This window comes from Microbacterium esteraromaticum, from assembly GCF_016907315.1.
GTDB lineage: Bacteria > Actinomycetota > Actinomycetes > Actinomycetales > Microbacteriaceae > Microbacterium > Microbacterium esteraromaticum.
Map to the genome: position 1 here is coordinate 1124934 of NZ_JAFBBS010000001.1, position 54612 is coordinate 1179545.

Annotated in this window: 54 protein-coding genes, 1 tRNA gene and 1 pseudogene (1 of these 56 cut by a window edge); 27 read left to right on the forward strand and 29 right to left on the reverse strand. The window is 69.8% G+C overall.

What is annotated here, in order from left to right:
* Positions 1 to 731, forward strand: partial view of a M18 family aminopeptidase gene (locus tag JOE67_RS05610; RefSeq protein ID WP_204974517.1) — the 3' portion only. The gene continues 556 nt to the left of window position 1, outside the view; 731 of the gene's 1287 nt are visible here — the last part of the coding sequence; its start codon lies off the left edge, out of view; the stop codon is at positions 729 to 731.
* A gap of 21 nt (positions 732 to 752) precedes the next feature.
* On the opposite strand, the gene JOE67_RS05615 is transcribed toward JOE67_RS05610, so the two are convergent.
* Entirely contained in the window at positions 753 to 1160 is a 408-nt protein-coding gene (locus JOE67_RS05615; protein WP_204974518.1) for an arsenate reductase ArsC, read from the reverse strand.
* Positions 1161 to 1191: 31 nt separating this feature from the next.
* Complete coding sequence (locus JOE67_RS05620) at positions 1192 to 2490, reverse strand: NAD(P)-binding domain-containing protein (protein ID WP_204974519.1); 1299 nt, start codon at positions 2488 to 2490, stop codon at positions 1192 to 1194.
* Positions 2491 to 2573: 83 nt separating this feature from the next.
* On the opposite strand from JOE67_RS05620, the gene JOE67_RS05625 reads away from it, so the two are divergent.
* From JOE67_RS05625 to JOE67_RS05635, 3 genes are all read left to right on the forward strand, one after another.
* A complete protein-coding gene (locus JOE67_RS05625) occupies positions 2574 to 2915 on the forward strand; it encodes an ArsR/SmtB family transcription factor (RefSeq protein ID WP_204974520.1) in 342 nt (113 codons plus the stop codon).
* A gap of 69 nt (positions 2916 to 2984) precedes the next feature.
* The gene (locus JOE67_RS05630) at positions 2985 to 4451 is read left to right on the forward strand and encodes a purine-cytosine permease family protein (protein ID WP_420827636.1); all 1467 of its coding nucleotides are present in this window, start codon (positions 2985 to 2987) and stop codon (positions 4449 to 4451) included.
* On the forward strand, positions 4448 to 4996 hold the full coding sequence (locus JOE67_RS05635; RefSeq protein ID WP_338041513.1) for a cysteine hydrolase family protein: 549 nt from the start codon (positions 4448 to 4450) through the stop codon (positions 4994 to 4996). The genes JOE67_RS05630 and JOE67_RS05635 overlap by 4 nt, the downstream gene beginning before the upstream one ends.
* Positions 4997 to 5107: 111 nt before the next feature.
* On the opposite strand, the gene JOE67_RS05640 is transcribed toward JOE67_RS05635, so the two are convergent.
* Positions 5108 to 6604, reverse strand: coding sequence for a glutamate-cysteine ligase family protein (locus JOE67_RS05640; RefSeq protein ID WP_204974522.1), 1497 nt, complete (start codon positions 6602 to 6604; stop codon positions 5108 to 5110).
* 92 nt (positions 6605 to 6696) lie between these two features.
* On the opposite strand from JOE67_RS05640, the gene kynA reads away from it, so the two are divergent.
* The 5 genes from kynA to JOE67_RS05665 are packed head-to-tail and all read left to right on the forward strand — an operon-like array spanning position 6697 to position 11283.
* Positions 6697 to 7551: a tryptophan 2,3-dioxygenase gene (gene kynA, locus JOE67_RS05645; RefSeq protein WP_204974523.1), complete on the forward strand. Its 855-nt coding sequence runs from the start codon at positions 6697 to 6699 to the stop codon at positions 7549 to 7551.
* On the forward strand, positions 7552 to 8568 hold the full coding sequence (locus tag JOE67_RS05650) for an amidohydrolase family protein (protein WP_204974524.1): 1017 nt from the start codon (positions 7552 to 7554) through the stop codon (positions 8566 to 8568).
* Position 8569: 1 nt separating this feature from the next.
* A complete protein-coding gene (locus JOE67_RS05655) occupies positions 8570 to 9796 on the forward strand; it encodes a kynureninase (protein ID WP_204974525.1) in 1227 nt (408 codons plus the stop codon).
* Positions 9793 to 10626: a PaaX family transcriptional regulator gene (locus JOE67_RS05660; RefSeq protein ID WP_204974526.1), complete on the forward strand. Its 834-nt coding sequence runs from the start codon at positions 9793 to 9795 to the stop codon at positions 10624 to 10626. The genes JOE67_RS05655 and JOE67_RS05660 overlap by 4 nt, the downstream gene beginning before the upstream one ends.
* Before the next feature lie 12 nt (positions 10627 to 10638).
* Positions 10639 to 11283 carry a DsbA family protein gene (locus JOE67_RS05665; protein WP_204974527.1) on the forward strand — a complete coding sequence of 215 codons (645 nt, stop codon included), beginning with the start codon at positions 10639 to 10641 and terminating at the stop codon, positions 11281 to 11283.
* Positions 11284 to 11317: 34 nt separating this feature from the next.
* On the opposite strand, the gene JOE67_RS05670 is transcribed toward JOE67_RS05665, so the two are convergent.
* Positions 11318 to 11800 (reverse strand): FBP domain-containing protein, encoded by a 483-nt coding sequence (locus JOE67_RS05670; protein ID WP_204974528.1) that lies wholly within the window; start codon positions 11798 to 11800, stop codon positions 11318 to 11320.
* A gap of 297 nt (positions 11801 to 12097) precedes the next feature.
* Here JOE67_RS05670 and JOE67_RS05675 point away from each other — a divergent pair, with 297 nt between their 5' ends.
* The gene (locus JOE67_RS05675) at positions 12098 to 12442 is read left to right on the forward strand and encodes a hypothetical protein (protein ID WP_204974529.1); all 345 of its coding nucleotides are present in this window, start codon (positions 12098 to 12100) and stop codon (positions 12440 to 12442) included.
* 88 nt (positions 12443 to 12530) lie between these two features.
* Here JOE67_RS05675 and JOE67_RS05680 read toward each other — a convergent pair whose 3' ends face one another.
* A complete protein-coding gene (locus JOE67_RS05680) occupies positions 12531 to 12932 on the reverse strand; it encodes a four-helix bundle copper-binding protein (RefSeq protein WP_204974530.1) in 402 nt (133 codons plus the stop codon).
* A 121-nt stretch (positions 12933 to 13053) separates the two neighbouring features.
* Here JOE67_RS05680 and JOE67_RS05685 point away from each other — a divergent pair, with 121 nt between their 5' ends.
* The 11 genes from JOE67_RS05685 to JOE67_RS05735 all read left to right on the forward strand — a co-directional run bounded on the left by JOE67_RS05685 (position 13054) and on the right by JOE67_RS05735 (position 23198).
* On the forward strand, positions 13054 to 14421 hold the full coding sequence (locus tag JOE67_RS05685) for an MFS transporter (RefSeq protein WP_204974531.1): 1368 nt from the start codon (positions 13054 to 13056) through the stop codon (positions 14419 to 14421).
* A gap of 98 nt (positions 14422 to 14519) precedes the next feature.
* Entirely contained in the window at positions 14520 to 14891 is a 372-nt protein-coding gene (locus JOE67_RS05690) for a hypothetical protein (protein ID WP_204974532.1), read from the forward strand.
* Positions 14892 to 14898: 7 nt separating this feature from the next.
* Positions 14899 to 15690 carry a nitroreductase family protein gene (locus JOE67_RS05695; protein ID WP_204974533.1) on the forward strand — a complete coding sequence of 264 codons (792 nt, stop codon included), beginning with the start codon at positions 14899 to 14901 and terminating at the stop codon, positions 15688 to 15690.
* Between the two features lie 2 nt (positions 15691 to 15692).
* Positions 15693 to 16547, forward strand: a complete 855-nt coding sequence (locus tag JOE67_RS05700) for an endonuclease/exonuclease/phosphatase family protein (protein WP_204974534.1) — start codon at positions 15693 to 15695, stop codon at positions 16545 to 16547.
* The gene (locus JOE67_RS05705; protein ID WP_204974535.1) at positions 16544 to 17194 is read left to right on the forward strand and encodes a DUF2238 domain-containing protein; all 651 of its coding nucleotides are present in this window, start codon (positions 16544 to 16546) and stop codon (positions 17192 to 17194) included. Before JOE67_RS05700 ends, JOE67_RS05705 begins: the two co-directional genes overlap by 4 nt.
* A 67-nt stretch (positions 17195 to 17261) precedes the next feature.
* Positions 17262 to 20087: an ATP-binding protein gene (locus JOE67_RS05710; protein ID WP_204974536.1), complete on the forward strand. Its 2826-nt coding sequence runs from the start codon at positions 17262 to 17264 to the stop codon at positions 20085 to 20087.
* A 19-nt stretch (positions 20088 to 20106) separates the two neighbouring features.
* The gene (locus tag JOE67_RS05715; protein ID WP_204974537.1) at positions 20107 to 20418 is read left to right on the forward strand and encodes a hypothetical protein; all 312 of its coding nucleotides are present in this window, start codon (positions 20107 to 20109) and stop codon (positions 20416 to 20418) included.
* A 48-nt stretch (positions 20419 to 20466) separates the two neighbouring features.
* On the forward strand, positions 20467 to 21300 hold the full coding sequence (locus tag JOE67_RS05720; protein ID WP_204974538.1) for a transposase: 834 nt from the start codon (positions 20467 to 20469) through the stop codon (positions 21298 to 21300).
* Positions 21301 to 21413: 113 nt separating this feature from the next.
* Positions 21414 to 22247, forward strand: coding sequence for a hypothetical protein (locus JOE67_RS05725; protein ID WP_204974539.1), 834 nt, complete (start codon positions 21414 to 21416; stop codon positions 22245 to 22247).
* A complete protein-coding gene (locus tag JOE67_RS05730; protein ID WP_204974540.1) occupies positions 22225 to 22638 on the forward strand; it encodes a phage holin family protein in 414 nt (137 codons plus the stop codon). The genes JOE67_RS05725 and JOE67_RS05730 overlap by 23 nt, the downstream gene beginning before the upstream one ends.
* The gene (locus JOE67_RS05735; RefSeq protein WP_204974541.1) at positions 22635 to 23198 is read left to right on the forward strand and encodes a DUF3618 domain-containing protein; all 564 of its coding nucleotides are present in this window, start codon (positions 22635 to 22637) and stop codon (positions 23196 to 23198) included. Before JOE67_RS05730 ends, JOE67_RS05735 begins: the two co-directional genes overlap by 4 nt.
* A 57-nt stretch (positions 23199 to 23255) precedes the next feature.
* On the opposite strand, the gene JOE67_RS05740 is transcribed toward JOE67_RS05735, so the two are convergent.
* The 3 genes from JOE67_RS05740 to JOE67_RS05750 are packed head-to-tail and all read right to left on the reverse strand — an operon-like array spanning position 23256 to position 25079.
* On the reverse strand, positions 23256 to 23960 hold the full coding sequence (locus tag JOE67_RS05740; RefSeq protein WP_338041514.1) for a TetR/AcrR family transcriptional regulator: 705 nt from the start codon (positions 23958 to 23960) through the stop codon (positions 23256 to 23258).
* A 37-nt stretch (positions 23961 to 23997) separates the two neighbouring features.
* A complete protein-coding gene (locus JOE67_RS05745; protein ID WP_204974542.1) occupies positions 23998 to 24543 on the reverse strand; it encodes a YaeQ family protein in 546 nt (181 codons plus the stop codon).
* Between the two features lie 11 nt (positions 24544 to 24554).
* Complete coding sequence (locus tag JOE67_RS05750) at positions 24555 to 25079, reverse strand: GNAT family N-acetyltransferase (RefSeq protein WP_204974543.1); 525 nt, start codon at positions 25077 to 25079, stop codon at positions 24555 to 24557.
* A gap of 225 nt (positions 25080 to 25304) precedes the next feature.
* Here JOE67_RS05750 and JOE67_RS05755 point away from each other — a divergent pair, with 225 nt between their 5' ends.
* Positions 25305 to 27344: an MMPL family transporter gene (locus JOE67_RS05755; RefSeq protein ID WP_239528004.1), complete on the forward strand. Its 2040-nt coding sequence runs from the start codon at positions 25305 to 25307 to the stop codon at positions 27342 to 27344.
* A gap of 111 nt (positions 27345 to 27455) precedes the next feature.
* Positions 27456 to 28355: a homocysteine S-methyltransferase gene (mmuM, locus tag JOE67_RS05760; RefSeq protein WP_204974545.1), complete on the forward strand. Its 900-nt coding sequence runs from the start codon at positions 27456 to 27458 to the stop codon at positions 28353 to 28355.
* 96 nt (positions 28356 to 28451) lie between these two features.
* On the opposite strand, the gene JOE67_RS05765 is transcribed toward mmuM, so the two are convergent.
* The 7 genes from JOE67_RS05765 to JOE67_RS05795 all read right to left on the reverse strand — a co-directional run bounded on the left by JOE67_RS05765 (position 28452) and on the right by JOE67_RS05795 (position 37130).
* Entirely contained in the window at positions 28452 to 29816 is a 1365-nt protein-coding gene (locus JOE67_RS05765) for a peptidoglycan DD-metalloendopeptidase family protein (protein WP_204974546.1), read from the reverse strand.
* A 178-nt stretch (positions 29817 to 29994) separates the two neighbouring features.
* A tRNA-Ser gene (locus JOE67_RS05770) sits at positions 29995 to 30085 on the reverse strand.
* A 10-nt stretch (positions 30086 to 30095) separates the two neighbouring features.
* Positions 30096 to 31475 carry an aminopeptidase P family protein gene (locus JOE67_RS05775; RefSeq protein WP_338041515.1) on the reverse strand — a complete coding sequence of 460 codons (1380 nt, stop codon included), beginning with the start codon at positions 31473 to 31475 and terminating at the stop codon, positions 30096 to 30098.
* Between the two features lie 92 nt (positions 31476 to 31567).
* The gene (locus JOE67_RS05780) at positions 31568 to 32533 is read right to left on the reverse strand and encodes an ABC transporter permease subunit (protein ID WP_204974548.1); all 966 of its coding nucleotides are present in this window, start codon (positions 32531 to 32533) and stop codon (positions 31568 to 31570) included.
* Positions 32530 to 33477: an ABC transporter permease gene (locus tag JOE67_RS05785; RefSeq protein ID WP_204974549.1), complete on the reverse strand. Its 948-nt coding sequence runs from the start codon at positions 33475 to 33477 to the stop codon at positions 32530 to 32532. Before JOE67_RS05785 ends, JOE67_RS05780 begins: the two co-directional genes overlap by 4 nt.
* Positions 33474 to 35303 carry an ABC transporter ATP-binding protein gene (locus JOE67_RS05790; protein ID WP_204974550.1) on the reverse strand — a complete coding sequence of 610 codons (1830 nt, stop codon included), beginning with the start codon at positions 35301 to 35303 and terminating at the stop codon, positions 33474 to 33476. The genes JOE67_RS05785 and JOE67_RS05790 overlap by 4 nt, the downstream gene beginning before the upstream one ends.
* 60 nt (positions 35304 to 35363) lie before the next feature.
* A complete protein-coding gene (locus JOE67_RS05795) occupies positions 35364 to 37130 on the reverse strand; it encodes an ABC transporter substrate-binding protein (RefSeq protein WP_204974551.1) in 1767 nt (588 codons plus the stop codon).
* A 113-nt stretch (positions 37131 to 37243) separates the two neighbouring features.
* On the opposite strand from JOE67_RS05795, the gene JOE67_RS05800 reads away from it, so the two are divergent.
* From JOE67_RS05800 to JOE67_RS05810, 3 genes are read left to right on the forward strand one after another with little or no spacing between them, the layout of a single operon-like run.
* Complete coding sequence (locus tag JOE67_RS05800) at positions 37244 to 38170, forward strand: ornithine cyclodeaminase family protein (protein ID WP_204974552.1); 927 nt, start codon at positions 37244 to 37246, stop codon at positions 38168 to 38170.
* A gap of 32 nt (positions 38171 to 38202) precedes the next feature.
* On the forward strand, positions 38203 to 39186 hold the full coding sequence (locus JOE67_RS05805) for a proline racemase family protein (RefSeq protein ID WP_239528006.1): 984 nt from the start codon (positions 38203 to 38205) through the stop codon (positions 39184 to 39186).
* A gap of 22 nt (positions 39187 to 39208) precedes the next feature.
* On the forward strand, positions 39209 to 40390 hold the full coding sequence (locus JOE67_RS05810) for a metal-dependent hydrolase family protein (RefSeq protein WP_204974554.1): 1182 nt from the start codon (positions 39209 to 39211) through the stop codon (positions 40388 to 40390).
* Between the two features lie 144 nt (positions 40391 to 40534).
* On the opposite strand, the gene JOE67_RS05815 is transcribed toward JOE67_RS05810, so the two are convergent.
* The 13 genes and pseudogenes from JOE67_RS05815 to JOE67_RS05875 all read right to left on the reverse strand — a co-directional run bounded on the left by JOE67_RS05815 (position 40535) and on the right by JOE67_RS05875 (position 52823).
* Positions 40535 to 42022, reverse strand: coding sequence for an aldehyde dehydrogenase (NADP(+)) (locus tag JOE67_RS05815; RefSeq protein ID WP_204976725.1), 1488 nt, complete (start codon positions 42020 to 42022; stop codon positions 40535 to 40537).
* Positions 42023 to 42142: 120 nt separating this feature from the next.
* A complete protein-coding gene (locus tag JOE67_RS05820) occupies positions 42143 to 43144 on the reverse strand; it encodes a proline racemase family protein (protein ID WP_204974555.1) in 1002 nt (333 codons plus the stop codon).
* A 76-nt stretch (positions 43145 to 43220) separates the two neighbouring features.
* Complete coding sequence (locus JOE67_RS05825) at positions 43221 to 44153, reverse strand: dihydrodipicolinate synthase family protein (RefSeq protein ID WP_204974556.1); 933 nt, start codon at positions 44151 to 44153, stop codon at positions 43221 to 43223.
* A 1-nt stretch (position 44154) separates the two neighbouring features.
* Positions 44155 to 45528 carry an FAD-dependent oxidoreductase gene (locus JOE67_RS05830; RefSeq protein WP_204974557.1) on the reverse strand — a complete coding sequence of 458 codons (1374 nt, stop codon included), beginning with the start codon at positions 45526 to 45528 and terminating at the stop codon, positions 44155 to 44157.
* Entirely contained in the window at positions 45525 to 45770 is a 246-nt protein-coding gene (locus JOE67_RS05835) for a (2Fe-2S)-binding protein (RefSeq protein WP_204974558.1), read from the reverse strand. Before JOE67_RS05835 ends, JOE67_RS05830 begins: the two co-directional genes overlap by 4 nt.
* Positions 45767 to 46927, reverse strand: a complete 1161-nt coding sequence (locus tag JOE67_RS05840) for an NAD(P)/FAD-dependent oxidoreductase (protein WP_204974559.1) — start codon at positions 46925 to 46927, stop codon at positions 45767 to 45769. Before JOE67_RS05840 ends, JOE67_RS05835 begins: the two co-directional genes overlap by 4 nt.
* Positions 46928 to 47051: 124 nt before the next feature.
* A complete protein-coding gene (locus JOE67_RS05845; protein WP_204974560.1) occupies positions 47052 to 47762 on the reverse strand; it encodes an ABC transporter ATP-binding protein in 711 nt (236 codons plus the stop codon).
* Positions 47759 to 48682 (reverse strand): ABC transporter ATP-binding protein, encoded by a 924-nt coding sequence (locus JOE67_RS05850; RefSeq protein ID WP_204974561.1) that lies wholly within the window; start codon positions 48680 to 48682, stop codon positions 47759 to 47761. The genes JOE67_RS05845 and JOE67_RS05850 overlap by 4 nt, the downstream gene beginning before the upstream one ends.
* Entirely contained in the window at positions 48679 to 49836 is a 1158-nt protein-coding gene (locus tag JOE67_RS05855) for a branched-chain amino acid ABC transporter permease (protein WP_204974562.1), read from the reverse strand. Before JOE67_RS05855 ends, JOE67_RS05850 begins: the two co-directional genes overlap by 4 nt.
* Before the next feature lies 1 nt (position 49837).
* Positions 49838 to 50725: a branched-chain amino acid ABC transporter permease gene (locus tag JOE67_RS05860; protein ID WP_204976726.1), complete on the reverse strand. Its 888-nt coding sequence runs from the start codon at positions 50723 to 50725 to the stop codon at positions 49838 to 49840.
* Between the two features lie 71 nt (positions 50726 to 50796).
* Positions 50797 to 51471, reverse strand: coding sequence for a branched-chain amino acid ABC transporter substrate-binding protein (locus tag JOE67_RS05865; protein ID WP_420827637.1), 675 nt, complete (start codon positions 51469 to 51471; stop codon positions 50797 to 50799).
* A gap of 61 nt (positions 51472 to 51532) precedes the next feature.
* A pseudogene (locus JOE67_RS05870) lies at positions 51533 to 51760 on the reverse strand (GntR family transcriptional regulator); the annotation flags it as partial.
* A 19-nt stretch (positions 51761 to 51779) separates the two neighbouring features.
* Positions 51780 to 52823: a uroporphyrinogen decarboxylase/cobalamine-independent methonine synthase family protein gene (locus tag JOE67_RS05875; protein WP_204974563.1), complete on the reverse strand. Its 1044-nt coding sequence runs from the start codon at positions 52821 to 52823 to the stop codon at positions 51780 to 51782.
* Between the two features lie 106 nt (positions 52824 to 52929).
* Between JOE67_RS05875 and JOE67_RS05880 the strand changes: the two genes are divergently transcribed.
* The gene (locus JOE67_RS05880; RefSeq protein ID WP_204974564.1) at positions 52930 to 53706 is read left to right on the forward strand and encodes a hypothetical protein; all 777 of its coding nucleotides are present in this window, start codon (positions 52930 to 52932) and stop codon (positions 53704 to 53706) included.
* Between the two features lie 145 nt (positions 53707 to 53851).
* Here JOE67_RS05880 and JOE67_RS05885 read toward each other — a convergent pair whose 3' ends face one another.
* Complete coding sequence (locus tag JOE67_RS05885; protein WP_204974565.1) at positions 53852 to 54550, reverse strand: helix-turn-helix transcriptional regulator; 699 nt, start codon at positions 54548 to 54550, stop codon at positions 53852 to 53854.
* Positions 54551 to 54612: the final 62 nt, after the last annotated feature.

Genomic DNA, 54612 nt, shown 5'->3' on the forward strand with positions numbered 1-54612 from the left:
ACATCCTCGCGGAGCTGGCGGCCTCGGCCGGAGTGGACGCCGCCGACATCCGCGGTTTCGACGCGGTGGTGGCGGATGCCGCTCGCGGCGCCGTCTTCGGCAAGGACGACGCGTTCTTCGCATCGGGTCGCCTCGACGACCTCGCCTCGGTGCATGCGGGCCTCGTCGCCCTGATCGACGCCGCGGACTCTGCGGATTCGGCAGTGATCCCGGTGCTCGCCGCCTTCGACCACGAAGAGCTCGGCTCGGAGTCGCGCTCGGGAGCCGCAGGGCCCTTCCTCGAAGACGTGCTCGTGCGCGTGTACGCGTCGCTCGGCGCCGACGCCACCACGCAGCGCCGCGCCTTCGCGTCGTCGTGGCACCTCTCGAGCGACGTCGGTCACTCGGTGCACCCGAACTACGCGCACCGGCACGACCCGGTCGTGCAGCCGCTGCTCGGCTCGGGCCCGATCCTCAAGATCAACGCCAACCAGCGCTACGCCACCGACGCCGTCGGCGCGGCCGCGTGGGCGGGCTGGTGCGAGACCGCGGGAGTGCGCTCACAGGAGTTCGTGTCGAACAACGCCGTGCCCTGCGGGTCGACGATCGGCCCGATCACGGCGACGCGGCTCGGCATCAGGACGGTCGACGTGGGCATCCCGATCCTGTCGATGCACTCCGCACGCGAACTCGCGGGTGTGAGCGATCTCTACGATCTGTCGCGCGTGGCACGGGCCTTCTTCGCCGGCTGAGCGCGGGAGGCCCGGCCGCACTCAGACGAGTTCGCCGACGAGCTTCTCGATGCGCGAGCGGATCTCGTCGCGGATCGGCCGCACCGCGTCGATCCCCTGACCGGCAGGGTCGTCGAGCTTCCAGTCCTCGTAGCGCTTGCCCGGGAAGAAGGGGCAGGCGTCGCCGCAGCCCATGGTGATCACGACATCCGACGCCTGCACCGCCTCGGTCGTGAGCACCTTCGGCTGCTCGGACGTGATGTCGATCCCGAGCTCGCCCATCGCCTCGACGGCGATCGGGTTGATCTGGTCGGCGGGCATCGACCCGGCCGAGCGCACCTCGATGCGGTCGCCGGCGATGTCGCGCAGGAATCCTGCGGCCATCTGAGACCGGCCTGCGTTGTGCACGCACACGAACAGGACGGAGGGCTTGGACGCGCTGTCTGCCATGAGAGCTCCTGAGGGTGGGGGTGGGGTCAGCTTAGGCGACCGGACGGGCACCGAGCTGGATGAGGGAGGGGGCTGCGCCACAGCATCCGCCCGCCTCTTCGCCGAAGTCCCCTGCACCGCCGCAGACCCCGGTGTCGGGCAGTACGAGCTCCTTTCGCTCGGCCGCCGCGACGTCTCCGGCGAGGTGCGCGACGACGCTGCGCACCTGTTCGAAGCCGGTCAGCGCGAGGAACGTCGGCGCCCGGCCGTAGGACTTGGCGCCGACGATGAAGAAGTCCTGCTCCGGCTGCGCGAGCTGACGCGCGCCGGTCGCAGACACCGATCCGCAGGAGTGGATGTTCGGGTCGATCTCGGAGGCGATCCCGGCAACGGCGTCGAGCGAGGCGTCGAGGTCGATCCGCAGCTCGCGGAGGATGCCCATGTCGGGGCGGAGCCCGGTGAGAGCGAAGATGTGATCCACGCCGCCGATCTCGCGTCCCGTCTCGGCCACGATCGTCAGGCCGGCATCCTCCGGTCGGATCTCGGCGACCCGGAACCCCGTGACCACCTCGACGGTGCCCGCCTCGATCACCTTGCGAGCGCGTGAGCCGAGCACCGCGCGCTCTGCGAGCTCGTCGCGGTCGCCCCCTCCGAAGAGGTTGGCCGTGCTGCCGCGGCGCAGCAGCCAGGTGATCCGCGTGCCGTCGTGCCGACGGGCGAGCTCGCTCAGTCGCAGCACCGTGTGCGTCGCGGAGTGTCCGGCGCCGACGACCACGACGTGGGATCCCGCGAGCGACGAGACATCGTCGGGGATTCGGTACGAGATGCGGTCGGATGCGGCGGTCTCGCCGACCGCAGGGAACCCGTCGGCGCCGGCAGGGTTCGGCTGGCCCCACGTGCCGCTCGCGTCGATCACCGCGCGGGCGAGGATGCGCTCGTCGCGTCCGTGCCGGTCCGTCGTGTGCACGACGAACGGCTGGCCCTTCCGCCCGCTGTCGACGACCTTGTCGCGTCCGCGACGGGCGATGCCCGTCACCGTCACGCCGTACCGTATGCGGTCGCCCAGGGCATCCGCCAGCGGCTGCAGGTACCGGCTCACCCACTCCTCGCCCGTCGGGTACCCGCGGTCAGGAGCACTCCATCCCGTCGCCTCGAGCAGGCGACGTGCCGCGACGTCGATGAGCTCCGGCCAGGCGGAGAAGAGCCGCACATGTCCCCACTCCGCGACGGCGGCACCTGCGCTCACCCCGCTCTCGACGACGACGGCGTCTACGCCGCGCTCGGCCAGGTGGGCCGCAGCGGCCAGGCCCTGCGGGCCGGCGCCGACGATGACCACGGGCAGTTCCGACATCGCATCTCCTCAGATCGAAGAACGTCAATACGAGAACGGTGCCGCACCTATCGAAGTTTGTCAATACGTGAGAGGATGTCGGCATGAGCCTGCCCGTGACCATCGAGCCGACCGCGTGCTGCGCGCCGCGGGTCACGTCGCCGCTCGCGCCCGAGCAGGCCGACAGACTCGCCCGCGTCTTCAAGGCTCTCGGCGACCCCACCCGCGTCTCGCTGCTGTCGCTCATCGCCCGCAGCGAAGGCGGCGAGGCATGCATCTGCGACCTCACCGAGCCTGTGGGCCTCTCGCAGGCGACCGTCTCGCACCACATGAAGCTGCTCGCCGAAGCCGGACTCGTCACGCGCGAGCAGCGAGGACGATGGGCCTACTTCGCCGTGAACCACGACGCCCTGTCTGCCGCCGCCGACGCCCTGCGTCCGCTCTGACAGCGATCCTGCTGCCCTCGAGGCGAGGGTGGTGCCAGGATGAGCACATCCCGTCATCTCGGAGGCATCGTGTCCATTTCTGAATCGCAGCGCCCGTCGCCGAACTCCACGCTGATCGAGCGCACCGGCATCGAGATCATCCCCGAGTCGCAGCGCACCGCCAGGCCGCGCGACCTGTTCTGGCCCTGGTTCGCCGCGAACGTGTCGGTCTTCGGCATGTCGTACGGCTCGTTCGTGCTCGACTTCGGCATCTCGTTCTATCAGGCCACGGTCGTGTCGATCATCGGCATCGTCGTATCGTTCCTGCTCTGCGGCCTGATCGCGATCGCCGGCAAGCGCGCATCGACGCCGACCATGGTGCTCTCTCGTGCCGCGTTCGGCGTGCACGGGCAGAAGGTGCCAGGCATCGTGTCGTGGCTGACCTCGATCGGATGGGAGACGTTCCTGGCGATCATGGCGGTGCTCGCGACGGCAACCGTGATCACGCGGCTCGGCGGCGACGGAGACAGCGTCACCCTCAAGATCATCGCCACGGTGATCGTCGCGGCCCTCATCGTCACCGCCTCGGTGCTCGGCTACCACACGATCATGAAGCTGCAGTCGGTGCTCACCTGGGTGACCGGCGTCGTCACGATCCTCTACATCATCCTCGCCGCCCGGAGCATCGACCTCGCGGCCGTGCTCTCGCAGCCGAAGGGCAGCGCCGGGCAGGTCATCGGCGCACTGGTGATGGTCATGACCGGATTCGGGCTGGGCTGGATCAACATCGCCGCCGACTGGTCGCGGTACCAGAAGCGCACGGCATCCGACGGCGCGATCGTGTTCTGGAACACGTTCGGCGGCGCCATCGCCCCGGTCATCCTGGTCGTTTTCGGCGTTCTTCTCGCCGGCTCCGACCCCGACCTCAGGGCCGCCGTCGCCGCTGACCCGATCGGTGCCCTCGCCTCAATCCTGCCGCTCTGGGTGCTCGTGCCGTTCTTGCTCACCGCCGTGCTCGCCCTCGTCTCGGGCGCCGTGCTCGGCATCTACTCCTCCGGCCTCACGCTGCTCAGCCTCGGCATCCGCATCCCCCGGCCCGCCGCCGCCGGCATCGACGGTCTCATCCTCACCGTCGTGACGATCCTCGTCGTGTTCGGCGACCAGGGCTTCCTCGGCCCGTTCCAGTCGTTCCTCATCACGCTCGGCGTGCCGCTCGCCTCGTGGGCCGGCATCCTGATCGCCGACATCCTGCGCCGGCGTCGCGACTACGACGAGGCCGCCCTGTTCGACCCGAAGGGTCGCTACGGCGCCTGGGACTGGATCTCGATCGGCACCATGATCGTCGCCTCGATCATCGGCTGGGGCCTCGTCATCAACCTGTTCGCAGATGACGCCCCCTGGAACAACTGGCAGGGCTACCTGCTGCCGCTCATCGGCGGAAAGGACGGCGAGTGGGCATACGCGAACCTCGGCGTCTTCCTCGCCCTGGTGCTGTCGTTCGTCATCACGTGGTTCGCGCGCGCGGGGCGAATCCGGCGTCAGGAATCGGGCGCGTGAGCCACACGGAAGGGTGGCTGGTCGTCGTCGACCCGCAGAACATCTTCGCCTCGCGGGACTCGGCGTGGGGATCGCCGTTCTTCGACGAGGCGATGCAGGGCATCCGGCGTCTCGCCGATCGCTTCGGCGAGCGCGTGCTGGTGACGAGATGGATGCCGACGGCAGACCGCTCGACCTCGTGGGGCGAGTACTTCGCCGCGTGGCCCTTCGCCGATCAGCCGCCGACGGATGCCCTCTTCGACCTCGTTCCCGAGGCGACCGCGCTGTCACCGCATCCGACCCTCGACCTGCCGACGTTCGGCAAGTGGGGCGGTGAGCTCGAGGCGATCGTCGGCCGGGGCGCGCACGTGGTGCTCGCCGGCGTTTCGACCGACTGCTGCGTGCTCTCGACCGCACTGGCAGGGGCGGATGCCGGGGCCAGGATCACCGTCGCGACCGACGCCTGCGCGGGGTCGACCGCCGATAACCACGCGGCCGCGCTGCACGTGATGGGCCTCTACCCGCCGCAGATCACTCTGCAGACGACCGACGAGATCCTGGCCTGAGCCGCCGGCCCATCGCGAGATCACCGCATCGCACCGAGCGCACCACGTGTCAGCGCCGGCAGCCGGTGCACTCGACGAGATGCGGCGCATTCGGCATCGCCGAGGCCAGGGTCACGGCTCCCAGGTGTGCACCGGCTCGCCGGAGTGCATCCGCTCGAGGTACTCGCCGAGCATGCCGTGCAGAGCCTGCGAGCGCGACTCACCCGCCGCCTCGCGAGCCGCGACGTGCGCCCGCTGCCAGGTGGCGCCGTTGCGTCCGGTCAGGCAGCGCTGCTCGATGATGCCGAGGTAGCGGTCGCGCACCTCGGACGTCGCGCCATAGGCATCCAGCCCCCCGGCGGCCAGCGGCAGCAGGCGCCGCAGCACCAGCTCGCGCGGCCCGACCCAGCCGACGCCGGGCCAGTACAGCCGAGACTCGATGCCGTCGCGGGCGGCGGAGTGCAGGTTCTCCTCCGCCGCATCGAAGGTCATCTGCGTCCACAGCGGACGGTCGGCCTCCGCGAGCGAGCGGACGAGACCGTAGTAGAACGCGGCGTCGGCCAGTACGTCGGCGATGCTCGGTCCCGCAGGCAGCACCCGGTTCTCGAGGCGCAGGTGGTAGCCGCCGTCCTGCGTGTCGTAGATCGGCCGGTTCCAGCGGTACACCGTGCCGTTGTGCATCCGCAGCTCCGACAGCGTGGGGATGCCGCCTCGGGCCAGCACCTCGAACGGGTCCTCGTCGCTCGAGACCGGCAGCAGGGCCGGGAAGTACCGCGAATTCTCTTCGAACAGGTCGAAGATCGACGTGATCCATCGTTCGCCGAACCACACCCGGGGGCGCACGCCCTGGTTCTTGAGCTCCTGCGAGCGCGTGTCGGTGGCCTGCTCGAACATCGGGATGCGGGTCTCGTGCCACAGCGCCCGGCCCGCGAAGAACGGCGAGTTCGCTGCGAGCGCAACCTGCACGCCGGCGATCGCCTGCGCGGAGTTCCAGTACGACGCGAACTCCTCCGGAGGCACCTGCAGGTGCAGCTGCACCGACGTGCAGGCCGCCTCGGGCAGGATCGTGTCGCACACGATGTCGAGGGTCTCGCGGCGGCCGCCGTCGCTCAGCGCGTGACCGTCGAGTCGCAGCTCGATGTCTTCGCCGCGGGCGGCGAGCACCTGCTGGCCGAGCAGGCTGTAGCGGGGGTCCTTCGAGAGCCACTCCTCGGTGAAGTGGTGCTCGTCGAGGGTTGGCAGCATGCCGATCATCGCCAGCCCGCAGCCGACGTCGTGCGCGCGATCGTCGGCGGCGTTGAGGGCGGCCCGCAGCACCTTCTCGAGTTCGTGGATGTTGCCCGTCGTGATGGGGCGAGGCGCCACGTTGATCTCGACGTTGAACTGCCCGAGCTCGGTCTGGAATGCGGGGCTCGCGATCGCCTCGAGCACCTTCTCGTTCGACATCGCCGGCTCGAACCTGTCGTTGACGAGGTTCAGCTCGATCTCGAGTCCGAGCTGCGGCTCCGACACATCGAACTGCCCGTCGGCGAGCATCGTGGCGAGGGCGTCGAGGCACCTGCGCACCTTGCTGCGGAACAGGGTGCGATCCTGCCGCGAGAAGCTCTGAACGGCGACACTGTCTCCCATGCGCAGAACGTACCCGAGGTGCCGATCCCGCGTCCACCCGCGTGCCATTTCACGATTGTGACGACCGACACAATACTGATACATTCGCAGGCATGGCCACCGGCGACAACGAACGCACCCTCGAAGAAGGCATCGTCACCGATCTCAAGGACCGGATGACGTACGGCTCCTACCTCGATCTCGACCGGCTGCTCAGCTCCCAGCATCCGGTGTCTCAGCCCGAGCATCACGACGAGATGCTGTTCATCATCCAGCACCAGACGACCGAGCTCTGGCTCAAGCTCGTGCAGCACGAGCTGGGCACCGCGCGCGACCGTCTCGCCGGCGACGACCTGCGCTCTGCTCTCAAGCACATCGCCCGCGTCAAGCACATCCAGGAGGTGCTGACCCAGCAGTGGTCGGTGCTCGCCACCCTCACCCCCACCGAGTACGCCGAGTTCCGCGGCGCCCTCGGCAACTCGTCCGGCTTCCAGTCGGTGCAGTACCGTGCGGTCGAGTTCGCCCTCGGCAACAAGAACGAGCGCATGCTCGGCGTCTTCCGCGACCACCCCGAGAACCTCGCGATGCTCACCGCCGAGTGGGAGCGCCCCACCCTGTACGACGAGTTCCTGCGCTACGCGTCGCGTCGCGGGCTGCCGATCCCCGCCGCGGTGCTCGAGCGCGACGTGCGCGAGCCGTACCGTGAGCACCCCGAGCTCGTCGACGCCATCCGCGAGATCTACGAGAACCCGCACGAGCACTGGGATCTGTACGAGGCGTGCGAGGAGCTCGTCGACGTCGAGGACAACTTCCAGTTCTGGCGGTTCCGGCACCTGCGCACCGTCACCCGCACGATCGGCATGAAGGTCGGCACCGGCGGGTCGAGCGGCGTGAGCTTCCTGCAGCGCGCTCTCGACCTCACCTTCTTCCCCGAGCTCTACAGCGTGCGCACCGAGATCGGGCGCTGAATGCGACGGGTCACCTTCTTCGACGGCGAGGGCATGCGCGAGGGCATCCTCCTGCCGCGCGACGGCGCGCCCGTACTCGTAGACGGTGATGCCCGGCCCGGCACTTCCCGCCTCGACGGCGTCATCACCGGGCTGTTCACCGACCACCACGTGCATCTGCAGCTCGTCGATCACACGCTGCTGGCCGGCTCGCGCCTCGGCCGCGTGGTCGACCTGGGCGCGAACCCGGAATGGATCGCCGACGTGTCCCGTCACAACTCCGGAGATTCGGGCCCTGATGACGACGCGGAGACCGATTTCGGGCGCGTCGGGCAGGTTTCTCCGGAGTTGCGCCGGCCGGTCGTCGAGTACGCAGGCCCGTTCCTCACCGCCCCTGGCGGGTATCCCTCCGACCGGGCCTGGGCCCCCGCGGGTTCGGTGCGGGAGATCCCGGATGCCGCGCACGCGGCGCGCGCGGTCGACGAGCTCGCCGCAGCAGGGGTCTCGCTGATCAAGGTCGTCGCGCACAGCGATGCGGGCCCGGTGCTCGACGACGAGAGCTTCCGTGCCGTCGTCCAGCAGGCAGCCGTGCGCCGCCTGCCGGTCGTCGCGCATGCCGAGGGCGCCGGGCAGGCGCAGCGCGCGGTGCGGCTCGGCGCGACCCGCCTGGCGCACGCCCCCTTCAGCGAACCGCTGAGCGATGCCGAGATCGCCGCCCAGGCGGCATCGGCGTCGTGGATATCGACCATGGCCGTCCATAAGGGCGACGCGCTCGCGATGGTCATCGACAACGTGCGACGCTTCGTCGCGGCGGGCGGCGAGATGCTCTACGGCACCGACATGGGCAACGGCCCCACCCCCGTCGACCTGCGCGAGACCGAGGTCGACGCACTGCGCGCCGCCGGCATCGACGGCGTCGACCTGCTGGCATCCCTCTCCCCCGCCGACCCCTTCGACGGCGGACCCCTGCTTCTGCTTCCCGACGGCGACCCGAACCGGGCACGCCGTCTCACCATCGACGACATCACGGAGCCGTGACATGACCGACATCACCGACGAGCTGCTCGCTGAGGCCCGCAAGCTCGACCAGGCCGACCCGCTCGCTCACCACCTCGCCGAGTTCGCCGACGCCCCCGGCGTCACCGCCTACCTCGACGGCAATTCGCTGGGTCGCCCGCTGCGCGACCTGCCCGAGAAGGCTGCGGCGTTCATCCGCGACGACTGGGGCACGCGTCTCATCCGCTCATGGGACGAGCAGTGGATGGAGCTGCCCATGCGGCTCGGTGACCGCATCGGCGCGATCACCCTCGGTGCCGCCGCGGGCCAGACGGTGGTCGCCGACTCGACGAGCGTGATGCTCTACAAGCTCATGCGTGCCGCCGTCGCCGCACGCCCCGGCCGCGACGAGATCGTGATCGAGGCGGGCAACTTTCCGACCGACCGATTCATCGCGGCCGGCGTCGCGAACGAGACCGGCGCGACGCTGCGCTGGGTCGAGCCGGACCCCATCAGCGGCGTCACCGCCGAGCAGGTCGGAGAGGTGGTTTCCGAGCGCACCGCGCTCGTGGTGCTGAGCCACGTCGACTACCGCTCGGGCTCGCTCGCCGCCATGCCCGAGATCACCAGGGTGGTCAAGGACACCGGCGCCCTCATGCTCTGGGACCTCTGCCACTCGGCGGGCGTCGTGCCGATGCAGCTCGACGAATGGGGCGTCGACATGGCCGTCGGGTGCACCTACAAGTACCTGAACGGCGGCCCCGGCTCGCCCGCCTTCGGCTACCTCCGGGCCGAGCACCACGGCACCGTCACCCAGCCGATCCACGGCTGGTGGGGCGCGGCCGACATCTTCGCGATGGGGCCCGAGTACGCCCCGGTCGGAGGCATCCGCCAGCTTCTCAGCGGAACCCCGCCGGTGCTGTCGATGCTCGCGATGCAGGGCATGCTCGACCTGATCGAGGCCGAGGGCGTCACCGCGGTGCGGGCGAAGTCGATCACGCTCACCGAGTTCGCCATCCGGGCATACGACGCACTCCTGGCGCCGCTCGGCGTGCGGCTGCTCTCGCCCCGCGAGGCGTCTCGCCGCGGCGGTCACGTGACGATCGGGCACGACTCGTTCCAGGAGGTCACGAAGCAGCTGTGGACCGACGGGGTCATCCCCGACTTCCGGTTCCCCGACGGCATCCGCCTCGGACTGTCGCCGCTGAGCACCTCGCACGAGGAGACCCTGCGCGGCGTCATCGCCGTGCGCGACGCGCTGCAGCCATGACGCCCGCCTTGCCGCTCGCCGCAGCGGAGGTGGTGCTCGACGACATCGAGGCGCGACCGGGCAGCACCACCTCGCTGCTGCGCACGCTGATCGGTCTGTACCTGCGTCCGCTCGGCGGGCGCATCCCGTCTGCTGCTCTCGTGCGCCTGGCCGGAGACCTGGGAATCCCCGCGGCGCGTGCCCGCACCGCGATCACCCGGCTCAAGCAGCGCGGGCTGCTGCTGGCGACGGCGGAGGCCGGGTACGAGCTCAACCCGGCGGCGCTGCCGATGCTCGAACGCGGCGACCGCCGCATCTTCGCCGTGCGCACGATGGCAGCGGGAGACGAGTGGATGCTCGTGTCGGCGACCATCCCCGAGACGCGCCGCGACCTGCGGCATCAGCTGCGCCGCCGCCTGCACTTCCTCGGCGCCGGTGCGGTGACGGCCGGGCTCTGGATCCTGCCGGCGCACCTGACCGAGGAGGTCGAGCAGCTGCTCGACGAGCTGGATGCCAGGGCGTACGCGACCCTGTTCCGCACGAGCGATCCGATGCCCGCCGAGCCGCTCGCGGATGCGGCCGCGCGGTGGTGGGACCTGCGTGCGCTGCGCGCGGAGCACGAGCGGTTCCTCGCATCCGTCGCCGACCTCGACCCCGGCCGGCCCTTCGCCGCCTACGTCCGGCTCATCGACAGCTGGCGCGTGCTGCCGTACATCGACCCCGGCCTTCCGGCATCCCTGCTGCCTGCCGACTGGCCGGGCGCGCGCAGCGTGCGCGAGTTCGAGCGGCTGTCGGCCGCGCTGGGGCCGGGGGCACGGGAGCACGTGCACGGCGTCGCCGGTCGAAGCTGACAGGATCGGAGCATGAAGAACTCCGTCAAGGCCGTCATCATCACCGGCGGCCTGGTCATGCTGCTGCTGATCGGCCTTCTCGTGTGGGCGGTCGCGCAGCGCGCCGAGTCCGAGAACGACCCGAAGCCTCAGGTGCTGCGCGAGGAGTCGCACGTGCTCGATGACGGCGGACCCGACGCGGTGACCGTCGTGGAGTTCCTCGACTTCGAATGCGAGGCGTGCGGCGCGTTCTACTCCGTCGTCGAAGAGCTGCGTCAGAAGTACGACGGGCAGATCACCTATGCGGTGCGCTACTTCCCGCTGCCCGGCCACGTGAACTCGATGAACGCCGCACTCGCCGCCGAAGCCGCAGCGCAGCAGGGCGAGTTCGAGGCGATGTACCAGCGGCTGTTCGAGACGCAGGCCCAGTGGGGCGAGGCCGCCGAGCCCGACCCGGCGGTCTTCCGCACTCTGGCCGAGGAGATCGGCCTCGACATGGCTGCCTACGACAAAGCGGTGAAAGACCCCGCCACCTCCGAGCGCGTGCGCCGCGACAGGTCGGAGGGCACCTTCCTGGGTGTCGAGGGCACGCCCACGTTCTTCGTCGACGGGCAGATGCTCACGCTCGAGAAGTGGGGCGACCTCGAGAAGGCGATCATCGAGGCGCAGTCGCGCTGACGGGAGGGGCGCGAGCCCCCTCCGCCGGCGGACGTCAGCCGAGTTCGCGCACGAACGCGTCGACGTGCTCGCGAAGGCGCAGCATCCGCAGCTCGCGGGCGAGCTCGCGGTCGTACCCCTCGTACGCGAGAGCGGGCAGCCGGCGCACGTTGGCCGAGCAGCCGAAGTTCTCGCAGATCAGCGTGCCGATGGTGTCGCCGTTGCGTCCGGCGGCACCGGCCTTGCGCGCCGAGAAGAACTGCGCGTCGTTGCGCAGTGTGACGTCATCGCACCACGAGCACTGCGCGCGCCGGCGCGTTCGCTGCTCGGCGCGCTGCAGGAGGACCCCCACCGGTTCGCCATCGACCTCGGCGACGACGTAGGCGCGGCGGGGCATCTTCGGGTCGAACCAGCCGAGGTAGTCGAGTTGCTCGAAGTCGATGCGATCGAAGTCGGGGGGCAGGGTCAGAGACGACGCCTCCTTGCGGGAGGCGTTGCGGAAGGATGCGCGGATGGCGCGCTCGTCGATGGGACGCATGAGAGAGTGCTTTCTGGTCGAGATGCCGACGGGCGTCGGCGAGGACTGGGGCATCCTTCAGATCGGATGCCGGATACCACGAGCCACCGGTGACGGGAGTTCCGCCGCCGGATCGCTCTCAGCCTCTGCCGTCGGCGCGCGACGCGCCGACGATCACCTCTCGCGCCGGAAAGGCGCACTCTGCAGACAACACGGCGTCCAGTGTACGCCGCCCGTGTTTCGCCCCGTGTCGGCGCCGCTCGACGCACCTGCGACCCGGACGTACTCTCGGTTCATCCGATCGTGAGGAGAACCACCGTGAACACGCCGCAGACCCGCCTTTCGCCCCTCGAGGTGCGTGAGCGTGCGGCGTGCATGTGCGACCACGGCGACGTCTGCTCCTCCTTCGCCCCTGGGCATGCTCTGCACCTCATCCAGGCGCGGATGGCGTCGGCCACCCCGCTGAGCTGGGTGGATGGCGTCGTCGAGGCCGCGGATGCGGCATCCGGACGCATCCGCATGCGCACGCTCGACGGCGAGCTGATCTCGCTCTGGAGCGCCGGCGGAGCCGCGCTCGAGGCGCCGGCGGGAACGCCGGTCGCGCTGCACGGTGCCTACGACGTGCTGGCCGTCGGCCGCGTGCTGTACAACGTCGCGCGCTGACCGCGGCGCTGTCGAATCGCTCGAATGGCTGCGAACGGCGGCCGAGAACGACCAGATGAGCGATTCGAACGTGGCCTGTGAGCCGGGGTCAGGACGCCATCTTCATCATCATGTCGCGCATGGCCATGCATGCGTCCATGCACCCCTTGCAGGCCTGAGCGCACATCCGGCAGACGTCGCTGTGCTCGGCGTGCTGTGCGCACTCATCCATGCACATGCTGCACATGGCGATGCAGGCGTCGAGCATCGACATCATCACGGGTGCGGTCATGCCCTGCATCCGCAGCATCGAGCGCATCGTAGTGCCGCACATGTCGGCGCAGTTCATGCACGCGACACTGCAGTCCATCATCTGCGTCGAGCAGACCGTACAGGCCTGCTCGCATGCCGCACAGGCATCCATGCAGGCCTGCATGACCGACATGTCCATCATCTCCATGCCGGACGACTTCATCTCCGTCGCCATCGCGTCCATCATCATCGAATCCATGGCTCGCACCGCCTTCATCGTCCGATCACACACCGGGTCTTCGACGGGGCAGGTCGTCCCGCCTGCGGCCAGAGTACGCCTGCGCACGGCGCACGTCGATGGCCGGGAGTAGGGTCACCCTGTGCCCACGTTCACGCCCCTGCAGCGATTGGTCGTCTCGGTCGCCGTGCTGGCCTCTTTCGTCACCTTCCTCGACGGCACGGTGGTCACCGTCGCGCTCCCGGCGATCAGCCGCGAACTCGGCGGCGGCATCGCCACGCAGCAGTGGGTGGTCGACGCGTACCTGATCACGCTGAGTGCGCTGATCCTGCTGGCGGGTTCGCTGTCGGATGCCTACGGCCGCGTGCGCGTGATGCGGATCGGCCTCATCGCCTTCGGCATCGCGTCGCTCGCCGTCGCGGCCGCCCCCGATCCGCTGGTGCTGATCATCGCCCGCGCTGCGCAGGGTGCTGCGGGCGCGCTGCTCGTGCCGAGCTCGCTGGCGCTGATCACGGCGACCATGCGCGGCGAGGTGCAGTCGCGCGCCATCGGCGTGTGGACGGCGTTCACCACTGCGGCGCAGCTCGTCGGCCCGCTCATGGGAGGCCTGTTCGTCGATCTGCTGACCTGGCGGTTCGTCTTCCTCATCAACGTGCTGCCGATCGCTGTGAACCTCGTACTGCTCGGCCGACTGCATCTGCCCGAACACGAACGCGACGTGCGGGTCGACTGGGTCAGCGGAGTGCTGTGCGCGCTCGGACTGGGCGCGGTGGTCTTCGCGCTGATCGAGCAGGAGCGGCTCGGGTGGACATCGCCCTGGATCTGGATGCCGGGCGCGGCCGGTCTCGTGCTGCTCGCGGTCTTCGTCTGGCGGCAGGCCCGCTCGGCGCATCCGCTGCTGCCGTTGTCGATGTTCACCGTGCGCAACTTCGGGTGGGGGAACATCTCGACCCTGTTCATCTACGCGGCGCTCTCGCTGAACGGCTTCGTGATCGGCGTCTATCTGCAGCAGGGCCCCGGGCTCAGCGCCACCGCGGCTGGGCTCGCGAGCCTGCCGATCACGGTGCTGATGATCCTGCTGTCGTCGCGAGCCGGTGCGTGGGCGGGACGCCTCGGGCCGCGGCTGTTCATGACGGTGGGCCCCCTGCTGATGGCGGTCGGAGCCCTGCTGCTGCTCACCGTCGGCCGCGACTTCGACTACTGGTGGCAGGTGCTGCCGTCGATGATCGTGCTCGGCCTCGGTCTCGCGCTCACGGTCGCCCCGCTCACCTCGGCGATCCTCGGCGCGATCGACGAGCGCCGCAGCGGCATCGCCTCGGCGGTCAACAACGCCGTCTCCCGCGTGGCCGGCCTGCTGGTGGTCGCCCTCCTGTCGACCATCGTCGGCGGGTCGCTCGACCTCGACGGGTTCCACAGCGCGGCGACCGTCACGGCCGCGCTGTTCGCCGCGGGCGGTGTGGTGTCGTGGATCGGCATCCGGCGCAATCCGGCCGAGCCCACAGCGGACTGACCAGGGGACGCTGAGCCGAGTGCCACCCGAGACTGTCGCGCCGTCGGCACGAGCGCAACCCCTCGCGCCGAATGCCCGCGGCGTGATGTGCTGATCCCATGACCCGCAGGACCAGGACACGACGACGGCGATCGGCGAGACACCGCCGTTCTTCTTCGGCCGCGTTCCTGGCATCCGGCCTCTGCTACGCAGCCAACTGCGCGCTCGGCGCGGCCGTCGCGACCCGCCTGATCGACACCCGCCGGTTCCGCTGGGTGCATCACGCGCTCTACATCGCGACCGTCTCGACCACGATCCTCGCCCTCGTCGCCGGCATCCGCGGCGATCGACGGGCAGCTCTCACGCTCTCCCCCGCGCTGGTGCCCCTCGCCGTCATCCCCTATACGGGCACGCACACCCGCCGGCATCCGCTCATCGCCCTCACCGCCGCGCCGTTCATCGTCGCCGGCGTCGTCACCTCCCGCCGATAGGAGCACCATGGAATTCCTCGACGTCGTCCGCCGACGAAAGACCACCAACGGGCCGTTCCTGCCCGACCCCGTGAGCGAAGAGCACCAGCGACTGCTGATCGAGGCCGCGAGCCGCGCACCCTCGCAGTTGAACAGCCAGCCGTGGCGGTTCGTGGTGATCGAGCAGCGCGAGACGATCGAGCGCATCGCGAAGATCTCGGGCGAGAGCATGACCGAGGTCATGTCGAACGGCACGTTCTTCGAGCGCTACAAGCCCTACTTCCGGTTCAGCCAGGCGGAGATGGAGCAGAAGCGCAGCGGGATGCTGTTCGACAAGCTGCCGGCGGTGCTGCGGCCCTTCACCAGCCAGGTGTTCACCTCGCGTGGCCAGAAGCTGATGAACTCACTCGGCGTTCCGAAGACGCTCGGGTCGGAGAACGCGAAGCTCGTCGCCGGCTCGCCTCTGCTGCTCGGCGTGATGCTCGACCGCAGCGAGTACCGACCAGGCGAGCTGTCGTCGTTCTACTCGGTGTTCAGCATGGGCGCTGCGATGGAGAACATCTGGCTGACCACGGTCGAGCTGGGGATGGGCATCCAGTTCATCTCTTTCCCGATGGAGGCGCCGGGCCGGTGGGACGAGATCATCGAGCTGCTGCATGTGCCTGACGATCTCGAGCTCATGGCCGTCTACCGGCTCGGGTATCTGCCCGCCGAGCAGCGGCGGCCCGCGATCGACTGGTCGAGCTCGCAGCGCAAGCTGCCCTCGCAGTTCGTGTTCCGTGAGACCTGCGAGACGCCGCAGCAGGGCTGGGACGGCTGACGGTGAGGCGCGTCGGGCCGACACCATCGACGGATGCCCTGATCGGGCCCGTCGCCGCGCCCGACGTGCACGTGATGACCTTCAACATCCGCCGCGCCGGAGACGGGATGCTGCACAGGCGCGCCGATCGGTGGACGTGGCGGGAGCCCGCGGTTCGTGACCTGCTCGCGGCCGAGCGGCCGACACTGCTCGGGCTGCAGGAAGCACTGCCGAGGGTCATGGCGAGCGTGCGCGACTCGCTCGGCGCCGGGCACCGCGCGATCGGCATCGGGCGCGGCTCGGACGGCCGCGGCGAGGGCACCCCGATCGTCTTCGACCCCGCGCGCCTCGAGCTGCACGACTGGGGCCAGCACGCGCTCTCGGATGAGCCACACCGATCGGGCTCGACGGGGTGGGGCAACCTCATCCCGCGGGTCGTCGTCTGGGCCGAGTTCGCCGAGCGGGCCACGCGTGCCCGATTCCTCGCGGTGAACACGCACTTCGACCACCTGTCGTCGCGATCACGTCTGCGGTCGGCGATCAGCATCCGCCGACTGGTCTCGGAGCGCGGGCTGCCCGCGGTCGTGACGGGCGACCTCAACGCCGGGGCAGGCTCGCCCGCCGTGCGCGCGCTGCACGAGCACGGGGTGCTGGCCGATAGCTGGGACACGGCGATCGACAGACGCGGTGCACGCTGGGGCACCTACCCGGGGTACCGCGCACCGCGCATCGGCGGGCGCGTGCTCGACCGCATCCTGACGACGCCCGGCGTCCGGGTGCGCACAGTCGCTGTGAACACCGCGGCACCCGGCGGGCGCCGCCCGTCGGATCACCTGCCCGTGCACGCGGTTCTGCGCTTCGAAGAGGAGCAGGCATGAAAGAGGACTTCCTGCGTCCGCCCCGCACCGCGGCGGAGTGGACGGCCGATGCCCTGCGGGTCGTCGGCATCCTGGGTGTGGTCGCGGCCGCGCTCTGGCTCAAGCCGACCACTGCGGGCGTCGCCGCGTTCGCCCTTCCCGCGCTCATGCTGCCCCGGATGCTGGGCTTTCAGGGCTGGTTCGACACCGCCGCCTGTGCGACGGTTCTCGTCGCAGCCTGGAGCAACCTGCTCGACCTCTACGCCGCGATCCCCTCATGGGATCTGGTGGTGCATTTCGCGTGCACCGGTGTGCTGGCCGTCATCGCCGCCGAGGTGCTGACCCGTGCCGACGTGGTCGGGATCACGGCAGCCGCGCGACCGCGCTCGAGGACTCCTCTGGTGCTCGTCCCCCTCATCGCGCTCGCGCTGAGTGCCGTCTGGGAGATGATCGAGTGGTTCGGGTCGGTGTACATCAGCGACGCGATCCACGTCGGCTACCAGGACACCATCGGCGACATGATCCTCGGCGGGCTGGGCGGAGTGGCGGCCGGAGTCGTGCTGACGCTGCTCGACGTGCGCCGCCCGGCGGATCCCGGGCCCGACGCGCGTCGCACGCCCGGCGCGGGTGAGGCTCGCGACTGTGACGAGGCAATCCCGCACAGGTGAACACCCCTGGGCAGGGGTGTCGCGTGGCTACAATCCAGGTGGGGGGCAGAGAGGCGGTGGCATCTCCATGCCAGCACAGGCGCTCCCCCCGGCGCCACCGGAACGGATCTTCATCGGCCGCGACGTCGAACTCGCGCAGCTGATCGATCTGGCACGTTCCGGCCTCACGAGCGGTCTCTTCATCGTCGTGCGCGGCGAGGTCGGCATCGGCAAGAGCGCCCTCATCGATGCCGCCGTGGCTCAGGCGCCCGCCTCGCGAACGGTGCTGCGCGGAGCGGCGGATGCCATGGACCGCCGCCGCGCCTACGGCATGCTGCTCGACGCGCTCGCCCCGCTGCTCACCGAGCAGGATCGGCGGACGGCGGCAGAGCAGAACGAGCACGTCGCGGGCGAGCGGCTGCTCTCGGCCATCGACTCGTCGACCCGCGAGCCCGCCGTGCTCGTCCTCGACGATCTGCACTGGGCCGACGCCGCGTCACTGCGGCTGCTCACACGACTCAGCCGCAGCCTCGCCCACCTCCCGCTCGCGATCGTCGCGTCGCTGCGCACCCAGGCCAGTCACGAGGTCGCGCCCGAGCTCGATCACCTGCTCGGCGTGCTCGACGAGAAGGACCTGCTGCGCGCGGTCGACCTGGCGCCGCTGCCCCAGCCGATGTGCGACGCGATCACCGAGCGCCTCACCGGAGCGAGAGTCGACGCGACGCTGCGCCGGTACGTCGCCGCGGCGGGAGGGAACCCGCTGTTCCTCACCGAGATGGTGCGCGCGCTGCTGCGCGACGGCGCGGTGACGGTCGGGCCTCGCGGCGCCTCGCTGCACAGCATCCCCGCCGATCCGTCGCCCTCGCTCGCGATGGTCATCATGCGCCACCTCAGCCATCTCGATCTGGCGACCCGTGAGCTGCTCACCACCGCGGCCCTGCTCGGAACGCGGTTCTCGGTCGCGCACCTGCGGCTGGTGGCCGACCGGCCGATGGGAGAGCTGGCCCCGCTGCTGCGGCAGGCGTACGCGGCCGGGTTCCTCGCCGAGATCGACGACGACACCCTCGGCTTCCGCCATGAGCTCATCCAGAACGTCCTCCTGCACGACGTGCCGACGGCGGTGCGCGCGCAGCTGCATCGCGACGTGGCCCTCACCCTCGACTCGGCGGGAGTGCCGGCAGCCACCGTCGCCGGCCACGTGCTGCGGGCACCGACGCTCGGAGAGGACCTTCCCTGGCTGCTCGAACTGGCGCAGCGCACGGCCGCGGCGGCTCCCGTGACCGCCGCGGAGCTCTGGGAACGGGTCGCGTCCGAGACCGACGCATCGGATCCGCAGCACATCGCAGCGATCGCCGGTCTGGCACGCACAGCGCTGAGCGGCGGCCGTGCTCGCGCCGCAGGAGAGCTGGCGGCAACCGCGCTCGCGCACCTGCGCGGCGCCGAGTCCGGCATGCCGCTGCGCGGCATCGAGCTGCGGTCTCTGCTGCTGCAGAACCGGCACGTCGAGACGCTGCACCGGGCGCGCGAGTACGCGGCGTCGCCCGGCCTTCCCCCCGCCGAGCGGGCGGCGCACCTCGTCTTCGGCGGGTGGCCCGCACTGCTTCTCGGCGATCCGGAGACAGCGCTCCGGCTCGCCGACGAGGGCACCGCACTCGCCACGCAGAGCGGCAACACGGCCGCCGAGATCACCGGATTGACGCTGCGTGGCCTGATCGTCAATGGGCGCGGCGACCTCGACGACGCGGTGCGGCTGCTCACCAGGGCGGTGGAGCTCGCCGAGCAGCATCCGTCGGTCGCCGCGATCGAGGCGTTCCCCCACGCCTGCCTCGCCGTCGCCCTCGCCGACGTCGAACGGCACGACGAAGCCACGGCGATGCTGGCCCGCAGCATCGAGATCTGCGAGCGGTTCGGCTTCCGCGCCGGAATCCTCACCACACGCACGCTTGCGGCGCACGCACGCACCCACAGCGGCAATCTCGCCGACATCGCCACAGAGCTCGAGGCGCACACGGCGCTGCTCGACGCGATGGACGTGCGTCTCGACCCGCCGGTGCGCGGACTCCGCGCATGGGTCGTCGCGTTGCAGCGCGGGCCGGATGCCGCGCGCGCAGCGGCCGCCGACGTCGATCCGTCGCAGAGCCGCACGGCGTGGCGCTGGCGGGGCAGCTCGTGGGTCTGGCTCGGGCACAGTCAGCTCGCTCGCGCCCGCGGCGACGCCGCCGCCACCAGGGAGACGATGTGGCGCGGCTGGCAGGACCTGCACGGCGCCGGACTGCTGATGGACTGCGCCGAGATCGCCCTCGACGTCATCGAGCTGTGGCGAGGGCAGCCCGATCGGTGCGATGAGGTGGTCGAGGCGATGGATGCCCTCGCCGCCAGGAACCCGGAGGTCGCGCACCTCCAGGCGGCCGCACTGGCGGTGCGGGGCGTCGCCGAGAGCCGTGCCGATGCGCTCATCGACGCGGAGCAGCTGCTCGCCGCGACCCCTCGGCGCCTCGACCACGCCCGCGTCGCCGAGCACGCGGCTCTCGCCCTGCCCGCCCGCGACGACCGTGCGCGCGTCCTCGCCGAGGCGTCGCTGCACTCCTACGCCGAGGTCGGGGCCGATCACGAGGCGAGGCGCGCCGGGGCATCCTTCCGACGAGCGGGCATCTCGGTGCGGGTAGCCGCGCGCGTCCGCCCGTCGTCGGGCTGGGAGGCGCTGACCCGCACGGAAGAGCGCATCGCGCGGCATGTCGCCACGGGCGAGACGAACCTCGAGATCGCTCAGGAGCTGTTCATCTCGCGACGCACCGTCGAGACCCACGTGTCGAACATCCTCACCAAGCTCGGACTGCGCTCGCGCACCGAGCTCGCCGTCCACTTCGCCCACCGTCTCGATGCTCGCAGCGCCCGTTCGGCGGCCGATCGCTGAGTTCCCCGCGGTTCGCGGCATGATACTCGTCGCACGCGTCGCCGTCACGCCCCTGCCCCTCGGCCGCGACCCGGAGTGCAATGGCCGCATGACTCACCACAACGGAAACCCCGACGAGCACCACGACGCAGCCGCCGACGCCGGTCAGAACGACGCCGCGCAGACCGCCGACGAGGCGCTGCCCGACGGCCAGTTCGACAGCCAGCAGATGCCGACCACCGACGGCGAGCCCGCCTCGAACGACGATCCCGCCGCAGACGCAGGCGCGGAATCGCAGGAAGAGGGCGATGCCGCGATGCGGGCTGCCGAAGAGGCGACGAAGAACGACTGATCACACGACCGCTCACCCCGCGGCCGGCAGCGCGGTAGGGTCGCTCGCATGAGCGACCAGGGCGACCTCGAGACCATCGCCGCTGAGCTGTACGCCGCACCGCCCGAGTCGTTCATCGCGACCCGCAATGCGCGCGCCGGCGAGGCCGGCGAGGCGGAACTGGCGAGGGCGGTGCGGGCGCTCCGCAAGCCGAGCGTCGCCGCGTGGGTGGTCAACCTGTTCGCGCGCGACAGGGCTGCACGACTCGGTCAGGCGCTGCAGCTGGCCGCCGAGCTGCGCGAGGCGCAGGAGGATCTCGATGCGGCGACACTGTCGCAGCTCGGACGACAACGGCGCGCGCTGACGAATCAGCTCGCCGTCGAGGCCGCCTCGCTGGCGACGGCGCAGGGCGCGCGCGTGACCGACGCGACGCTGGAAGCGGTGCGGCAGACCATCTCGGCGGCGTTCTTCGACCCCGATGCGGCTGCGGCCGTGGCATCCGGACGCCTGGTGCGCGATCTGGAGCCGACCGGATCCGTCGACCTCGACGCGGCCGTCGCAGGAGGGCGGCCCGCGGCTCCCGCGGCACCGGCGCCCGTCGCCGACGAGGTCGCCGCTCGGCGCGAGCGGCGCAAGGCCGAGCAGGCCCTGCGCGATGCCGACAAGGCGCGGGAGCGCGCCGAGCGCGCTGTCGAGAAGGCGGACCGCGATGCCCGGTCGGCGCGTGGCCGTCTGGATCAGCTGGCCGCACGTATCGCCGAGGTCGAGAAGGAGCTGTCGCGACTGCGGGCTGATCGTCAGCAGGCCGAGACGGATGCCGCCGGCGCAGAGTCCTCGCGCGCCGAGGCGGCGGAGGCGCTGACCGAGGCGCAGCAGCGGCTCGACACGCTGCGGGCTGAGTGACTCGCGCGGACTTACACCGTAAGGCACAGGATGGCAAGGGCCCTGGGTCAGGGCCTCCCCGGGCTTAGACATGGTGCACCGATCCACCGATCGGTCCGCGAAAAGGAGCACTCATGTCGGACAATTTCGAGACGACCAGCCCGAGCGGTTCGGGAGCACCCGCCTACGGCGCGGACGCGCAGCCGCACGGCTCGCAGACGCAGCCGGGGGGATCGCAGATGCCGCCGTCTGGCACGCACACGCCCTCCTCGGGCTCGCAGGGCAAGGTCGATGCCGCCAAGCACGAGGCATCTGATCTGAAGGACAGCGCCACCGGCCACGCGAAGGATGTGGTGGGCGCGGCCAAGGACGAAGCCTCTGCCGTCATCGGCGAGGCGAAGATGCAGGCCAGGGACCTGTACGCACAGACTCAGCGCGAGCTGCGCGATCAGGCGAACACCCAGCAGCAGCGACTCGCCACCGGACTGCGGTCCGTCGGCGACGAGCTCGGCTCGATGGCGAACAGCTCCACGGGAACGGGCATCGCCGCCGACCTGGTGCAGCAGGCATCCGGACGCGTGTCAGCAGCAGCCACCTGGCTGGGCGATCGCGATCCCGGCGCGGTGCTGACCGAGGTCAAGCGCTACGCACGCCGCAAGCCGGGCACATTCATCCTGGCGGCGGCGATCGGCGGAGTCATCATCGGCCGGCTGACCAGGGCACTCGCAGCCGACGCATCCGATCAGAAGCACGCCGCAGCGCAGACGCCGCCTGCTCCGCCGGCACCGCCGATGCCTCCGGCCCCGCCGGTGCCTCCCGTGACGCAGGTGCAGCCGGATCACTCGGCCCCCACCCTGACCGGCGGCACGTCCGCAGGCGCCACCGAGACGCCGCTGTACACCCAGACCCGCTCGACCCGAGCGGATGCCAGCGGGGAGGCCGGCTATGACCGACCCGACACCATCTGAGCAGAAGGCCGCATCGACATCGCTCGGTGAGCTGCTGGGCGAGGTGTCTCGAGACATCTCCACGCTGATGCGACAGGAGGTCGCGCTGGCGAAGGCAGAGCTCAAGGAGTCGGCGGCGAAGTCCGCCAAGGGCGCGGGGCTGATGGGCGCAGCGGGTTACAGCGCGCTGATGGCCGTGTTCTTCCTGTCGATGGCGCTCTGGTGGGCGCTGGGCACCCTCATCGGCGGCGGATGGTCGGGAGTCATCGTCGCCGTGATCTGGGCGGTGATCGCCCTCGTGCTGTTCATGGTCGGACGTGGCCAGCTGCAGGAGGTCGAAGGAGCACCGCAGACCGTGGAGACCCTCAAGGAGATCCCGGACACGCTGAAGAGAAATGAGGAGAACCGATGAGCAATTCAGCCGATGAGATCCGCTCGGACATCGAGCGGACCCGTCAGGACCTCGGCATGGACGTCGACGCCCTGGCAGACAAGGTCACCCCGTCGAAGATCGTCGACAGGCAGATGGGCAAGGTGCGGGGCGCGTTCGGCTCGGTGCGCGACCGCGTGATGGGCGCCGCTGACGACGCCAGCTCGTCGATCTCGGATGCCGGTGCGCATGCCGGCGACGTGAAGGACCGGGTCGTGTCGAAGGCCGAGGGCAATCCTCTCGCCGTCGGCCTGATCGCCTTCGGCGCCGGTCTGGTGCTGGCCTCGCTGTTCCCCGCTTCGTCGAAGGAGAAGGAGATCGCCTCGACGGTGAAGGATCAGGCTCAGCCGCTGATCGACGAGGCGACGGATGTCGCCAAGGAGGTCGGCGAGCACCTGAGGGAGCCGCTGGCGGCGTCGGTCGACTCGGTCACCGCCACGACCAAGGACTCGGTCGCCGCGGTGAAGGAAGAGGCGCAGTACGCCGCGAGCGAGGTCAAGCACGACGCTCAGGATGCACGGGACAACGTCGCGAACAGCTGACGCGCTCTCGCATGATGCGGGCGGGCTCCGGTTTCGGAGCCCGCCCGCTTCGCGTCGTCAGTGCTGACGAGCCAGGCTGTTCTCGAGGCGGTCGAGCAGCGCCTCGAGGGCGACCTCGAACTCCTCGCGGCTGCGGTCTTCGCTCAGCTTCTCGCGCAGTCGGAACACCTGCGGAGCGCGGGCCTCTGCTTCCGGCTCGTCCTGCTCCGCGGTGGTGTCGGGCGGCGGCTCGACGGGATCGTCATGCACGGCGGCCTCGAGCAGCAGCTGCCCGAGCAGGAAGCTCGAGAACGACCGATAGGTCGCGACGGCCTGCGCATCGGTGAAGCCGCGCTCCAGAAGCGCGGTGAGGAAGGCATCGACGACCTCGATGCTGCGCAGCGGAGGTCGAAGCCAGGGCGCCGCCGGGTTCCGCGACGCGACGAGCGGGAACGCACGCGGGTGCTCCACGGCGATCACGCGCACCTGATGAGCGATCGCCTGCAGGAACCCCTGCCAGTGCGCGGCCACCTCGTCGTCGAGGGTGCTGACGAGGTCGCTCATGAGCAGGGCGACCACGCCCTCGAGCAGGTCTTCACGGCCGCGGATATAGCGGTAGAGCGACATCGCCTCGACGTCGAGGGCCTGTGCGAGCGAGCGCATCGAGACCGCGTGCACGCCCGATTCGTCGATCTGCGCGAGCGCGGCCGCGACGATCGACTCACGGGTGAGCCCTCGCCCCCGCGAGCCGCTTCTCGCTGAGTCCTGCGGCAGCTCGTGCACGTGCCGATCCTATCCCCGGGTTCTCGGAGCGGGCGGTTCAGGCCGTGCGGATCGGATGCTCGTGCACGGCCGTGCTGAGGTGGGAGCCGTTGAGCTCGAGATAGAGCTGGCGTTCGGTGACCGAGACCGTCATCGTGTTGCGGCGGGCGAGCGCTGCTGCGGCGTCGTCGAGAAAGCCGGCGTCGAAGCTGTGGAGCACGATGGCATCGGCCGCGTGGATGGTCTTGCCTGCCCAGTTCGCGATCACCTTCGCCGGATCGCGGTACGTGTAGACGACCGTGCGGTCGGCGAGTTTGCTGCCGTAGTGCAGCCGGGTCGCGTCGGGCGCACCGACCTCGATCCACGCGGTGATGCGGCCGGTGAGGTCGCGCACGAGCACGGCCGGCTCATCGGTCGCGGCGACGCCCTCGGTGAACGCGATGCCCTCTTCGTACTCGAGGCAGTACGCCAGCAGCCGGGTGAGCATGTAGGCGTCGGCCTCGGAGGGATGCCGCGCGACGCGCAGCGTCAGCTCGTCGTAGACGCCGCGGTCGACGTCGGCCAGCTGTACATCGAAGGTGTGGATCGTCGCGCCTGCAGCCATGAGATCCGAGCTTACGCGGGCGCGGTGCCGGATCCTTCTGGCGCCACGAGGTCGAGCACCCATTCGTTCATGGTCAGCGCCTTCTCGCGGAACGTCTCGGTGAAGGTTCCCACGAGCGTGAAGCCGTTGCGGCGGCAGACCCCGTTCGAGGCGGGGTTGTCGACGCCGGGGCAGGCGATGAGCATCCGCCTCCCGTCGCGGTGCGCACGAGCATCCGGAACGACGGCCGCGAGGGCGGCCGACGCGATCCCCCTCCCCTGCGCCTCGGGCAGCACGAACCAGCCGGTCTCGAACGCCGGCTCCTCACGCCAGACCGTTCTCCAGTAGCCGATCGAGCCGACCGGATGCTCGTCCTCGACGATCACGAACAGGCGCGATTCGCCCGACGCGACGTGACGCAGATAGCGCTCATGCCTTGCGATCAGCTGCTGCTCGGTCTCGGGCCCGTTCAGATGCTCGGTCATCTCCGGCGTGTTCGCCTGCCGGAGCAGCGGCAGGTCGGCGTCCGACCACAGGCGGAGAGAGAGGGTTGCCATCGATGGAGTCTCGCACCGGGCGCAGACATCCGCCACCGATCCGCTCGGTCAGCAGGTGGGGCTGCGGACACCCGCGGCACGATCTCGTCCTTTCGATCGATGACCGCGGACAGCCGCGGTGATGGTGTTGATGACATGCCAGATTCTGTTGCCCCTGCACGGTTCGCGGACCGGTTGACCTCTCGCCGAGGCGCCTGGGTCTCCCTCGGACTCGTCCTTCTCATCATGACGACGCTCTTCGGCCTCTTCGGTTCTGCGAAAGCCCCGGAGGGCACCGCCCAGGCGCCGGCGAGCAGCGAGTCGGCGAAGACCGCAGCGCTGATGAAGGAGTTCCCGAATGCCGACCGCCAGTCCGTGCTCGTGGTGGCATCGCGCGATGACGGCGAGAACCTGTCGGACCGCGATCTCGCAGCGCTGACCGAGCTGCTGCCCGTGCTCGACGAGCACGCGGACGCTGCCCCTTCGGGCCCGCTGGTGAGCGAAGACGGTGAGGCGGCTCTGCTGGTCGCGCCGATCAGGGTCGGAGGCAGCAGCACCGAGGCCGCCGAGGTCATCGGCGACATTCGTGCGGATCTCGCCGACAGCCCCGTCGACGGCCTGACGCTTCAGCTGACGGGCGGTCCCGCGTTCGGTGCAGACGTGGTGTCTGCCTTCGCCGGTGCCGACCTCACGCTGCTGCTGGTCACGATCCTGATCGTGGCGATCCTGCTGATCGTCACCTATCGCTCGCCCGTGCTCTGGCTGATTCCGCTGGTCGTGGTCGCTCTGGCCGATGGCCTGGCCGGGCGGATGACCGCAGCGGCGGGCGCTGCATGGGATCTGCAGTTCGACTCGGGCATCATCAGCGTGCTGGTCTTCGGCGCCGGCACGAACTACGCGCTGCTGCTCATCTCGCGGTACCGCGAGGAGCTGCTTCAGACCGATGACCACAGGCGGGCCCTGAGCTCCGCCTGGCGCCAGACGGTTCCGGCCATCGTCGCATCGAACGTCACGGTCGTGCTGGCGCTGCTCACCCTCGTGCTCGCCGTGATCCCCGGCACGCACGGTCTCGGCATCTCCAGCGCGATCGGGCTGCTGATCGCCCTCGGAGCGGTGCTGTTCCTTCTTCCGCCGCTGCTCGCCGTGTGCGGACGCGGAGTGTTCTGGCCGTTCGTCCCGCGCCCTGGTCAGGGCAGGACGCAAGGGCGGGGGTGGCGAGCCGTCGCAACCAGGGTCGTGCGTCGGCCGGGACTCAGCCTGCTTGCGGCGGGTGCACTGCTGGCAGTCATGGCTGCCGGTCTGATCGGCACCTCCGTCGGGCTCGACCAGGTGCAGAAGTTCCGGGTGCAGTCGGAGTCGGCGACCGGCCTGCAGGTGCTGGCCGAGCACTTCCCGCCCGGCGACGCTCAGCCTGTCTTCGTCGTCACGCGCACCGCCGAGACGGATGCCGTGCTCTCAGCGCTCGAAGGCGTGGAGGGCATCGTCAGGGCGCATCCGGTCGGCACGAGCGTCGACGACTCGCTGACCCAGATCATGGTGACGAGCGAGTTCTTGCCGAGCTCGTCCGAGAGCCTGGATCAGATCACGGAACTGCGCGATGCGGTGCATCAGGTGCGCGGCGCGGACGCGGTCGTCGGCGGGGCTGTCGCAACCGACCTCGACGCGCGAGCCGGGAACCAGCAGGACCTGTTCCTGATCGCACCACTCGTGCTGGCTGCCAGTTTCATCGTGCTGCTCGTGCTTCTGCGCTCGATCGTGGCACCGGTGCTGCTGCTGCTCGTGAACCTCGCCAGCGCCGTCGCCGCGATCGGGGCCGGGGCGTGGCTGAGCAGGGTGCTTCTCGGGCAGCATGCGCTCGATCTGCAGGTGCCGCTGCTGGCCTTCCTGTTCCTCGTCGCGCTCGGCATCGACTACACGATCTTCCTCGTGCATCGCGCACGCGCGGAGGCTGCGGAGCACGGCACCAAAGCGGGAATGGTCGAGGCGATCGCGCATACCGGGGGCGTGATCACCAGCGCGGGCATCGTGCTCGCGGCGGTGTTCGCCGCGCTCGGCGTTCTGCCGCTGGTCACCCTCGGTCAGCTCGGACTCATCGTGGGCATCGGCGTGATCGTCGACACCCTGGTCGTGCGCACCGTGGTCGTGCCCGCTGTCTTCGCACTGATCGGCGACCGGTTCTGGTGGCCAGGACGCCCGCCGGCCAGCCGACGGGTCACGTCACCCGAGGAGGCTGCGTCGGAGGCGGGCCGCCGTGAGTCTCGCGATCGCGTCATGACAGCACCGTGAACAGCGGAACGTCATCGATGCGACGGCTCGTGCCGCGGCTCGGTACGATCCGAAGCGTCGAGCAGCCGCGCGCGGGGCGCGACGCTGCTCGACGCTCGAGAGGAGACGCCGATGACGACGACAGAGACCCCAGTGGTGGTGCTCGACGGCGGACTGTCGAACGCACTCGGCGACCGGGGGCATGACCTCAGTGACGACCTGTGGACCGCACGGCTGCTGCGCGACGCGCCCGCCGAGATCGCTGCCGCGCACAGGGCCTACTTCGCGGCCGGCGCCCATGTCGCCACGACCGCCAGCTACCAGGCGAGCTTCAGCGGATTCGAGCGCGCGGGGATGAGTCATGCCGAAGCCGCCGACCTCATCCGGCGCAGCGTGATGATCGCCCGCGACGTGCGCGACGAGGTCGCCGACTCTCAGATCGACGGCCCCGCCCTGCTCGTCGCCGCATCGGTAGGCCCCTACGGAGCCGTGCTCGCGGATGGATCCGAGTACCGGGGCAGATACGGGCTGAGCCGCGCAGCGCTGCGCGACTTCCACGCCCCGCGGATGGAGCTCTTGGTCGGCGCAGGTCCTGACCTGCTCGCTCTCGAGACGATTCCCGACCTCGACGAGGTGGGAGTGCTCGTCGAGCTCGCCGAGGAGTTCGAGGTGCCCGCATGGCTGTCGTGCACGGTAGCCGGTGATCTGCTGCGCGACGGTCGGCCGGCACGCGAGGCGTTCGCCATGGCTCACGAGCGAACCGGGATCGTGGCGGTCGGCGTGAACTGCTGTGCGCCCGGCGACGTGCTCGCGGCGGTGCGCTCCGCCGTCGACGCGAGCGGCAAGCCTGCGATCGCCTACCCCAATTCCGGGGAGGTCTGGGACGGTGCCGCGCGCCGATGGACCGGCGAGCCCGGCTTCGAGACCGTTCTCGCCCGCGCCTGGGTCGATGCCGGGGCACGCTTCGTCGGCGGATGCTGTCGCATCGGTCCTGGCGCCATCGCCGGTATCGCCGCAGAGCTGCGGGGGTAGCCGTCGACTCGTGGCGTCCACCCGGATATGAGAGAGCCCCCGACCTCTCGGGGGCCCTCTCATATGGATAAGCGCGGGATCCGACCCGCTCGGGCGTCAGCGCAGGTAGCCGCTGTGCACCCAGCCGGTCTTTCCGGCGTACGTGACCTTTCGCCAGATACCGCTCGATGCGAGCGCCTGGCCGACGCTCTTGCCCTTGGGGATCGTCAGCAGCGCCCTCCTGCTCGTCGACGCCGTGGGTCGGAGGTTCACCGCCACCGTGGTCGTGTAGGTGGTCGGCTTCGGCGCAGCAGAGGGCGCCGCCGCGTTCGTGAGGTAGGTCTTGTACACCCAGCCGGTCTTCCCTGCGTAGGTCACCTTTCGCCAGGAACCGCTCGACGCGAGGATCCGCCCGACGCTCTTGCCCTTCGGGATCATCAGCAGAGGCCTCCTGCTCGTCGACGCCGTCGGTCGCAGGTTCACCGCCCCAGAGGTCTTGTAGACGGCCGCAGATGACGAGCTTCCCGCCGGAGCCGGAGCAGGCTTCGGCACGGTCGTCGGAGCGGGCTTCGGCACGGGCGTCGGAGTCGGCTTCGGCGCGGGCGTCGTGGTCGGCTTCGGCACGGGCGTCGGAGTCGGCTTCGGAGTCGTGACGACGGGGCGTGTCGGGCTGAGCAGCCAGTTCGCGATCCATCCGCTGCGTGAGCCAGCCACGACGGGCAGGAACGAGTTGGTGACCTTGCCAGGCACCGCGGTGACCATGGTGCCAGCGGCGAGATTCGCGACGATGGCGGTCGCGGTCGAGGCTCCTGCGCGCAGGTTCACTGCTCCGGTCGTGTAGTAGGTGCAGGTGGTGGGGATCGGCTTGGCCGTGACCGCGGTAGCCCGTGCTGCCAGGTCGACGCCGCGGGTCTTCAGCCAGGGGACCGGATCGAGCTGCCTGTTGCCGCTCGTCGACTGCTCCCAGAGCTCGAGGTGCAGGTGCGGACCGGTGGAGTTCCCGCTCGAGCCCACAGAGCTGATCTGCTGTCCGGCCGCGACGACCTGACCGACCTTGACGTGCGTCGTCGCCGACCAGATGTGCAGATACTTCGTCGTGTAGGTGACGTTGCCGACGGTGTGCTTGATCTCGATGCGCCCGTTGACCGAGGTCGACCCCGAGACGGTGGCGGTCACGACGCCGGCCGCCACGGCATAGATCGGCGAACCGCTCTTGGCCGCGAGGTCGACCCCGCCGTGCGCCGTCGATGCGCCGGGCATCGGCATGCAGCGCGGACCCTGCCACGCCGAGAGCGTGTACGACTTCGCCGCGAGCGGCATGACGAAGGCCGTCGCCGCAGGCACGGGGGTGGCCGCAATCGGGGCGGTGGTGGCGGCTGCGGCAACGGGCACGGCGGCGACCGCGGCGGCTGGGGACAGCGCCGCGCTCCCCAGCGCGATCGCGGTCGAGAGGGCCAGCGCATGGCGTGATCTGAAGTTCATGATTCTCCGGTCGAATGGCGCGGGGGAACGCCGATGGTCATGACACTAGCGGTGCGATCGGATCCCTGACCAGACACGAGGGGAAAGACGGATGCGCGCAGCGGATGCCCACGCATCCGGACCTGCGCGTGCGCAGGACCCGGACATGCGAAAACCCCCGATTTCTCGGGGGCTTTCATGGCGGTGACGGTGGGATTTGAACCCACGGTAGGGGGTTACCCTACACAACTTTTCGAGAGTTGCACCTTCGGCCGCTCGGACACGTCACCGTCGTCCAGCTTACGACATTCCCCACCCTGAGCGCGAATCGAGCGAGCGCATCCACGCTTCGATCCCGTCGGCATCTATGGGGATCCCATCCGACAGCACCTCGGAGCCGCTCCTCGTGACGAGAAGATCGTCTTCGAGCCGGACCCCGATGCCTCGCAGCTCTGGCGGGAGCGTCTCGTCGAAGGAATGGAAGTAGAGGCCGGGTTCGACGGTCAGCACCATGCCCTCGCGCATCTCGGCTCCCTGGTACGCCGCGTAGGACGAAGCTGCGCAGTCGTGCACATCGATGCCGAGGTGGTGGCCCACCCCGCACACGATGAAGCGCCGGTGGTGCTGGCCGTCGGGCGACAGCGCCTCATCGACCGACACGTCGAGCAGGCCCCAGTCGTGCAGCCCCTGCGCGAGGACCTCCATGCACGCGACATGGAAGTCGCTCCACGGACGCCCCGGCCCAACGGCCGCCAGTCCTGCGCGGTGCGAGCGCTCGACGAGATCATGCACCTGCCGCTGCACCGCCGTGAAGGCCCCGGATGCGGGGAACGTGCGCGTGACATCGGCCGTGTAGCCCGAACGCCGCTCCACGCCCATGTCGAGCAGCAGCAGCGCCTCGGGATCGACGTCGCCGTCTGCGCGCACCCAGTGCAGGATCGGCGCGTGCGAACCCGATCCGACGATCGTCGTGTACCCGGGGCCGTTTCCGACGGTGCGCGCGTGCCGGTCGAAAGTGCCCTGCAGCCAGCGCTCCCCGCCCCGGCGCACGGCGGCAGGGATCTCTGCGACGGTGGCGGCGAAGCCATCCATCGTCCCGTCGACCGCGGCGCGCAACTCGTCGATCTCCCAGGCGTCTTTGACCATCCGCAGCTCCGACAGCACGCGCGCGAGTTCATCCGATCGATCAGCACCCAGCCCGCCGGCCCCTGCGCACACGGTGCCGCCATCGATCGCGAGCTGGTCGACCGAGCGAGTGCGTATGCCCAGGGCATCCGCGTACTCCTCCAGGCCGGGCATGGGCCCGACCCACAGTTCTCCGTACAGCGCCGATCCGAAGAATCCGTCATCTCCGGGCCGGAACGGCGCGGGCAGATACAGCGTCGCGTCATGTCCGCCTGAGACCGGCTCGAGCACGATCACGGCGCCCTCGATCGCGACGCCGACCAGCCAGAGGAAGTCGCTGTCGGCGCGGAACTCGTACGCCGAATCGTTCGCGCGCATCGGCGCGCGGCCGGCGGCGACGGCCATGCGACGTCCCGGCAGAGCCGACGAGAGACGGGCGCGGTGCGCAGCCGCGGCCTCGGCAGCGCCGACGCCGAGGCGCGGCGTGCGATCGGCCTGACCCCATCCGCTCTGCATCGAGCGGACGAAGCCCGGCGACAGAGTCAGCCTGGGCATCCGAGGGTCTCGCTCCGCGGGCGCGGGCATGGAGGCCGCCGTGGGAGCGTGGGCATGATCGAGAGTCATGGGTTCCTTTCTGACAGACGCGCTCACTGGCCGGCGGTGCGCACGCGCGAGTCCATCGCCGCGTACAGGACGTCGACGATGAGGTTCGAGACGACCACGAAGAGCCCGCCCAGGAGCACGATGGCAATCACGACCGGGCGATCCTGCATCGCGACGCTCGAGACGGCCAGGTTGCCGACACCGAGCAGGCCGAACACCTGCTCGATCACGATCACTCCGCCGAGCATGAGTCCGATGTCGATGCCCAGCTGAGTGACCAGCGGAGGCATCGCGCTTCGGAAGGCATGCACGTACGTCACTCGCCGCTCCGTGAGTCCCTTCGCACGCGCGGTGCGGATATAGTCCTGTCCGAGCACCTCGAGCATCTGCCCGCGGGTCAGACGCGCGTAAACGGCCGCCACCACGAGCGCGAGCGTGAGCCAGGGCAGCAGAAGATGCCATGCCCAGCCGACCGGGTCCTGCAGAAGCGGCACGTATCCGCTCGGCGGGAAGAGCATGATGCCGGCGCGGGAAGGCAGGAAGTAGAGCAGGTAGAGCGCCACCATGCCGAGCACGAACGTGGGAAAGCTGATGCCCACGATGGCGAACGCCTGTCCGGCGCGATCGCGCACGGTACCAGGACGGCGGGCGGAGGTGATACCTATCGGGATGCCGATCGCGAGCCACAGCACGACGGCGCCGAACACGAGCGACATGGTCACGGGGATACGCGAGGCGAGAAGCTCGGTCACCGGCATGCTCGAGCGGTACGAGTAGCCGAGGTCTCCCTGCAGCAGATTGCCGATGAACTGCAGGTACTGCACGTGGATCGGCTGATCGAGGCCGAGCTTAGTGCGTATCTGCGCCATCAGCTCCTCCGTCGCCTTGTCGCCGGCGATGATCCGTGCCGGGTCGGAGGGGGTGACGTAGAAGAGGAAGAAGACGAACACGCTGAGCAGGAACAGCACCAGCAGCCCGAAGCCGATGCGCGACATGATGAAGCGGGTCACTTGCGGCCTCCCGAACGGCTCGACGGGTCGAGCGCGTCGCGCAGACCGTCGCCAAGCAGGTTGAACGACAGCGTGAGCGCGAGCAGAGCCGCGCCCGGGACGACTACCATCCACCAGGCGACGAGGTAGATCGAGCCGTTGGCGGCGTCGGCGAGCATGTTGCCCCAGCTCGGCGTCGGCGGCACGATGCCGAGCCCGAGGAACGACAGCGTCGCCTCGAAGACGATGGCCGACGGGATCATCAGGGTCGTGTACACGATGATCGGCACGACGAGGTTGGGCACGATGTCGCGGAACATGATCGACCAGCGCGACGACCCGAGCGATCGCGCCGCCTCGACGAACTCGCGATGCCGCAGCGCGACGACCTGACCGCGGATCACGCGGGCGAGGCCCGTCCAGCTGAAGAAGACGATCACCGCGATGGACAACCCGAGGCTGGGGCCCATGACCGAGACCAAGGCGATCGCGCACAGCAGGAACGGCACGCTCATCACGAGGTCGGTGACACGGCTGAGCACCGTGTCGGTCACTCCCCCGACGAACCCGGCGATGATCCCCACGGCCACACCGATGAAGGATGCGGCGATGGACGCCACCACGCCGACCAGCAGCGACACCTGGGCACCGTATGCCAGGCGCACGAGGATGTCGCGGCCGAGCTGATCGGTGCCGAGCGGGAACTCCGCGTTGGGTGCCACTGGCATGCCCTCAGGGCTCAGACCCGTCTCCCGGAACTGATCGGTGGGGCCATGACCGGTCGCCGCCGCGATCACCGGCGCACAGACGGCGAAGAGCACGATCAGCAGGATGACGACGACCGATCCGATGCTCGCCGGATCGCGGCGCAGTCGCTCGAACGTCAGCCGCCACGACCCCTTCAGCTGCACATCGGCCGAGTTGCGCGCCGCGATCAGCGCGGTGCGCGGGGTCATGATCTTCATGCGGCTTCTCCTCCGGCATCAATGAGCGTGCGGGCCCGCGCCTGCTGCCGCACCTCGGGGGCGGCGGCGGCGAGCAGCTTTCGGGTGAACGGATGCTGCGGATCCCGGTACAGCGTCTCGGCGTCGCCGAGTTCGACGATCCGCCCTCCGTCCATGACGGCGATGCGATCGCAGACATGCCGCACCACCGCCAGGTCGTGCGAGATGAAGACGTACGTGAGGCCGAGCTCGCGCTGCAGATCTTCGAGCAGGTTCAGCACCTGCGCCTGAATAGAGACGTCCAGGGCCGACACCGGCTCATCGAGGATGACCAGCTCCGGTCTGAGGGCCAGCGCCCGGGCGATGCCGATGCGCTGACGCTGACCGCCCGAGAACTGCGAGGGGAAGCGGTTGTAGTGCTCGGGGTTCAGCCCGACCAGCTCCATCAGCTCCTGCACCTTCTCGCGACGGGCATCACCGGATTCGAGACGATGGATGCGGAACGGGTCGCCGATGATCGATCCGACGCGGCGCCGCGGATTGAGCGAGCCGAAGGGATCCTGAAAGACGACCTGCACCTTGCGGCGCAGCTCGCGCCATTGGCGATGCGTGAGACCCGTGAGTTCCTGGCCGTCGAAGGTGATCGAACCGGAAGTGGGCGCGATCAGACCGGCGAGGGTGCGCGCGAGAGTGGTCTTACCGCATCCGCTCTCTCCCACCAGCCCGAGCGTCTCGCCACGACGCACCTCGACCGAGATGTCATCGAGCACCGTGCGAGTCTGCTTTCGGCGCTGGGTGAAGGTGAGCGTGACTCCTGAGGCGGCGGCGATCACCCGGGGAGCGTCGGTCGCGACCGGAACCTCTCCCGGGGGCTCGGGCGCGGCTGGCGTCGAGGGCGCCTCCTCGAGCCAGCACTCCACTTCTGTGCCGTCGTCGTAGCGGCGCACCGGCGGCCGGGTCTGGCAGATCTCCATGACATCGGGGCAGCGATCCGCGAACACGCATCCGCTCGGCGGTGCGAGCAGGCTCGGCGGCCGTCCCGGGATGGGTGTGAGGGGCACGCCGGGTTCACGGTTGAAGGATGACGAGCGCAGGAGACCTGCCGTGTACGGGTGAGCGGGCGAGCTCAGCACGCTCGCGCTCGACCCCAGTTCCAGGCGGCGACCTCCGTACATCACCATCACCCGATCGGCGACGCGGGAGAGAACTCCCAGGTCGTGACTGATCATCAGCACGGTCGATCCGGTGTCCTCGCGCATCTCCCCCAGCAGATCGAGGATCTGGGCCTGCACCGTCGAGTCCAGCGCGGTGGTCGGCTCGTCGGCGATGATCAGCGCGGGGCCCAGCGACAGGCCCATGGCGATCATCACCCGCTGGCGCATGCCGCCGGAGAACTGGTGCGGATACGCGTCGAAGCGCCCTGCGGCGTCGGGAATGCGCACCTTGTCGAGCAGGTCGATCGCCCGAGCCTTCGCCGCCTGGGCACTCACCTTCTCGTGCGCACGGATCTGCTCGACGATCTGCCATCCGACCGTGTACTGGGGGTGCAGGCTCGACAGCGGGTCCTGGAAGATCATGCTGATCTCCTTGCCGCGCACCGCGCGCATCCCCGCTGTATTGAGGGTGAGCAGGTCGCGACCTCGGAACATCGCGCTCCCGGAGGTCTTCGCGCCGGCCACGAGGCCCATGATCGACTGGACGAGCACGGACTTGCCCGAGCCCGACTCCCCGACGACGCCGAAGAACTCGCCCTGCTGCACGCTGAACGACACGTCGCGCACGGCGTGCACCGTGCCGTCCTCCGTGGGTATGTCGACGACCAGGTTCCGCACGTCGAGAAGTGACATAGTGCTCCTTCGAAGGACCCGGCGGCGACGCGGGCCGCCGCCGGGTGGTGTCTCATCGACCTACTTGGTCAGCCAGAGATTGGTCCAGTCACCGTTCTGGCTCTGGGCGTACGGAGTGAAACCGGCCACCCGCGAGGAGTGGTAGTTGGGCTTCAGCCGGTAGGCGATGCTGACGATCGGCGAATCCGTCATGACGGCCTCGTCGACCTGGTGCCACAGCGCTCCGGACTCCTCGGCGGTGGACGCCGCGAGGGCCTGCTCCGCCAGCTCGTTGGCCTTGTCGCTGTTGTAGTCCACGTAGTTGTATGCCTGCGCGGTGCCGGTGAACACGAACTGCGGCTGGAACACGCTGCGCGCGGCACCGCCCTGCCAGTCCGGCGACCATCCGACCAGGGCCACATCCCACTTGCCGGTGGTGGCGTTCTCGACGTTGGTCATGAAGTTCGCGTAGTAGTCGGTCGGTGGGACGGGTGTGAGTTCGAGGGTGATACCGGCCTTCTTCAGGCTGTCCTGCACGGTCTGGGCGATGTCGGGCTGCGTCCCCACATTGCGGTACGGCATCTTGAGCGTGATGCCGTCAGGGAACCCGGCCTCAGCGAGAAGCTCCTTCGCCTTCTCAGGGTCGCCCTTGCCGCCGTTCGCCGGGTACGGGTCGTACTCCTCGTAGCCGAGGATGCCGGGGCCGAAGATGCCGTTGGTCACACCGGCGAGGTCCTTTCCTCCCATGGTCTGCACCACCGCCGCCTTGTCGACCGCGTACTGCAGCGCCTGGCGCACCTTGAGATCGGTCAGGGCCCCGTCATTGTTCGGCGACTTGGTGTTGATCCACATGAACTGGTCGACGCCGCCGTTGGTCATGGTGGAGAAGTTCTTGTCATTCGCGGCCTTCAGCTGCGTGATGTTCGCGGGACTCGGGGTCAGGTCGAACAGCACGTCGGCAGAGCCGGCCTGCAGCTGCTGCATAGCCGCGTCGCCCTCGACTCCCATCGTCATCTCGATGCCGTCGACATACGCCTTGCGCAGTGGATCGCTCTTCGGGTCCCATGCGTCGTTGCGCTCGAGCACGAACTTCGCGTCGGGACTGTACTCCTTGACCTTGTAGGGCCCGGACGAGACGAACGCCTTGCGGTACTCGGGCGAGTCGGGCAGGTACTCGAGAGCCTCGACCGGGGCGGGGTCGGCGGCGTCGAGAGACAGCATGAAGGGGAAGTCGCTGGCCGGCTTGGTGAGGGTGAACTCGATGGTCTTGTCGTCGGGGGTGGCGATGCCCGAGATGTCATTGCCCTCGATGAACTCCTTCATGGGCTCGACCTCCGGCGCGATCTTCGAGAAGTCGGTGCAGAAGGCCGACATGCCCTCGATCAGGTCGATGAAGTAGCCCGACAGCGCGCCGGAGATGAGCGGGTTGCACAGGCGCTTGAAACCGCGTTCGACGTCAGAGGAGACGATCGCGCGAGCGCCGTCCGGCGCTCCCCAGGTCGTACCGTCACGCAGTGTGATGGTGTACTTCAGACCGTCGGCGCTGGGCTCGGGCACCTCGGTCGCGAGGTCCGGCTGAAGAGTGATGCGCTCCTCGGCGTCGTCGCTCGCGGCATAGCTGAGAAGAGAACGCGACATCGCGCGCATGAAGCTGTAAACCGGCACATACGCCACCAGCTGCGGATCGAGGTGGTCGACGTCGCCGTTGGCCAGCACCTTGAGGACGCCGCCCTTGACCGGCTCGCCTTCCGACGTCGCGGCATCGGAGCCGGATGTCGAGCATCCGCTGGTGATGAGCAGTACGGCTGCAGCCGCAGCCGCTGCCGTGAGGATTCTTCTTCTCGCCATGAGTCGCCTTCGATTCTCGGTTCGGTCTACGGCCCCTGTTCGGGGACAGCATCGCACGGCATCGTCGCCCAGCGATACGTGACATATTACACATCACGCCTTAGGATGGGAGTATGCCCAGCGTCTCCGACCTCACCCTCGTCAGCGCCGAGACGATCGCCGAGCGGGTCACCATGGCCGCAGCGATCGCCGAGCTTCAGCGCGTGCTGCGCGACGGCTTCGATCCCGAGACCGACCTGCCGCGAGGCATCCTCGACGTGCCAGCCGGGCAGCTGCTGCTCATGCCCGCAGCCATCGACGGCGCTGTCGGGCAGAAGTTCGCCACCGTCGCTCCAGGCAATCCCGCGCGCGGGCTCGAGCGCATCCAGGCGCTCTACATCCTGCTCGACGGCGACACCCTCTCCCCCACCGCGATCCTCGACGGCACCGCGCTCACCAGCCTCCGCACCCCCGCGGTCTCGGCGGCGTGCGCCGATCTTCTCGCAGATCCGGGCGCGGGCGACGCGGTCATCTTCGGCACGGGTCCGCAGGCCGTCCGTCACGTCGAGGCGCTGCAGGCCATCCGCCCGCTGCGCACCGTGCGCCTGATCGGCCGGGACGCCGCACGCGCCGAATCCGCCGTGCAGGAGTCGCGCCGGTTCGCACCCGAGGCGCAGATCAGCGCCGGAACCCCGGATGCCGTGCGCGACGCCGACCTGATCGTGTGCGCGACCACGGCATCCGACCCCCTCTTCCCCGCAGATCAGGTGCGCGACGACGCGATGATCATCGCGATCGGATCGCACGAGCCCGAGAAGGCCGAACTGGACCCTGCACTGCTCGGCCGGTCGCAGGTCGTCGTCGAGAGCCGCCGCGTCGCGGCGGCCGAGGCCGGCGACGTCATCCGCGCCGTCCGAGAGGGCGCCATGCGCGAGAGCGATGCGATCACGATGCACCAGCTGTTCACCGGCGCCGTCGCACCGGCATCCGACCGCCCTCGCATCGTCAAGACCTGCGGCATGGGCTGGCAGGACCTCGCCGTCGCCCGTCTGGCCGTCTGAACCGATTGCCCTGAAGCCCGAAGGGGATGCCCATGCGCTGGAGCACAGAGGACTGGCACACCGCCGGTGAACCGTTCCGCATCGTCCAGAACGTGCCGACGCACGGCGCGACCGTCGCGGAACGCCGGGTCGAGGCGATCACCGGCGAGGCCGATGGAATCCGCCGCTTCCTGTGCCTCGAGCCCCGCGGCCACGACGACATGTACGGCGGGTTCATCACCCCGCCCGATGACGAGGGCGCCGACTTCGGCGTGCTCTTCTGGCACAAGGACGGCTTCTCGACCGCCTGCGGGCACGGCACGATCGCTCTCGGCGCCTGGGCGGTGCGCACCGGACGCGTGCCCTCCGACCCCGACGGCGAGACGGTCGTGACGATCGACGTGCCGAGCGGCCGCGTGCAGGCCAGGGTGCGGCAGAGCGGCGGGCGCATCCATGACATCGTCTTCCGCAACGTCGAATCCCGCGTGCTCGAGCGCGGCATCGCGCTGCGCACGTCGCGCGGAGAGGTGACCGTCGACCTCGTGTTCGGCGGCGCTGTGTACGCGACGCTTCCGGCATCCGCCGTCGGACTCGAGGTCACACCCGAGAACACCGCCGCTCTCATCGCGATCGGGCGCGAGATCAAGTGGGCGCTCAACGAGCATCCCGCCGCTCAGCTGAACGACGACCGGCTCAGCGGCGTATACGGAACCATCCTGTTCGACGACCTCGGCCGCACCGGCGACGGACCGCACCAGCGCAACGTGACCGTCTTCGCCGACGGCGAGGTCGACCGCAGCCCGTGCGGCTCGGGCACGGCCGCACGCGTCGCCCTGCTCGCCGCCACCGGCGAACTCGCCGACGGCGAGACCCTCACCCACGACTCGATCATCGGCACCCGCTTCCTCGCACGGGTCGCCGAGCGCACCGACGGCGGCGTGATCCCGGAGGTCACCGGCCAGGCGCACCGCGTGGGAACCTCGACGTTCGAACTCGACGAAGGCGACCCCGTCGCCACCGGATTCAGCCTGCGCTGACCACCAGCGAAACGGAGACCCCATGCGCACAGCATCGATCACCATCACCGGAGCACAGGTGTGGAACGGCGACGGCTTCGACGCCCGCGACGTGCACATCGTCGACGGCAGGGTCGCCGATGCGGGCGACCCTGATGCCCGGCGGCTCGACGGCAGCGGCAGGTGGCTCGTCCCCGGGCTGATCGACGCGCACTTCCACGCGTATGCGACGAGCATGGACGGACTCGAGAACGAACGGGGCCCGCTCAGCTACGCGGCCATCAACGGCGCGACCCGGCTCTCGAAGGCCCTGCAGCGCGGCTTCACCACCGTGCGCGACGTGGCCGGCGGCGACATCGGCCTCGCCCGCGCCATCGATGCCGACCTGTTCCCCTCCCCCCGCTATCACTTCACCGGCCCGGCGCTCAGCCAGACCGGCGGGCACGGCGACCCGCGCTCGGCGCACGTCGACGTGTGCTTCTCGCACGGGCACATGTGCGAGGTCGTCGACGGCGTCGACAACCTGCGCCTGGCCGTGCGGAACCGGCTGCGCACCGGTGCGCATGCGATCAAGGTCATGGCATCCGGAGGCGTCTTCTCACTCACCGATCCCATCCGCGTGCCGCAGTACTCGGCCGACGAGCTGCGCGCCGTGGTCGATGAGGCCACCCGTCGGGGCAGCTACGTCTGCGCGCACGCCTACTCGTCAGAGGCGGTTCAGCACGCGGTGACCGCGGGCGTGCGCTCGATCGAGCACGGCAACCTGATCGACGCCGAGACCGCGCGGCTGATGGCCGAAGCCGGGGCCTTCCTCGTGCCGACCCTCGCCGCGTACGACGCGATGGACCGTCGCGGTGCGGAGATCGGCCTCAACGAGACCTCGCTCGCGAAGAACAGCGAGGTGCTGTCGAAAGGCCAGGACGCCGTGCGCCTCGCCCACGAGGCAGGGGTGCGCGTCGGCTTCGGCACCGACCTCATGGGAGACCTCGAAGACGACCAGCTCGCGGGCATCCGGCTGCAGGTCGAGGCATCGGGCGCCGCCGCGACCCTGCGGTCGATGACCGCTGTGAACGCCGAGCTCATCGGCGACGAGTCGCTCGGCCACCTGAACGCCGGCGCCTACGGAGACGCCGTGCTGCTGGCATCCGACCCGCTCGCCGAGCCCGCTGCACTGTGGCAGCAAGACGCCCGCCTCGCCGTGGTGCGCGCCGGCAGCGTGATCTGAGTGAGCGTCGTCGCCCCTGCTCAACGTCGTCGCCCCTGCTCAGCGTCGTCGCCCCTGCTCAGTCACGTAGCTGAGCAGGGGCGACGACAATGGGCAGGGGCGAGGACGCAGCGCACGGTGCCCCATCACAACCCGCGTCGGGCGTCAGCGCACCGCCGAGCCCCAGCTCTGCGAGACGCCCGCCTCGCTGACGCTCTGCGGAACGCCCCACGGGTTGTCGTCGCGCAGAGGCGCAGGCAGCAGCTCCTGCGGTGCACCCTGATACGAGACGCCGCGAAGGAATCGCGTGATCGCAGCGGTGCCGACGCTCGTGCCGTCGCTCGTCGTCGCGGGGTACGGGCCGCCGTGCTGCATCGCCGGAGTGACCGAGACGCCGGTCGGCCAGCCTCCGAACAGCACGCGGCCGCTGGTCTCGGCGAGCGCGTCGACGAGTTCGGCGAGCGATCCGTCGGAGAGCTCCTCGGGCCGCGCGTGCACGGTCGAGGTCAGGTTGCCGGGGAAGAGACCCGCGTGCAGGGCCGGCAGCGTCGACAGATCGGAGTACCGCACGATCACCGACAGCGGCCCGAACGACTCCTCGAGCAGGGCGTCGCCCGCCGCGACCAGCGAGTCGACATCCACCGACACGACCGTCGGTGTCGCGTAGGTCTGGCCGTCGTCGTCGACGCGCACCTCGCCCTGCGACAGCACCTCGACGCCCGGAGCCTCGAGCACGTCGTCGCGACGCTGCGCGAACGAACGGCCGATTCCGGGGTTGAGCAGCCGGTGCTCGGTGACCGTCGACGCCGCCGACGACACCGATGAGAGGTCGGCGTCTGCAGGCACGAACAGGAAGCCGGGCTTGGTGCACAGCTGGCCTGCCGATCCCGACACCGAGGTCACGAAGCCGTCGAGCAGCGCACCGTCGGCATAGGTCGCGTAGACGGGGTTCACGCTGCCGAGCTCGCCGTAGAACGGGATCGGCACCGGCCGCGACGCCGCGATGTCGGCCAGCATGCGCCCGACGTGCGTCGATCCGGTGAACGCTCCGGCGCGGATGCGCTCGTCCTTCAGCATCGCGACGCCGTTCTCCTGGCCGGAGATCAGCTGGAAGGTGCCCTCGGGCATCCCGGCCGACCGCAGGGCGGAAGTCACGACCTCCGCGGTGCGGCGGGAGAGCTCCGGATGCCCGGAGTGCGCCTTCACGATCACAGGGCAGCCCGCGGCGAGCGCGGCAGCCGTGTCGCCGCCGGCGACCGAGAAGGCGAACGGGAAGTTCGAGGCGGCGAAGTTGAGCACGGGGCCGACAGGCTCGAGCATGCGGCGCACGTCGGGGCGGGGCCCGATCACGTAGTCGGGGTCGGCGCGGTCGATGCGTGCGTCGAGGTACCCACCGTCGAGAATCGTGTCGGCGAACAGGCGCAGCTGCCACGAGGTGCGGCGCAGCTCGCCGGTGAGACGCGCTTCGGCGAGGCCGGTCTCGCGCATCGCGATCGGGATGAGCTCGGGCCCGGCGGCATCCAGGGCATCCGCCACGGCGACCAGCGCGGCCGCGCGCTCACGCGGGCTGGTGCGGGCGAACGGGCGGGCAGCCGCGGACGCGGCGGCCGCGACCTCTTCGATGTCGATCTCGGTCACGTCGGTCTCCTTCATCTTCGTCTCGGTCTCAGTGGCGGTCGGCGCTGCGCCTGCCGCGGGATTGTGCGCTTCGCGCGGATGGATGCCGGGGATCTCTCCGCGCGAAGCGCACATCTCCGCGCGAAGCGCCAGGCTTCAGAACACGAAGCCCTCGGGGAATGGATCGTTCTCGTCGAGCATGTACTGGCCCAGCCCTGTCACCCAGGCGCGCCCCGTGATGGTGGGGATCACGGCAGCCCGGTCGCCGACCGTCGTCTCCCCCACGACCCGCCCGATGAACTCGGTGCCGATGAACGACTCGTTCACGAACGGGGTGTCGAGCGCGAGCTCGCCGCGGGCGTGCAGCTCGGCCATGCGGGCACTGGTTCCGGTGCCGCAGGGCGAGCGGTCGAACCAGCCGGGGTGGATCGCCATCGCGTGCCGTGAGCGCACAGCGTCCGAGCCGGGCGCGATGAACTCGACATGGTGCACGTGGTTCGCCCCCTCGAGCACGGGATGCACGGGCGGGGCCTGCTCGTTGATGGCGTCCATGATCTTCAGGCCAGCGGCGAGGATGTCGTCCTGCCGAGCACGGTCGAACGGCAGCCCGACCTGATCGAGGTCGACGAGGGCGTAGTAGTTGCCGCCGAAAGCGACCGAGTACGTGATCTCGCCGATACCAGGCACGTCGATGCTCTCGTCGAGCCGGTCGACGAAGCTCGGCACGTTCTCGATCGTCACGTCGACGGCGCGGCCGTCTTCGACGCGCACCCGGGCGATCACGAGCCCTGCGGGCACGTCGAGGCGGATCTCGGTGACCGGCTCGGTCACCTCGACCATGCCGGTCTCGACGAGCACGGTCGCTGCTCCGATCGTGCCGTGGCCGCACATGGGCAGGAATCCGGACGCCTCGATGAAGACGATCCCCCAGTCGGCGTCGTCGCGGGCGGGCGGCTGCAGCAGCACGCCTGACATCGCGGCGTGGCCGCGGGGCTCGTTCATGAGAAAGCCGCGCAGCCCGTCGAGGTGCTCCATGGCGTAGAGCCGGCGGTCGTTCATCGTCGCGCCAGGGATGCGTCCGACGCCCCCGGTGACGACGCGGGTGGGCATCCCCTCGGTGTGGGAGTCGACGGCCTGGATGGTGCGGCGAGCGCGCATCAGCTTCCTTCGTTGAGAGTGAGGAACCGACGGGGATGCCGGGTCGCGGCGTCCCCGTCGGTCATTGTCACACGGGTCAGGCGACAGCGGCCGCGCGGGCGGCGATCGCTGCGAGCGCGCGCTCGGTGTCGGCGGTGACCTGGGCGCGCTGCTCGTCCGAGAGCGGGCCGCGCGGCGGACGGGTCGGTCCGCCGTACGAGTTGCCGCAGATGTCCATCGACAGCTTGATGGCCTGCACGAACTCGGTCTTCGAGTCCCAGCGGAACACGGCGACGAGCTGCTCGTACAGCGCCTTGGCCTCGTGCCAGTTGCCGTCGGCGCAGAGGTTGTACAGCTCGACGGCCTCACGCGGGAAGGCGTTCGGGTAGCCGGCGAACCAGCCGACGGCGCCGTTGATCATGAGCTCGAAGAGCACGTCGTCGGCACCGGCGATGATGTCGATGTCGCAGAGCTCCTTGATCTCGTAGACGCGACGGACGTCACCCGAGAACTCCTTGATCGCGACGACCTCGGGGATCTCGGCCAGCTTCGCGACGAGCGAGGGCACCAGGTCGACCTTGGTGTCGAAGGGGTTGTTGTAGGCCATGATCGGCAGGCCGACCTTCGCGACCTCTTCATAGTGGGCGATGACCTCGCGCTCGTTGGCGCGGTAGATGGTCGGGGGCAGCAGCAGCACGCCGTCGGCGCCGTCTTCACGGGCGTGCTCGGCCCACTGACGGGCCTGGTGGCTGCCGACGCCGTGGACGCCCGAGATCACGATGCCTCGGCCGTCGACCGCGTCGACCGCGACCTGGATGACCTTGCGGCGCTCCTCGTCGGTCAGCGACGAGTACTCGCCGAGCGACCCGTTGGGCCCGACGCCGCGGCATCCGTTCGACATGAGGAAGTCGACGTGCTCGCCGAACCGGTCGTAGTCGACGGCGAGGCCGGCGGGTGCCGACGCGTCTTCCTTGAAGGCGAGGGTGGTGGCGACGACGACGCCGCCGAGGTCCATGTTCTGGTCGGTCATTTCAGCTCTCTTCTTCGATGAGTGGGTGGGTGGGACGGTGTGCGGCGAGCTCGCCGATGCGCACCGAGGACAGGACGGGCCGGCGGTCGATGCCGCTGGGTGCGCCGAGGATGTCCTCGACGCTGCGGCCGCAGGTGCGGCCCTGGCAGGCGCCGAGGCCGGCGCGGGTGGCGAGGCGCATGCCGCGCGACGAGGCGGCCGAGTACTCGGCGATCGCCGCCTTCGTCGCTGCTTCGCAGCGGCAGACGATGGTGTCGTCGTCGAGCCAGCCGGTCCAGCCCGGGCGGATGGCGTGCGTCGCCAGTCGCGCGGCGAAGGCCCGCATGCGCCGGCGGGCGGCCACGGGGGCACGCAGGAGCGGGTCGGATGCCCGGATGCCGGCGGCCGAGAGCCCCGCGATCTCGCCCTCGGCGAGCGCGGCGTCGGCTCCCCCGATGCCGGTGATCTCGCCAGCGGCGAAGACGCCGGGCACCGTTGTGAGCTGCTGCTCGTCGGTGCGGACGAACCGCTCGGGGGTGATGTCGCAGCCGAACTGGATCGCGGCCTCGAGCCGAGGGGTGAAGCCGTGCCCGAGAGCGACGGCGTCGCATTCGACGGTGCGCTCGGTGCCGGCGACGGGGCGCCAGTCGGCGTCGATGCGCTGCACGGTGACGGCTTCGACCGACGAGTCGCCGTGGATGCGGGTCACGGCGCTGCCGAAGCGGTACGGGGTGCGGGTCTTCATGAGCGAGGCGACATACGAGCCGAGTTCGCCCGCCTTGCCGGCGGCGGCGGTGAGCTCCCACGCGCGGGCGCCCCAGCCGCGCAGGATCGCGCCGATCGAGGCGGCCTCGACGACCTCGGCGACCTCGCCGCCGAGGACCGCGACGCTCTGCGCGACGGGCAGCAGGAACGGCCCTGCCCCGGCGACGACGGTGCGCGCGCCGAGGCTGACGCCGTCGCGCTTCGCGAGGGCCTGCACAGCGCCGGCCGAGGTGACACCGGGCAGCGTCCAGCCGGGTACGGGCAGCACGCGGTCGTGTGCGCCGGTGGCCAGCACCACGGCATCCGCCTCGAGGGTCTCTGCCCGCCGCTCTGCGCCGTCCACCGGTCCGGTGAGCGCGTGCACCCGCAGGGGTGCGCCGCTCTCGACGCGCCAGACGCTTGCAGACGAGAGCACGCGCACGCCGCCGAGGGCGCTCTCGAGCTCGCGGAATCTGCCGAGCTGGTGCTGCAGCCGCTGATCGGTGAGGGCGGGATGGTGCCGCCAGAACTGCCCGCCGACGCGCTCGCCCTCGTCGACGATCACGACGTCGGCTCCGGCGCGGGCGGCGGATGCTGCGGCGGCGAGCCCCGCGGGCCCGGCGCCGATCACGACGATGCGGCGGACGCTCATGCGCGCACCTCCCGCTCGACGCGATCGCCGTCGCAGGCGGTGCGCTGGCAGGCGCGAACGCCCTCGACGCCGTTGACCGTCACGACGCAGTCCTGGCAGATGCCGATTCCGCAGAAGATGCCGCGTTGGGATCCGCCGGCTGTGCGCCAGGTGCGGCGGCCGTTCGACAGCAGGATGCCGCCGATGCTCTGACCGTCGCGGCCGTCGAGCGGCTGCCCGTCGAATTCGATCCGGATGCTCATGCAGCCACCCCCTGCAGACTGGCACGCGCGGGCAGGAACGGCGTCGGGTCGAGCGGCGCCTCGGTGCCGAGCACCGCGTGCGCGATGAGCGCGCCGGTGGTCGGGGCGAGGCCGATGCCTGCACCCTCGTGCCCGGCGGCGTGGAAGAGGCCGGCGATCCGGGCATCCGGTCCGATGGCCGGAAGGTGATCGGGGGCGTACGGGCGGAAGCCGTAGTAGGTGCGCAGCAGCATGGTGTCGCGCAGGAAGGGGAAGAGCCGCGTGGCCTTGGCGGCGATCTCGGCGAGGGGTTCGAGCAGGCCCTCGTCCGAGAAGCCCACGCGTTCGCGGCTCGAGCCGATCAGCACCGTGCCACCAGGCGTCGATTCGACGACCGTGGAGGTCTGCAGCGCGGCATCCCCCGACCCGACGGCTCCAACGTAGTCGGCGTCGTACACCTTGTGGAAGACGCGCTGCGGCATCGGCGCCGTCACCAGGATGGTGCCGCGGCGGGGGCGGATGTCGAGGGTCGACCCGAACAGCGCCGCCGCGTCTCCGGCCCAGGGCCCCGCGCAGTTGACGACCGCATCGGCGTCGATGCGCCCGGTGGGCGTGAGCACGCCGCGCACCCGATCGGCCTCGACGACGGCCCCGGTTACCTCGGTGATATGCAGCTGCGCGCCGAGGTGGCGCGCGCGGGCGAGCATCGCCTGGGTCGCCAGGCTCGGCTGCACCTGCGCGTCGTCGGGGTAGTGCACGCCGAGCGCGATGTCGGATGCGAGGTGCGGCTCAGCGGCCCGAAGCGCGTGCTCGTCGAGCACGTCGCCGCGGATGCCGATGCCGCGCTGCGAGTCCGCGAAGCGCTGGAGCGCCTCGGCCCCGCCCTCGAAGGCGACCACGATGCCGCCCTTCGCCTCGAACTCGGTGGCCGGCTGACCTGGTACCCGGTCGCCGTCGAGCCGTTCGGCGAGCTCGCGCCAAGCGCGGTTCGCTTCGATGGCCATGAGCGCTTCGGCGCCTGGCTCCTTGTCGGAGACGAGGATGTTGCCCTCGCAGCGGCTGGAGGTCTCGCCCGCCACGCCGACCCGGTCGACGACGACGACATCGGCGCCGGCCTCGGTGAGGGCGAGCGCGCATGCCGCGCCGACAGCGCCGGCGCCGATCACGATGATCCGCATCGCTCCCCCTTCCCTGCGGGCTCGTGCCCCCTCCACACGAGGGTGACATGTGACATATTACTCTGTGAAACGCAGATGCGCCACCCCACCGGAGTGGCGCATCCGAGTTCTGCCCGAAGGGCGGTCAGCCGCCCAGGTAGGCGTCGATCACTCTCGCATCCGCCGCGAGTTCCGCGGCCGGACCCTCGAGGGTCGTGCTGCCCGTCTCGACGACGTACGCGCGATCAGCGATCTTCAGTGCGGCCCTCGCGTTCTGCTCGACGAGCAGCACCGTCGTGCCCTGCGCATTCACCGCCTGCACCGTCTCCATGACCTGCTTGACGACCAGAGGGGCGAGACCCATCGACGGCTCGTCGAGCAGCAGCAGCTTCGGACCGCCGATGATCGCGCGCCCGATGGCGACCATCTGCTGCTCACCTCCCGACAGCGTGCCGCCCTGCTGCCTGCGGCGCTCGGCGAGCCGCGGCATCAGGCTGTAGACCTGATCGACGCGCTCCGCGATCTTCTTCTGATCGCGCACGGTGTACCCGCCCAGAAGCAGGTTCTCGTGCACGGTCATGGTCGAGAAGATGCGCCGCCCCTCCGGCACGTGGATGAGGCCGGCCGACACGATGTCCCACGGCTTCGCGGTCGCGAGATCCATGTCGCCCCAGCGCACCGTGCCAGACTTCGGGCGCACGAGGCCCGAGAGCATGTTCATCGTGGTCGACTTGCCCGCACCGTTGTTGCCGAGCAGGCAGACGATCTCACCCTCGCGCACCTCGAAGCTCAGCGCGCGCAGGGCGTGCACCCTCCCGTAGTAGACCTCGGCGGCGTCGACGGTCAGCGTGCTCATGAGCGCTTCTCCCTGCGGGTCTTGTCGGAGCCGGTGTCGAGCAGCGACAGATCCACCGTGCCCGTCTGCAGCTTCGTGTCGTCGATCGGCTCGTCCTCGACACCGAGGTACGCCTCGATCACGACCGGGTCGTTCTTGATCTGCTCGGGGGTGCCTACGGCGATCTCCTTGCCGTAATTGAGAACCACGATGCGCTCGGCCAGCTCCATGATCAGCCCCATGTCGTGCTCGATGAGCACCACTGCGACGCCGAGATCGCGGATGCGGCGGATCAGCTGCATCAGCGCCTGCTTCTCGTTGAAGTTCAGGCCGGCGGCCGGCTCGTCGAGCAGCAGCAGCTTGGGAGACGTCGCCAGAGCCCTGGCGATCTCGACCCGTCGCTGCTCGCCGTACGGCAGCTGGGTGACATAGAGGTTCTCGTCACCCGTGAACCCGACGAAGTCGAGCCAGCCCCGAGCCTGATCCGCGCACTCCTGCTCGGCCCGGCGGTAGCCCGGGGTGTGCAGCAGCGTGGCCCAGAAGCCCTCGCGCAGATGGGCGTGCATCGCGGTCTTCACGTTGTCGAGCACGCTCAGCTCACGGAACAGCCGCAGGTTCTGGAATGTGCGCGCCATGCCCCACTTGGTGACCCGCGACGGCAGCACCCGGTAGAACCCGAAGCTCTGCAGCAGATCGACCAGGCGCAGACTGCGCCAGATCGACGGCGCCTCGCGGACGATGTCGTTGCCGTCGAACACGACCGACCCCGAGGTGGGAAGGTAGAAGCCCGAGATGCAGTTGAACGCACTCGTCTTGCCCGCGCCGTTCGGACCGATCACGGCGAGGATCTCGCCCGACTCGACGGTGAAGCTCAGCCCGTCGACGGCCTTCACGCCTCCGAACTGCAGACGCAGGTCGGAGACCTCCAGCAGAGCGCTCATCGGCTCTCCTCCCCTTCGACGGTCTCGAGGTCCTCATTGGCGGAGCGCGAGGGCACGGCCATGAACCCCGCCGTGGGCGGCGGGACCGGCTTCTGCCTCTTCAGCCACGGCAGCACCGCGGTCGACGGCCAGAGACCGGCCGGGCGGAACAGCATGACGACCACGAGCAGGATGCCGAAGATCAGGAAGCGCCACTCCGAGAAGTCGCGCAGCAGTTCGGGCGCGAGCGACACGAACAGCGCACCGATGATCACGCCGGGCGTCGAGCCCATGCCGCCGAGCACCACGGCCATCAGGATCAGCGCCGAGTAGAGGAACTGGAAGCTGTTCGGGCTGATCGCCGAGAGGTGCGTGGCCATCAGCTGACCTGCGACTCCTGCCCAGACGGCGCCGATGATGTACGCGGTGATCTTGGCGATGTAGGTGTTGATACCCATCGCCTCAGCTGCGTCCTCGTCGTCGCGAACGGCCTTCCATGCGCGGCCCAGCTTGCCTCGGGCCAGACGGCCGGCGCCGATCACGCCGACGAGCACGACGACGATGCCGACGAAGTAGTAGAACACCACGCGCTGCGGGAACTCGAGTCCGAAGAGGGTGAAGCCGTCGGCGAAGCTCCAGTCGCCGAACTGCCAGGTCGGGATCCCGTGGATGCCCGAAGGGCCGCCGGTGATCTGGAGGTTGTTCGCCGTGATGCGGATGATCTCGCCGAATCCGAGCGTCACGATCGCCAGGTAGTCGCTGCGCAGCCGCAGCGTCGGGGCGCCGATGATCACACCAGCGACGATGCAGGCCAGCACGGTCGCCGGCAGCGCCATCCACATCGGCCAGCCGACGACGGTGGTCAGGATGCCCGAGACGTACGCGCCGACCGCGAAGAAGGCGATGTAGCCGAGATCGAGCAGGCCGGCATAGCCGACGACCACGTTCAGCCCCATGCAGAGCATCACGTAGATGAGGGCGCTGGTGGCGATCGACATCGTGTACCGCGACGCGTCGAGGAACGGCAGCACGGCGAGCACCACGACGGCGACGACACCCAGCGCCCGCAGGAACCCGCGGTTGGAGGTGAAGATGCCGCCCGGCGCGTCTGGTCGGTCGAACAGGGGGGAGGGCGCGCGCAGCGCCGAGTCTCGCGTCTTCAGTGAGCGGGACATGTCACATCCTCTCGACGACGCGGGCTCCGAGGAGGCCGGTCGGCTTGAAAGTGAGGAACAGGATGAGGAAGGCGAACGAGAACACGTCGCGCCATTCGCCGCCGAACCACGCGGCCCCGAACGACTCGAGCAGTCCGAGCAGCAGCCCGCCGAGCATGGCACCGTAGAGGTTGCCGATGCCGCCGATCACCGCGGCCGTGAAGGCCTTCAGCCCGATGATGAAGCCCATCAGGAAGTCGATCGAGCCGTAGTAGGCGCCCGCCATCACACCAGCGGCTCCCGCGAGCGCCGAGCCGATGAAGAACACGGTCGCGATCACGCGGTTGACGTTGATGCCCATGAGCTGAGCGCCCTGCGGGTCGAGAGCGATCGCGCGCATCGCGCGGCCCTGGCGGGTGCGCTCGACGATGTGGGCGAGCACGAGCATCAGGGCTGCGGCGATCACGACGAGCACGATCTGCGCGGCCGTGATGCGCATGCCGGCGAAGGCGAACCCGCTCGATTCGAGGCGGACGGGGAAGGCCTCGGGGTTGGGGCCGAAGATCTGGCGCACGGCGTACTCGAGCGTGAACGAGACGCCGATGGCGGTGATCAGCACGGCGAGGCGAGGGCTCTTGCGCAGGGGCCGGTAGGCGACCCGCTCGATGGCGACGCCGATCAGGCCGGTGGTCACCATCGACAGCAGCAGGATCACGAGCAGCAGCGGGATCGACGACTCGTTCGAGATGCCGAAGGCGGACAGCGTCGCGAAGCCGGCGAAGGCGCCGAGCATGTAGATGTCGCCGTGCGCGAAGTTCAGCAGCTTGATGATGCCGTAGACCATGCTGTAGCCGAGCGCGACGAGGGCGTAGAACGAGCCGACGATCAGCCCGTTCCAGATGAGTTGCATCACAGGGGATGTCCTTCCGAGAAGGGGAGGCGAAGCGGGCGGGGCGACACCGTCGCCCCGCCCGGATCGGATCAGCCCTGCAGGTCGTCCTTCAGCACGAACTGGCCGGAGCCCGGATCGATGGAGACGATCACGAAGCCGCCGCCGGAGCGGGTGTGGTCGGGCATGAACGTGAGCGGCCCGCCGAGGGTCTCGAAGTCCTTCAGTCCTTCGAGCGCCTTCACGACCTTGTCGAAGTCGGTGCCCTTGGCTTCCTTCATGGCCTCGGCCACGACGTTGACGGCGTCGTACGCCTGCGTCGAGTACGGGCCGGGGTCGGCGCCCGCGAGCTTCTTGTAGTCGGCGATCCACTTGTCGGCGCCCTCGAGCATGTCGGGCGTCTGGGTGAACGTGCCGAGCACGTGCTCGGTGTATCCCTTGCCGGCGATCTCGGCGAACTTGGCGTCGACAGAGCCGTCACCGACGAGGAAGGTCCCCTCGAATCCGGCGTCCTTCGACTGGCGGGCGATGAGACCGCCCTCCTGGTAGTAGCCGGTCCAGTAGACGAGGTCGGGCTTGGCATCGGCGAGCTGCGTGGCGACCGCCGCGTAGTCGTTCTCACCGGGGGTCACGACGGCGTTGAAGTCGACGGTGAGGCCGGCCTCCTTCGCCTGCGCCTCGAACGAGTCGGCCAGGTCCTTGGCGTAGGCGGTGGCGTCGTTGATCGCGGCGACCGACTTCGCGCCCGTCTTCTGGGCGTAGGTCACCGCGGCCTCGGCCTGCTGGGTTCCCGTGCCGTTGATGAGGAAGACGCCCGGCAGCTTCTGCTTGACCAGCTCGTTCGAGATTGAGCATCGCCTCGCGCACGGGCGTCGCGCTCACCCCGAAGTCGCCGGCCAGCGTCGGCACGGTGAGAACCTGTCCTGGCGGGATCTCGCCGGACACGATGCGCGCAGAGAGGTGCGCCTCGACCTGCTCGCGCAGGCTCTCAGCGGGCGACAGCAGGGTCGCGAAGCCGCTCATCGGCTGATCCGGCAGTGGGTGGTCATGCGTCATATGGTACCCACCACCGATGTCACCACGCGGTTGCGACGGCGGCGTGGGTCTCGAGGATGCCCTCGGTGGTGCCCGCCGGAGCACGCCCGATGCCGCACTCGGTGGCCACGCCGAAAGCTGGCACGACCTTCGAGGCCGCCGCGATGCGCCGCTCGGCGCCCTCGACGCCGTCTTCACGGTGCACGAGACCCAGGTACAGCTCGCCGACCGGCACCAGTTCGGCCAGGGGAGCGTAGAACGCGTCGTCGTCGCGATCGATCGGCACGGGCAGGTGCAACCAGGTGAGGTCGCGCCGGGCACCGGAGACGACGGCATTGGCGAAGCGCACCAGGGTGCCTGCATCGCTCGGCTCGACGAAGTGCCGCTCCCCCGCGTCTCCGTAGCAGAGGTGCACGCCCGCCTCGACGTTCTCGGGCACGGCATCGACCAGGTCGACGAGCCGGGAGACCAGCCCCTCGAAGGGGTCGCCGTCCCACCACGCCTCCATCGTCCTGCCGTAACCGGAGGCGCGTTCGATGATGCCGATCTCGCTCGCGACGTCCCACTGCACGGCCAGATCATCGGCGGGGATCGCCCCGGTGATCTGCTCCAGCTCACGCAGCAGCGCGGCGGTGTACGCCGGCTCGATGGCGGCCCGGTCGTCGCCGAAGAAGAACGATCCGACCACCGCGACGACCGTGGGCAGCGAGACCTGGAAGCGAACGCCCTCGGCGATCGCGCCCTCGTCGCGCAGCCTGCGGAAGATCTCATACGACTCGATCGCCGCATCCGCGTAGCCGAGCGGGGGCAGCTGCAGAGACGACGGGTCCGCGCCGTCGGCGATGCGCAGCGGGCGGGCGTCGAGGTCGCGCAGCCATACCGGCTCGGCGCCGATCCGCTCGATCCCCTCTGCCTCGCCGAGCACATCGGGCTGGAACATGATCCAGTGGAAACGGCGCCCCACCTCGCCGTCGGGGATGCGCTTGAGTCGCGGGCCGAGCACCTCGGCCGCGGTGCGCAGGGTCTTCTCGGCGTCGTCGTAGTTCACGCTGCCGACGAGCAGCGCGCCGTGGGGCTGGGTCATGCCTCCAGCGTAGGACGAGAGGCTTTTGCCCGGCCGCGCCCGAGTCGCCGTGTGACGCCCCGGATTAGGATCGGAGTGAGACCGGATGCCCGAACGGAGAAGCGCGATGGGATTCCTCACCTCACCCGCCCTGAGCGAGACGGGCTACGTCGTGCTCGACCGCCACGATCAGGCTGGCGACCCCGCCGAGTGGCACGACCTCGAGTACGTCGGCTGGCGTTCGTCCGGCATCACCCGCTTCGCGCCTCTCGCGAGCCACGCCGGCGACGTCGAGTGCAACGGCTTCTGGAACCACACGCCTCCTCGCACCGACAAGGACGGCGTGTGGATCGCCTCGCAGGTGGCGAAAGCGCCGACCCTGCAGGCCCGCGCGCTCGAGCCGGGTGCGAACGTCGGCCGCTGCCGGGTCATCGAGCTTCAGCCGAACACCTACGCCGACGCGATCTACAACCTGCATCAGGATGACAACAACCGCCTGAACACCGACGGCACCGGCTGGGTCGTGCGGGCCTGGCTCAACCTCACCGACGACCCGGACTCGCTGCTGATCCTGCGCTCAGACCGCTTCGACCCCTCGACCGAGATCCGCCTGCCGCTGCACGCGGGCTCGCGCATCATCGTCGACACGCAGCGCTTCTGGCACGCCGTCTGGCACCGCGGATCCCAGCCGCGCTACTCCCTGATCTGCTCGTGGACCTCTGGACCCGAGCTCGATGCGTACCTGGCCGCCGGTCATGCCGACCCGCATCCGGCATCCGTCGACCTCCCCGCCGCCTTCGTGGCCGACGCGCAGGCCGAGATGCACCGGCGGATCGAAGAGCGCCGTCAGGCTTTCGAGGCGCACGGAATCGTGATGGAGCCGACCGAGTCGCTGTACAGCTGAGCTTCGGCTCGACGCGGGGTCGACGCCGTGCGCCTGCCGCGGGAATGTGCGCTTCGCGCGGACGGATAGCGCGGATTCCTCCGCGGCAGGCGTACATCTCCGCGGCAGGCGTACACCTCCGCGCGAGCGCACGGCCGCCGCGCGCTCAGGCGGTGAGCCGCAGCTGCCCGGTCGGCTGCCCGGTCGACTTCGACTTTCCGGTAGCCTTCAGCTGCCCGGCCACCTTGAGCTGCCCGGCCACCTTGAGCTGCACGGTGCACTCCTCCGGCAGCTGAGAGGCGAGCACGCACTCGGCGGCGATCGGCCCGCCGGCCTGCGTGAGCACGCCCTGCATGAGCCCCAGGTGCACCTGGCAGAGCATCGGCCGGTGCTCGGGAGCGCTGGCCGCGTGCGGGCAGGGAGTGAGGTCGACGGTCATCCGGTTCTCGTCGACGATCGGCTCGAAGCCGCTCTCCTCGAGATGCTCGACGAGAGCGTCGAGCTGGTAGGTCGCCTCGCGCCCCAGCTCGGATTCGGGCTCTGACAGGATGCTGCGCATCACGTCACCGCGGCGGGCCGCGCCCGCGATCTTCTCGCGCGCGATCGGGCTCGAGGCCTCGGGCGCGCCGGTCGCCGCGCTGTACAGGGTGCGAGGGCGTCCGCGGGTGGTGCGGTGCTCCGTCGCCTGGATGACGTAGCCGCCTTCGATCAGTCGCTGCAGGTGCTCGCGGATCGTATTCGCATGCAGTCCGGTCGCGTCGCAGAGCTCGCCGATCGTGCGCTCCGGCCGCTCCTGCACGAGATGCAGGATGCGCACGCGCGAGTAGCTGGAGATCGGTCCGTACGCGACCCCGGTGATCGACATGCCTCCATGATCCCAGAGCCGTCCTTCCGCTGCGTGAACAAGGGCCGTGAATAACCCGATCG

What these genes read in the sequence shown, in the direction of transcription:
- JOE67_RS05765 (WP_204974546.1), bottom strand. Translation starts at nt 29,816, where the DNA reads ATGAACTTCAGATCACGCCATGCGCTGGCCCTCTCGACCGCGATCGCG.
- JOE67_RS05670 (WP_204974528.1), bottom strand. Translation starts at nt 11,800, where the DNA reads ATGCGTCCCATCGACGAGCGCGCCATCCGCGCATCCTTCCGCAACGCC.
- JOE67_RS05620 (WP_204974519.1), bottom strand. Translation starts at nt 2,490, where the DNA reads ATGTCGGAACTGCCCGTGGTCATCGTCGGCGCCGGCCCGCAGGGCCTG.
- JOE67_RS05755 (WP_239528004.1), top strand. Translation starts at nt 25,305, where the DNA reads ATGACGACGCTCTTCGGCCTCTTCGGTTCTGCGAAAGCCCCGGAGGGC.
- JOE67_RS05840 (WP_204974559.1), bottom strand. Translation starts at nt 46,927, where the DNA reads ATGCGGATCATCGTGATCGGCGCCGGCGCTGTCGGCGCGGCATGCGCG.
- JOE67_RS05615 (WP_204974518.1), bottom strand. Translation starts at nt 1,160, where the DNA reads ATGGCAGACAGCGCGTCCAAGCCCTCCGTCCTGTTCGTGTGCGTGCAC.
- JOE67_RS05880 (WP_204974564.1), top strand. Translation starts at nt 52,930, where the DNA reads ATGGGATTCCTCACCTCACCCGCCCTGAGCGAGACGGGCTACGTCGTG.
- JOE67_RS05725 (WP_204974539.1), top strand. Translation starts at nt 21,414, where the DNA reads ATGTCGGACAATTTCGAGACGACCAGCCCGAGCGGTTCGGGAGCACCC.
- JOE67_RS05790 (WP_204974550.1), bottom strand. Translation starts at nt 35,303, where the DNA reads ATGTCACTTCTCGACGTGCGGAACCTGGTCGTCGACATACCCACGGAG.
- JOE67_RS05660 (WP_204974526.1), top strand. Translation starts at nt 9,793, where the DNA reads ATGACGCCCGCCTTGCCGCTCGCCGCAGCGGAGGTGGTGCTCGACGAC.
- JOE67_RS05885 (WP_204974565.1), bottom strand. Translation starts at nt 54,550, where the DNA reads ATGTCGATCACCGGGGTCGCGTACGGACCGATCTCCAGCTACTCGCGC.
- JOE67_RS05750 (WP_204974543.1), bottom strand. Translation starts at nt 25,079, where the DNA reads ATGGCAACCCTCTCTCTCCGCCTGTGGTCGGACGCCGACCTGCCGCTG.
- JOE67_RS05650 (WP_204974524.1), top strand. Translation starts at nt 7,552, where the DNA reads ATGCGACGGGTCACCTTCTTCGACGGCGAGGGCATGCGCGAGGGCATC.
- JOE67_RS05715 (WP_204974537.1), top strand. Translation starts at nt 20,107, where the DNA reads ATGATACTCGTCGCACGCGTCGCCGTCACGCCCCTGCCCCTCGGCCGC.
- JOE67_RS05690 (WP_204974532.1), top strand. Translation starts at nt 14,520, where the DNA reads ATGACCCGCAGGACCAGGACACGACGACGGCGATCGGCGAGACACCGC.
- JOE67_RS05855 (WP_204974562.1), bottom strand. Translation starts at nt 49,836, where the DNA reads ATGTCCCGCTCACTGAAGACGCGAGACTCGGCGCTGCGCGCGCCCTCC.
- JOE67_RS05730 (WP_204974540.1), top strand. Translation starts at nt 22,225, where the DNA reads ATGACCGACCCGACACCATCTGAGCAGAAGGCCGCATCGACATCGCTC.
- JOE67_RS05720 (WP_204974538.1), top strand. Translation starts at nt 20,467, where the DNA reads ATGAGCGACCAGGGCGACCTCGAGACCATCGCCGCTGAGCTGTACGCC.
- JOE67_RS05695 (WP_204974533.1), top strand. Translation starts at nt 14,899, where the DNA reads ATGGAATTCCTCGACGTCGTCCGCCGACGAAAGACCACCAACGGGCCG.
- JOE67_RS05850 (WP_204974561.1), bottom strand. Translation starts at nt 48,682, where the DNA reads ATGAGCGCTCTGCTGGAGGTCTCCGACCTGCGTCTGCAGTTCGGAGGC.
- JOE67_RS05820 (WP_204974555.1), bottom strand. Translation starts at nt 43,144, where the DNA reads ATGCGCGCTCGCCGCACCATCCAGGCCGTCGACTCCCACACCGAGGGG.
- JOE67_RS05640 (WP_204974522.1), bottom strand. Translation starts at nt 6,604, where the DNA reads ATGGGAGACAGTGTCGCCGTTCAGAGCTTCTCGCGGCAGGATCGCACC.
- JOE67_RS05775 (WP_338041515.1), bottom strand. Translation starts at nt 31,475, where the DNA reads ATGCCCAGGCTGACTCTGTCGCCGGGCTTCGTCCGCTCGATGCAGAGC.
- JOE67_RS05805 (WP_239528006.1), top strand. Translation starts at nt 38,203, where the DNA reads ATGCGCTGGAGCACAGAGGACTGGCACACCGCCGGTGAACCGTTCCGC.
- JOE67_RS05680 (WP_204974530.1), bottom strand. Translation starts at nt 12,932, where the DNA reads ATGGATTCGATGATGATGGACGCGATGGCGACGGAGATGAAGTCGTCC.
- JOE67_RS05800 (WP_204974552.1), top strand. Translation starts at nt 37,244, where the DNA reads ATGCCCAGCGTCTCCGACCTCACCCTCGTCAGCGCCGAGACGATCGCC.
- JOE67_RS05795 (WP_204974551.1), bottom strand. Translation starts at nt 37,130, where the DNA reads ATGGCGAGAAGAAGAATCCTCACGGCAGCGGCTGCGGCTGCAGCCGTA.
- JOE67_RS05845 (WP_204974560.1), bottom strand. Translation starts at nt 47,762, where the DNA reads ATGAGCACGCTGACCGTCGACGCCGCCGAGGTCTACTACGGGAGGGTG.
- JOE67_RS05705 (WP_204974535.1), top strand. Translation starts at nt 16,544, where the DNA reads ATGAAAGAGGACTTCCTGCGTCCGCCCCGCACCGCGGCGGAGTGGACG.
- JOE67_RS05665 (WP_204974527.1), top strand. Translation starts at nt 10,639, where the DNA reads ATGAAGAACTCCGTCAAGGCCGTCATCATCACCGGCGGCCTGGTCATG.
- mmuM (WP_204974545.1), top strand. Translation starts at nt 27,456, where the DNA reads ATGACGACGACAGAGACCCCAGTGGTGGTGCTCGACGGCGGACTGTCG.
- JOE67_RS05710 (WP_204974536.1), top strand. Translation starts at nt 17,262, where the DNA reads ATGCCAGCACAGGCGCTCCCCCCGGCGCCACCGGAACGGATCTTCATC.
- JOE67_RS05860 (WP_204976726.1), bottom strand. Translation starts at nt 50,725, where the DNA reads ATGCAACTCATCTGGAACGGGCTGATCGTCGGCTCGTTCTACGCCCTC.
- kynA (WP_204974523.1), top strand. Translation starts at nt 6,697, where the DNA reads ATGGCCACCGGCGACAACGAACGCACCCTCGAAGAAGGCATCGTCACC.
- JOE67_RS05735 (WP_204974541.1), top strand. Translation starts at nt 22,635, where the DNA reads ATGAGCAATTCAGCCGATGAGATCCGCTCGGACATCGAGCGGACCCGT.
- JOE67_RS05875 (WP_204974563.1), bottom strand. Translation starts at nt 52,823, where the DNA reads ATGACCCAGCCCCACGGCGCGCTGCTCGTCGGCAGCGTGAACTACGAC.
- JOE67_RS05830 (WP_204974557.1), bottom strand. Translation starts at nt 45,528, where the DNA reads ATGAGCGTCCGCCGCATCGTCGTGATCGGCGCCGGGCCCGCGGGGCTC.
- JOE67_RS05625 (WP_204974520.1), top strand. Translation starts at nt 2,574, where the DNA reads ATGAGCCTGCCCGTGACCATCGAGCCGACCGCGTGCTGCGCGCCGCGG.
- JOE67_RS05825 (WP_204974556.1), bottom strand. Translation starts at nt 44,153, where the DNA reads ATGACCGACCAGAACATGGACCTCGGCGGCGTCGTCGTCGCCACCACC.
- JOE67_RS05745 (WP_204974542.1), bottom strand. Translation starts at nt 24,543, where the DNA reads ATGGCTGCAGGCGCGACGATCCACACCTTCGATGTACAGCTGGCCGAC.
- JOE67_RS05835 (WP_204974558.1), bottom strand. Translation starts at nt 45,770, where the DNA reads ATGAGCATCCGGATCGAATTCGACGGGCAGCCGCTCGACGGCCGCGAC.
- JOE67_RS05810 (WP_204974554.1), top strand. Translation starts at nt 39,209, where the DNA reads ATGCGCACAGCATCGATCACCATCACCGGAGCACAGGTGTGGAACGGC.
- JOE67_RS05655 (WP_204974525.1), top strand. Translation starts at nt 8,570, where the DNA reads ATGACCGACATCACCGACGAGCTGCTCGCTGAGGCCCGCAAGCTCGAC.
- JOE67_RS05785 (WP_204974549.1), bottom strand. Translation starts at nt 33,477, where the DNA reads ATGAAGATCATGACCCCGCGCACCGCGCTGATCGCGGCGCGCAACTCG.
- JOE67_RS05815 (WP_204976725.1), bottom strand. Translation starts at nt 42,022, where the DNA reads ATGAAGGAGACCGACGTGACCGAGATCGACATCGAAGAGGTCGCGGCC.